This is a genomic window from Hymenobacter perfusus (genome assembly GCF_003944765.1).
Lineage (GTDB): Bacteria > Bacteroidota > Bacteroidia > Cytophagales > Hymenobacteraceae > Hymenobacter > Hymenobacter perfusus.
The window spans coordinates 401,465-458,195 of record NZ_RWIU01000001.1 but is presented as its reverse complement, the minus strand read 5'-3'; the positions used below and the strand labels follow the sequence as shown (position 1 = coordinate 458,195).

The window sequence follows — 56,731 nt, the reverse complement described above, 5'->3', positions numbered from 1 at the left end:
GTTGTCCTTGTCCTCCTTGATCTGGCCAATGCGGCGGATGTCGAGGCGAACCGACGCGTAGAATTTCAGGGCGTTGCCACCGGTGGTGGTTTCGGGCGAGCCGAACATGACCCCTATTTTCTCCCGCAGCTGGTTGATGAAAATGCAGCAGCAGCCGGTTTTGTTAATGGTGCCAGTGAGTTTCCGCAGGGCTTGGCTCATGAGGCGGGCATGCAGACCCACTTTCGAGTCGCCCATGTCGCCTTCCAGCTCGCCTTTCGGCACCAGAGCGGCCACGGAGTCAATCACAATGATGTCGATGGCACCAGAGGAAATAAGCTGGTCGGCAATTTCCAAAGCTTGTTCGCCATTGTCGGGCTGGGCGATGAGCAGGTTGGCCGTGTCGATGCCGAGTTTCTTAGCGTACAACGGGTCAAAGGCGTGCTCCGCATCAATGAATGCGGCAATGCCACCCTTTTTCTGGGCCTCAGCAATGCAGTGCATAGTGAGGGTCGTTTTACCCGACGATTCCGGGCCGTAGATTTCCACTACGCGGCCTTTCGGCAGACCACCCACACCCAGGGCAATGTCCAGTCCCAGCGAGCCGGTGCTGATGACTTCAATGTCCATCACCTTATTGTCGCTGAGCTTCATCACGGTACCTTTGCCGTAGCTCTTATCCAGCTTATCGAGGGTGAGCTGGAGGGCTTTGAGTTTCTCAGCCTGGGGATTGGAGGCGTTTTTCTCCGCTTTCTCAGCCTTTTCAGTGGTTGCTGCCATTATATAAAGGGTTATTTGGAAATGCTTAGGTTTGGTGAATGTAGGCCTTTTAGCCGGCCGGCGCAACCACTTGCACGAGTGCGGGAAGCAGGAGAACCGGGGTCGGTCAGGGGTGGCTCATGGTAACGCCGCCGGACTATATTTTGTGCCCGCAATGCTAAAAAAATTCGTTGAATTCAGGATGTTTTTTCTGTGCTAAATTTTTTGGAATCAAACCAGCTTTCTAGGGCTCTGATACTGACGCTGGTAGCGTGGCTGGGGGGGATGGGGGGCGCGTGGGCGCAACTGGATAACCGGGCTTTCTTTAACCGGCTACCACTGGGCCCAGGCTACGAGCGGCAGGTGCGGCTGGAAGTACACGGCCTGCTGTTCAACAAAGACAACGAGTATTTCAACAAGATTGACCCCGGCCTGACCTACTTCGGGGCGCAGCTGGCCCCGCGGCTGGTGTATTTTCCGGCGGCCAACCTGCGGCTGGAAGCGGGCATTTTCCTGCAGAAGGACTACGGTACGCAGCGGCTGCGGCAGGTACGGCCCTTGTTTACGCTCAAGTACGCCCAAGGCTCGCACCGGCTGCTGTTCGGCAACATTGAAGGCAACCTGCAGCACGGCTACATTGAGCCGATGTATGACTTTGAGCGGGTACTCTACGACCGGCTGGAGGAGGGCGTGCAGTATCAGTACCTGACCAGCAACACGTTTCTGGATGCCTGGGTGAACTGGCGGCGGCAGCAGTACCGCTTCAGCAACTACCAGGAGGAAGTAGCCGGGGGCCTCAGCGTGGAGCGGCGGCTACTGGGCGACTCCACCGGCTGGCTCCTGAAGCTGCCGTTTCAGTTTACGGCCACCCATACCGGCGGGCAGCTGGACACCATTGATAAGCCGCTGCAGACGCTTTTCAACGGGGCTACCGGCTTGCGGGTGCGCAAGGCGCTGTCCTCGCGCTTTGTGCAGGCCGCGCACTTCGATGGCTACGTCACGTACTTCCACGACTACTCCTTCACATATGCGCTGCCCTACAAGCGCGGCACCGGGCTCTACCTCAACGCCGGCCTTGATACGCGCCTGTCTAACCTACAACTGGCTTACTGGCAGGGAAGCGGCTATATCTCGCCCATTGGGGGGCGGCTGTACCAATCGGTTTCCGTTTCGATGGCCGATCCGGGATATACCGAAAAGCAGCGTCAACTGCTGATTCTGCGGGCCATCAAAGACTACCGGTTGCCTGGTAACCTCATCCTGACCACGCGCTTCGAACCGCTCTACGACCTGAACAACGGCCTGTTCGACTTTTCCTTTGCGCTGTATCTGAATTTCAACCAAAGCTTCCTGCTGGGAACCGTAAAAGGCAATTAGAGGCGTGTTTCAGGACGGTCGTCGCAGGCAATAATAAAGAATATCGGAGCTGCCGAAGGCGCGCAGTGGCCAGGGGCGCGGACGCGGGGGCAAGGGTTGAAAACCCACGGCTTCGGCTACGGCGCAGCTACGCGGGTTAGTTGCCTTACACCGGATCAGGAGCCGTGCAGCCTGCAGCACCTCAAAGCCAAAGGCAGTAACAGCTGCCAATGCCTCGCGGGCGTATCCTTTCCCTTCCGCATCGGCCGCGAGGTAATACCCGATTTCAAGGGTGATGGGCGGAGTCCAGTTAGGTTTCAGGCTGATGTCGCCCAAGTACTGTTGGGTTTCCTGGTGCCAGATGCCGAGGACGTACAGCCGGCCGGTAATCCAGTCGTGCCGGAACTGGGCGAGGGTTTGCGTAGCGGTAGCAGGGCTTTGTACGGCCGCTTCGCGGGCCGGAAACGATGGCCGTAGTCGGATCCGGTTTTCGTCGATAAGCCGAAAGAAATCTGTCGTGTCGGAAGGCAGATAGGGACGCAGCGTAAGCCTGGCCGCCCGAATGGGCGTGCCGGCAGGGGCTGGCAGGGGCGGAACGGCGTACATGATTTGGGGTAGGTAACCGGGTGATACTACGGAGAAAGACGCAAAACCGGTCTATACGACGGCAAGGGAAAGCTCGGCGCTAGAAACCCCGACACATGGTAGTCGTTCAGAAGGGCACTCACACGCCTCATTTCCGGATGCATTTCCGGAAGGTGCTCCCACACGGAGGCGCATTGTTCCTTCTAATCCCTTTCAGCATGTCAGGCAGACTCACCAATAAAGTAGCCATAGTAACGGGCGGCGGCTCGGGTATCGGCGAAGCTATCAGCAAACGTTTTGCTCGCGAAGGTGCGGCCGTGGTCGTCGTTGGCCTGAAATCAGACCCCGTGCGCGAAGTAGTGGATGAAATTCTGGCCGAAGGAGGCCGCGCCATCGGTTACCTCGGTGATATTTCGGCCCAGGAGGTAGCGGAAGGCTGCGTAAAAGCAGCCGTGCAGGAGTTCGGTAAGCTCGATATTCTCGTTAACAACGCGGGCGTATTCCCGGCCACCGCCGAGCTGGACCAATATCCGGTGGAGGCCTTTGAGTACATGATCAAAAACAACATCTACTCGGTGTTCATGATGAGCCGGGCGGCGTTGCCGGAGCTGCAAAAGACCAAGGGCAACATCGTATCGGCGGGTTCGGAAGCCGGACAGATGGGTTCTCCCATGATTACGCCCTACGGCGGCACCAAAGCCTGGGTGATGACCTTCAGCAAGGGGCTGGCCGTGGAGCAGGCAAAACACGGCGTCCGCGTCAACTGCGTCGGCCCGGGCCCCATTGACACGGCTTGGACGCACAAGGAAACCGGACCGATGAACCAGAAAATGGAAAAGAATACGGTAGCCGGCGTACCATTGGGCCGCCGGGGCACGCCCGAAGAAGTAGCCAACGTGTACCTGTTCCTGGCCTCCGAGGAAGCCAGCTACGTTACCGGGGCCACGTACTTTGTAGATGGCGGCGTAACTATTTCCAAGAGCGCCGCCGGCGACGAAGTACCCACGCATCTGAAGCAGGAGCCCACCGGCAGCCTCAACCTGCAGCACAGCAAGGAAGGCAACACCAAAGTGCGCGAAGAAGCGGCAGCTTCTATGTCGTAGCCACAGACAGGCTACGCCCGGATTTTCTCGGAATAAACCAGACCCGTCGGGTTTTATAGACGATTTGCTGTCGGATAGACCCCTGTAAGCTCCCCGATACCCCAAATAAAAAGGCTTGCCAATCTGGCAAGCCTTTTTATTTGGGGTATCGGGCTATAAACCGATTCGTTGTAATCGTCCACGAGATCTGACGAGTCCGGCTTAGGTGTATAGAGGCTGGAACTAGCCTTTCTGCAGCTCTGCCCCGATACCGGAACGCGCCTGCGGGGGGCTGCCGAGAGCCTGCTGGTTGCGCATTACGTTTACCTGCCGGGCTGCCTCATTGAAGTACTCCAGGCGGCGAATCAGCATTTCCTTCGTAAGCACGCGGCCTTCGGGCGTGCGCATCAGCGCTTTCTTATCGTCCAGAATACGCTGCATCAAGACTTCATTACCGGCTTCGTTCTGGCGGAACTGGGCATGGAACTCGCGCAGGCGTTCCAAAGGAGCCTCCGTAGTGAGGCGAAACTGGCCGCCACCGTGGTTCAGAACTTCGCTCAGCACGTACACCTCAAGCGGCAATGAGGTAGTGAGGGCGGTAGTGCGCACATCGAGCCCAGCTTCCAGACCACTGATGATGATTTCCAGGTTGCGCTCAAATTGCTGGTAGTAACCGGCTGCTTCCATTCCTTTCTGAGAGGTGATACTATGAGAAATGAGAAGTGAGACTATGTTAAGAAGAGAAGTAAGACGTCAGTTCTGTGCCAGAACACAGGTTCCTCGTCTCAAATCTCGTAGTCTTACTTCTTTCTATAAAAGTTCTTTTACAATCTGGTCCACGGTGATGCCCTCGGCTTCAGCCTTGAAGTTGCGCACCAAGCGGTGGCGCAGAATGGGCAGGGCTACCGCTTTCACGTCCTCAATGTCGGGCGAGTATTTGCCGTGAATGAGAGCGTGGCACTTGGCCCCAACAATGAGGTGCTGCGAAGCCCGGGGGCCTGCTCCCCATTCCAGCAACTGCGAGGCCCGGGCAGCGGCCCGGCCGGTATTAGGACGGGTTTTGTGCACCAGACCAACGGCATACTCCACCACATTATCGGCTACGGGTACGCGCCGTACCAACTGCTGAAACGCCTGAATCTCGTCGGCGTGCAGTATTTTACTAACCGTAGGCTTGTGCTCGGACGTGGTATTCTTCACAATCTGCAACTCCGCCTCGTAGCTTGGATAGCCCAGCTCAATATTGAACATGAAGCGGTCCAGCTGGGCTTCGGGCAACGGGTAAGTGCCTTCCTGTTCAATCGGGTTCTGGGTGGCCAGCACGAAGAAGGGGCGCTGCAACGGATACCGCTTGCCCGCCACCGTCACAGCGTATTCCTGCATGCTTTCGAGCAGGGCCGCCTGGGTTTTGGGTGGGGTTCGGTTGATTTCGTCGGCCAGCACGATGTTGGCGAAAATCGGCCCTGGCACAAAGTGAAAATCCCGCTGCTGATTGAGCGTTTCGGAGCCCACAATGTCCGACGGCATCAGATCAGGGGTGAACTGTACGCGGTTGAATGAGAGGTCCAGCGAGTCGGCAATGGTCTGGATGAGCAGGGTTTTCGCCAGTCCCGGTACGCCCACCAGCAGGCAGTGGCCCTGCGAAAACACGGCCGTCAGCACCAGCTCCACCACATCATCCTGCCCGATAATGACTTTGCCGATTTCCTGGCGGAGCTTCTGGTAGGACCGGGCAAGCGCGTCGGCGGCTTCTTTATCGGAGGCGAAAGGCATAAGTTGGATTTTGGTTCTCAGTAGTTGGTTGGTACTTTCTGGCAATTGAACAGGCCAAAAACCACCAACCAGATACCAAAAACGAATACATTAGTTCACCGCGTTCAGCAGCTGACAGCCGGAGTACTCAGGGTCAACTTCGAGGTATACGGTGCCCCGGTTCTGGGCGAACCAGGTGTCAAGGGCTTTGTTTTTCTTCTCGTTGAGGGCCGCTGCTGCAATTTTCTGATAGTCGTCGTCGATGTTGGCCTGGTGAGGCGGGGTGTTCGACTTCAGGTACAGAATGCGTACGGCGTCTTTGCCATCGTCGGTCCGGTAGGGTAGGGGCGGCGTGACGCTTCCTACTTTCATGGTGTCAATGGTGAAGAAAATGGCCGGATCGAGCTGGTCGAGGGAAAGGTAGGTGCTACCGTCGCGGCGGTTTTGCATCAGGCCGCCGTTGCCGCCCGAAAGCTTGTCGTCGGAATTATCCTTGGCGGCTTTGGCAAAGCTCACGCTATCAGATAGAATGCGCCGACGCAGTTTGGTGAGTTCCTGGGAGGCCTCGTTGGTATCAGCGGTGCCGGTTTCGGGCTTGAGCAGAATGTGGCGGGTGCTGTAGGAGTCGCCTTTGCGCTCAATCAGCTGAATCAGGTGAAAGCCAAACTGCGACTCCACAATGGGTGATAACCCGCCCGGCTCCAACCGCAGCGCGGCGGCTTCGTACTCTGGTACCAGCTCGCGGCGCTTGAAAAAGCCCAGGTAACCCCCTTCCACGGCCGAGCCGGGGTCCTGGGAAAACTGCTTGGCCAACGTAGCGAAATCCTCGCCGGCCACAATGCGGGCCCGGATGTCATTGAGTTTGGCCTGGGACTCCTGCTTGGCCTTATTGTTGGTTTTGGCCACCTTCACAATCTGGCCTACTTCCACTTCCGTGGAGTAATAAGGCAGGCTGTCTTTGGGCATCCGGTTGAAGAACTGGCGGACTTCCCGGGGCGTCACGGACACCTTGCCGGCAATCTGGTCCTGCATTTTCTGCTGCACCAGCTGCTCCTTCACCTGAATGCGCAGCTCTTCCTTCAGCTGCTTCAGCGGCTTGTTATAGTATTCCTCCAGCTTTTTTTCGGAGCCAATCTGCTGCACGAAATAGGCCATGCGGCGGTCCAACTCACTTTTTACCTGGGAGTCCTCGACCACCACGGAGTCCGTTTCGGCTTTGGCCAGTAGCAGCTTGTTGAGCGCCAGGCTCTGCAAAATGCGGCACTGCGTGTCGGGCGGCAACGGCTTGCCTTCGGCGCGGGCTACTTCCTGAGCATAAATGGTTTCCAAATCAGAGCGGAGCACAATCTGGTTGTCCACCTTGGCAATGATACCGTCTACTATTTTCTGCCCTACCGGGCGTCCAACGCCCAGTTGGGCGTAGCTGGCAGTGGCCGAAACGGCCAGCAGCACCGCGCTCAGCAGTAGCTTACGGGCCGGTACTCGCAATATTTGAATCATGGAATCTTTCCGTAATGCTGCAACAAGCCAGGGGCGTTGCTGAAGCCAGACAGCCGGCAAAACGCCCAAAGCTGCCCGTAAATTTCATCATAAATCCTTTCTCCGGCAAAACCACAGATTCCTCCGGGAAGTGCCCGCTTCGCAGCAGAGAGTCAGACCGGCCGCAAGGGGTTGCAGAGCCGCCAGTGATAGAAGCGAAAAGTCAGGAGTCGGAATGAGGTGGGCGTTTCATTCCGACTCCTGACTTTCTGCGTTTACGGGTGATTACCGTCTCTATTTCGTTACCAGCTTATCAACCTCAGGTTGGTTGATCTTCACCGGATATTTTTCGCGTAGCTGGCTGATCCACTGTTTTTCCAGATAATTCTGGTAGTCGGAAGTGGCCTGTCCCCGGGCTTCGGCCAGGGTTTTGGGGCCGGCCGGCAGCTGTTTCTCTACTAGTACGGCTACTGAGCGACCATCCTGTTGGGTGGCGTAGGTGCTGGGGCCGCTGCTCAGGAACTGGTCCACGGCTTTATTGTCGCCCTTCTGGAAGCTGCGCTGCTGAATCTGCACGGCTAGCGGGTTCTGGGTATTGAGCACATTTTCCAGTGCGGTTACGTTGGTGGTAGTCAGCTCAAAGGTGGCTTGAGCTACCGTGGGTTTGCTGTCGGCGCTACTGCTGAGGCGGCCGGCGGGCACGCCTTGCTCCCGCAGAGCAGCCACTATGGCCTCCGCCCGGCGCCGGGCCAGAGCTGGGGTTTCCCCCTTTTTTACGTGGCCCACGGCGCGCAGGCTGAGGGTTTCGTCGGTCAGCAGCCGTTCGGCCAGGGCCGTTAGGGTGTTGGCCGGAGCCTCGGCCGAGCCAGTGCGGAAGGCAACGGGTGCAGGTAGGCCGGTTGTGAGCTGGTAGCGGCCGGCTTTTTGGAGCTGCTGCGCTTTTTTCAGCAGCTCCGGCGAGGCAGCACTGATAACGGTGGCCTGCACACGGGGCTCCCACTGGTATTTCGCCTGATTTTCGGCAAAGTATTTCTGCAGCCCTACGGTGTCCTCAATGGCCTTGCTCCATACCTTCTCATCCATGAGCTGGAACAAAAGAATCCCGTCGCGGTACTCTTTCACCAGCATGCGGTAGTCCTCGTACTTCGTTTCAAGGTTGGCCTTTTCGTAGTCAGTCAGGCTTTGCTCCACATACTGGTCATAGAGCTGCTGCGCGGCGAAGCGGGGCTCGGCGCCGGGGCGCGGCTTCTGGTTCTGCTGCGCGTAGGTCAGGAACTCCTTCACCAAATACGGCTTGCCGGCAATGGTGAACAGGGTGGAATTGTCGGTAGTCGTTTTGCTCGGTTTGGTAGGAGTGGCCGGGGCGGTGTATGCAAAGCGTCCGGTTACCAACGAGGTGTCCACCTTGGCAAACAGGTACTCCTTGCCGGCCTGGTTTTCAGTGAAGTTGTTCTCGGTGCGTACGCGCTTAAGGAAAGCGGTTTTGTTAAGCTCCGAGCGGGAATCCTTCGCGACTTTGCTTTTGAGCGTGGGCTCCATCGCCTCAAATGAAGGCACCGGCTGCTTTTCAAGCAGCTTGATGATGTGCCAGCCGTAGGGCGTCTGGACGGGTTGGGAGATGTCGCCGGGCTTCTGGAGTTTAAAAGCAGCTTCCTCAAAGCTCGGAATCATGCGGCCAGTGCCGAAGGGCGGCAGCTCACCACCGTTGGCGGCCGAGCCGGCATCTTCGGAAAACTGGCCTACCAGCTTCTCCCAGTTCTCATTGCGGCGGGCGAGGCGGTTATACAACTCATCTACCTTCTTACGTACCGTCACGGAGTCGGCAGCCGGCATGCCGGGAGTAGCCCGAATCATAAGGTGCGCTACCTTGATTTCGCCCTGCGCCTGGCGCACATCATTGACCTTGATGATGTGGTAGCCAAAGCGGGTCCGTACCGGTTGCGACACCTGCCCCACCGGTGTAACATACGCCACCGACTCGAAGGGATACACCATCTGCATAGCCGTGAAGTAGCCCAGCGTGCCGCCGTTTTCGCGGGCTGAAGGGTCTTCGGACGTTTCACGGGCCACTTTGGCAAAGTCCTCACCGCCGGTTACGCGCTGGCGCAGCGCCATAGCTTTCTGGTAGGCGGCCAGCGTATCCTTGGGGGTAGCATCGGGCATCAGGCGTACCAGAATGTGGGAGGCGTTTACCTCCTTGCTCATGCGCTCATATGCCTCGCGGACCAGCTTATCGGTCACGCTCTTCTCCGTGAGATATGGCTGGGCCAATTGCTGACGGTAGCCGTCCAGCTCGCGCTTAAACGCCTGGGTGGTATCGAGGCCGCGCTGCTCCGCTTCCAGCACCTTCAGCTTGAAGTTGGTGTAAAGGTCGAGGTACTCCTGCACGCTGGCTTTGGTGCCATATTCCGGAGCCGAACTGTTGTTTTTGCGGTAGACGTAGGCAAACTCGGAAGCGGGAACTGCGGTGGTACCCAGCGTTTCAACCGGCGTAACCGATGCTTTGGTGGGTTTGGTAGCCTGGCACCCGGCCAGAAGAGCAGCCGCGGCGGTGCCGGCAAACAAAATGCGTTTGTGCATACAGTAGATAAGGAATCGGCGAAGCAAGGAAATCCGGTCGGAAAATGTTCCGGGTGCGGATGGCTGACTAGCGCAATTTTACGGATTTTTTCCGGGAGCCAAGGAAGACGTGAGGTTGCTGGCGGCCACAAAAAAAGCACTCCGCAGGCGGAGTGCTTTCCGGTGAGCCAATACCGTAACGGTGTTTTAGCTCAGTTTCTTATACAACCGACACAGGTTGCGCGTGCCATCGGTGGTAAACTCCACCCGGTCCATAATGCGGTTAACGAGCATCATGCCGACGCCGCCCTTCTTACCGATGCGCACATACTCCTGCAAATCGGGCTCCACGTAGCTGGTAGGGGAGTAAGAAGTGAGGTTGGTATCCTCGATTTCGATGCTGAATTCCTGGTTCTGTAGGTTCACCCGCACATCCAGAAACTGCGACTCATCTTCGCCGTTGCCATGAATAATGAGGTTGGCTACCACTTCGTCCACGGCCAGCACAATCTGGTTAATCACCAGTTCGGAAAGGTGGTAACTCAGCAGAAACTCGCTCACGAAGTCACGCACCACCTTTAGGTTGCGGCGTGTGCAGCTAATTCTGATTGCGTGTTTCATCCCCTCGGCTTCCGTGCAGCACTATTATACGGCCACCGCTTCGGCCTCCGACGGAACAATCGTCATCAGCGAATCGAGGCCTAAAATCTCAAATACATTATGCACTTTATCCTGCATGTTAAAGAACACCAGCTTCACCCCCGCGTCCTGAAACGTTTGCAGATGGGAGATGAAAACGCCCAAACCAGCCGAAGAAATGTAGTTCAGCTGGCGGCAGTCAATTAGTACTTTCTGGTTGCCCAGTATCTCGGGCTTGCTGAGTTCCGTATCCAGTACTACTGAAGAACTGGCATCCAGTTCACCATCCAGGCTGAGTGTAAGAGTACTTTCAGTTGATTGTTGCGTTATTTTCATAACTCCGTGCTACGTTAAAGGATGCCTTCGGGTTGGGAGGCTTTGAATTTAATTACCAGCAGCGTCTGATCGTCGTGTATGGGCTGGCCTTTGCTGAACTCATTGAGGTCAGCCAGAATCTGTTCTTTAATTTGCTCGGCATCAAGATAATAGGTGTGCTCCAGCATCTGTTGCAGCCGTTCCTCGCCGTATTCATCCTGCGCTCCGTTGCGGGCCTCCACAATACCGTCAGTGTAAATCACCATCACGTCGCCGGGATTGTAGTCGTAGAACTGGTTCTTGATGTGCTTTTCGTAGCCATCGTGGCGGATAATGCCCAGTCCCAGTCCAGCGGTGCGGAAATACGATACTTCCTCCTTGATGGAGTGGTAATACAACGTGTGGCAATGCCCGGCCCGGGCGAATACGAAGCCACCATGCTCATAATCAATGATATAGAGCGAAGCAGTGATGAAAGCCGACTTCTCCAGGCAGCGCGCCAACGCGGTATTGGCCTGCGCCATGAATTTGCTGGGCACCGGAAATTTCTCCCGCTCGTTGCGGGCCAGCGGGTTTTCCTGCATCAACGCGTGAAAAATTCCTTTCATCTGCGCCACATGAAAAGCCGCCGTCACACCCTTGCCCGATACGTCGCCGATGAGCACTGCCAGCCGCCGGCCGGGCAAGTGCAGAAAGTCGTAAAAGTCGCCGCCCACTTCCGTGGCCGCCAAAGCGTGGGAGCTTATTTCAAACCAGTTGTCAATGGGCAGATTTTTCGGAATAAGGCTGTCCTGCACTGCCGAGGCAATTTTCAGCTCGTCCTGTACGCGCTGCGTGTGCAGGGAGGCCTGAATCAACTGCAGATTCTCAATGCTGAGTACGGCCTGGCTGGCGAAGGTCTGCAGAATACTCAGGCTCTCCCGGTCAAAACCCTGCGGTATGGTCTTTAGCATGTAGAGGTTGCCATACTGCCGTTTGCTGGAGCGCAACGGCATGACAATCAGGGAGCCAAACGGTAAATCCAGCGCCCGAAAACCACTGCTGTTGAACAGGTCGTTGTTGAGGTACTCAATATGGTTGAGGTTGTAGTCAACCAGCAGATTGCGAATGGCTTTGGCCTGCTCAGGCTGCAAGGCATAATACTGCCCCGGGTAGCTTTCCGCGCCTTCCTCCACATCCAGCCAGGCCGCATCGGCCTCCACGGTCTGAATAGCCGAGTCGAAGAACATGCGGTACACTTCCTCTGCATTCTGGCCGCGCTGAATGAGTTGCGTCAGCCGCTGCAGACTCAGAATTTCTTCGCGCTTCTGCTCAAATACCCCCGCCGTAGGTAGGTTGAAGAAGGTAACCAGTAGTCCTATTACCGCATAGAAACCCGCGAAGAAGGCGTTTAAAATCAGGAAAGCATGCTGCGTGGCGGGCGCAATCAGCTGCGGGTCAGATTTGGTTTGGAGGAAATAGGCCACAAACACAGCCATGGCCAGAATGATGGCCAACTGCAGCAAAATGACTTCTATTTTCTGGCGGCGGTTGAGGTAGGCGACCCATTTTTGCTGGCCACTGATATAGGCCCCAAACGCAGCCAACGCACCCAATAAAGCCGTGCTCAGGCCGAAGGGTGGCGTCCAGGTAAACAGGCGGAAGAGCAAGGTGATGCCCAGCAGTACTTCAAACCACAGCCACAGGCGCCGCAACCGGGCAGAGGAGCGAAACAGCACCAAGGACCGCCAGGCATAGTTGGTACGGGCCAGCAGCAGCACAAAAAGGCCAACATTTATAGTATAAATGCAGGTGAAGAGAACTGAGCCGGTTTCGGGTAGCTTGGTTTGAACGAGCTGCTGTACGAGGTGCAGCCCTACGCAAACGGTAGCCAGTAACCCCGGTCCCAGCACTAATCGCCGGATCAGGCCTACAAAATCAAGGCCTCGCAGCCGCTCCCCGGTGCCACGCTCCTGGATAAATATACAGGCCGTAAAGACTGCCTGTAGCACCAATAGCAGCCAACCGGGCGGGGGGCTGATGGATGGGGATAATAAGGATGGATGTGCGTATAACAGCGTACAGGCCAGCAGCCCAAACCAGCTTAGCAGGGAGAATGGAACCAGGAAGGAATGGAGCTTCCGAAAAAATGACATGCGGTAATCCTACTGGAAAGGGCCGGGAGGCGGGCCGAAATGGGAAAGCAAGATAGGGGAGTAGGCGGAAAAAGCGTCACATATCTATCGGGCACGTAGTCCGGCCTACCTACGTAATCGGCGAAAAAAAGCCGACGGCCGGTAATGGCCATCGGCTTTTTTGGAATATTTCGAAGGAAAATAAGTAATGCTTTCGAAGTCGGCTTAGCGGCTGCTGTAGTTTGGTGCCTCGCGGGTAATCTGCACATCGTGGGGGTGCGATTCGCGCAGGCCGGCTCCGGTGATGCGCACAAACCGGGCAGTCTGGAGTGCCTCGATGGTAGCCGCGCCGCAGTAACCCATACCGGCGCGCAGGCCGCCCGAGAGTTGGTACAGCACTTCGGCCGCCAGCCCTTTGTAGGGCACTCGGCCCACAATGCCTTCGGGTACCAGCTTTTTCACGTCATCTTCGGCATCCTGAAAATACCGGTCCTTAGAGCCTTCCTCCATGGCTTCTACCGAGCCCATACCCCGGTAGCTCTTGTATTTGCGACCTTCAAAAAGCGTGACTTCGCCGGGTGCTTCTTCGGTACCCGCCAGCAAAGAGCCAATCATAATGGTGCTGGCACCGGCAGCCAGGGCCTTCACCACGTCGCCCGAGTACTTGATGCCGCCATCGGCAATAAGTGGTACGCCGGTGCCTTCCAGGCCCCGGGCCGCTTCCATCACGGCCGAAAGCTGCGGGACGCCGATACCGGCAATGATGCGGGTGGTGCAGATAGAGCCGGGCCCTACGCCTACTTTTACGGCATCGGCCCCGGCATCGGCCAGGGCGCGGGCGCCTTCGGCGGTAGCTACGTTGCCGGCAATTACCTCCAGGTTGGGAAACTGCTGCTTGAGGTTGCGCACCGCATCAAGCACGCCTTTGCTGTGGCCGTGGGCCGTATCCACGCTTACCACATCTACACCGGCTTCTACTAGCGCGGCCACGCGGTCCATCAGGTCGGCCGTGACACCCACGGCGGCTCCTACGCGCAGGCGGCCCAGTTCGTCCTTACAGGCGTTGGGCGTACGGCGGCGCTTCCGGATGTCCTTATAGGTGATGAGGCCCACCAGCCGACCGTCGGTATCAATAACCGGTAGCTTTTCCACTTTCGAGTCCTGCAGAATATCCTCGGCGGCGGCCAGCTCAGTGCCGGCTTTAGCCGTTACCAGCGGCAGCGGCGTCATGACGGCCGTAACCGGGCGGCTCATGTCCTTCTCGAAGCGCAGGTCGCGGTTGGTGAGGATGCCTTTGAGGCGCCGGGCGGCGTCGATGATGGGAATGCCGCCGATGTTGTTGTTGCGCATCAGCTTCTTGGCGTCGGCCAGGGTGGCGGTTTCTTCCAGCGTAAACGGATCGAGGATCATGCCACTCTCGGAGCGTTTTACGCGGCGCACCAACTCGGCCTGGGCCTTGATGCTCATGTTCTTGTGCACGATGCCAATGCCGCCTTCCTGGGCCAGGGCAATGGCCATTTCGGCCTCGGTCACCGTATCCATAGCCGCCGAAACGAAGGGAAGCTGGAGCCGGATGTTGCGGGTTAGCTGGGTGCTGGGGTCGGCGTCGCGGGGCAGTACTTCCGAATAACCGGGCAGCAGCAGGACGTCGTCGTAGGTCAGCGCCTCAAAGGCAATTTTGGCAGCGTAGTCGGCCATGGCAACAAGAAGATTAGGTGAGGCTTGTTGCCGGACAAAGCTACGGCGGAAAATTGGGTTTTCGGTGGTGATAGTCAGATTTCGGGTTGTGGTTGTGTTACGTGTGGAGCACTAAAGGGCCGCTGACGCCGCGTGGTTGGCACCAGCCGGAGAAAAACCTACGCGCCCGTTCCGGAGTTATACCGCCCAACGCTTCCTGAATCCGAAGCGCATATCCTTCCATTATTCCCCTCCACGTTTCATGACAACCACCAAAAACTGGTTTATTACCGGCGTCAGCACCGGTTTCGGCAAAGAGCTGGCCGACTATTGTCTGAGCCAGGGCGACAACGTGGCCGCCACCTTCCGCAAGCATGAGCAGGCCGATGAGTTTACGAAGAAAGCCGGCGCAAACGGCCGGGGCTTCGTGGTAGAAGTAACCGATGAAGCGCAGGTAAAGCAGGGCATTGCTGATGCTATTCAGCATTTCGGTCACTTGGATGTAGTTGTAAACAACGCGGGCTATGGCTCGCTGGGCAGCATCGAGGAAATTGATGCCGCCGAAGTGCAGCGCCAGTTCGACGTGAACGTATTCGGGCCGCTGCATGTGCTGCGGGCCGTGCTGCCCCATCTGCGCGAGCGGAAAAGCGGCCATATTCTCAACATCACCAGCATTGGCGGGCTCAAGACGTTCCCAGGTGTGGGCGTGTACAACGCCAGCAAGTTTGCCCTGGAAGCTATCGGCGAGAGCCTGAGCCAGCAGGTCAAGCCGCTGGGTATTCACGTTACCAACATTGAGCCCAGCGGGTTCCGCACGGAGTGGGCCGGCAGCTCGGCCACGTACGTGGATACCAGCATTGAGGACTACCGCGCTACCGTGGGCGAAAATCTGAAAGGCATTCAGAGCTACAGCGGCAAGCAGCCCGGCGACCCGCAGCGCGCCGCCAAAATCATGTTTGATATAGTGCGCCAGGAAAACCCGCCGCTGCATTTGCCACTTGGTAAAGCGGCCGTGAAGGGTGCCCGTGACAAGTTTACAAGCTTGGTACAGGAGTTGGAAACCGTCGCCGACCTTGGCGACTCGGCCGACTTCCCGGCCGGCGAATAGCTCCGGGCGAAAAATCAAAAAGCGCAGCTGCCCTATCCGGTAGCTGCGCTTTTTTTATGCGCAAGCGGAAATAAATCCGGCCTTACGGTGCAGTAGCCGGGGTGGAGCGGCGCAGATCGGGGTTGAAGCACAGGCTGAACTGCACGTTTTCATTGACTTCAAAACGGCTCTCCTGTCGAGGCAGGACCAGTTGGTTAAGGTACCCGATTTCTACGGCGGCGGCTTTGGTAATCTGGTAGCCCAGCCCCAGATATGCTCGGTTCTGCTGCAGCAGCCGCTGGTTTTCGTGGCGGCCGAAGCCCAGAAATACTTCATTCGAAGCCACCAGAAACGGAATTCCCTCCGTCATTTCCTTCCCGATGAGGGGTAGGGCCAGCCGCAGCTGGTAGCGCATGCGGTTGAGGTAGGTAAACGCCTGCCGGGGCTGCAGCTGCACCCAGCGCTGCTCCAGGCGGTAGCGGTGCTGCAGCTGCACCCGGCTTTTAGTGTCGCGCAGCAGTAGCTGCTGGTACAGCCGGTGCTCCGGCGCGCCCGGCAGCCCGCCATCCAGCGCCGACTGGGAGTAGGCATAGCCGCCGGTCAGCAGCAGGTTATCCACCACGTAATAGTTGGCCCCGGCCCGAAACACGTTCTGGCAGCCCAGCGCGGAAGTGCGGCTCCGCAGGACCTGGGCTTCCGCATGAATGCCCCACCGTTTGCTCAGGCGGGTATCACTCAGGAACATCAGCCAGGCGTTGCTCAGATTGGAGCGCATGGCTGGTTGGGGCGTAGGCTGCTGGGCCGAAGCCGGGTGCAGCATCCGCAACATCAGGCTCGCCAGCAGCATCGTGCCCCGCCATAGGAAGGGGGTAGATTTCTGCATAGAGTAATGTTACCGAATTGTTGCCCGTGTTACCCTATTGTTAATGTTAAGTTTTAAGTGACTCTCGATGAATACCTAACTCCACCGGGTAAATGAACGCCGATCTGCTGTTTCGGACCGGCGAAGAACTCTATTCAGAGATGCTTCAGCCTCATCTACCTATGCGGGCTACCCGAATGCGCTACAGGCCATTTTGCTTTTTCGTGCCCCTGATGGCCTGGGCTTCCAGTGGATTTTCGGGCCAATAGTGCTTGGGATACCGGCCGCGCAGTTCTTTGCGCACTTCAAAGTAGCTGCTGGTCCAGAAGCTGCGCAGGTCGCGTGTCACCTGGGCGGGGCGGTAGCCGGGGCTGAGCAAATGCAGCGTGAGCGGTACGCGCCCGGCCGCCACGGTGGGCGTATCCAGCAGGCCAAATACTTCCTGCAGGCGCACGGCCAGCACCGGCGCGTTCGGTTCGGCGTAATCCAGCCGGATGTGGGAGCCGGTAGGAACCTCTAGGTGGGCCGGGGCGAGGCGGTCCAGCTCCTGCCGCTGGCTCCAGCCGTTCGGCAGCCGCCCCAGCAAAGCCTCCTGAAAGTCCACCCGACCCAGCTCCACCATCGACTTTATACCCGTCAGATAAGGCCCCAGCCAGTCTTCCAGCTCCGCCAGCAGTACCTCATCGGATACGGCGGGCCAGATTTCGGGGAAGTGATGGTGGGTAAAGGCTAACCGTTCCCGCAACTGTTGCGCGGCCTCGCTCCAGGGCAGGCGGGCAATGCCCTGCGTACGCAACGAGCCCAACAGGACCTGGGTAATTGCGGCAGGTTCGGGGTTAGGCAAACTGGTATCTGCTAATACCAACGCCCCCAGCCGCCGTAGCCGCCGTGCCGTGACGCGGCCCGTTGCATCGTCCCATCGCACCTCATCACGGGTTTCCAGCTGCTCCGCAAAATATTCTTCCAGCTCCGCCCGACTTAGGGGGGCCGCCAGGCTGGCCCGGGGTTGGGCGGCTACTCCATCCAGCGTTGCCACGGCAAAAAAAACGTCCTGCTGGCTGAAAAATTCGGCTGGCAGCGTGGCGCGCTGGCCGTTGACCAGCCGCACCCGCTCGGGCGTTTCGCGCTGGGCCAAACGGTCAGGATAGGCCAGGGCCGCCAACAAACCCGCTACGTCAGAAACAATGTCGCCCTTGGCGCCGGCCCGATGACGAAGTACCGTGGCGGCTTCGCGGACCCGGCGCATCCCGGCGCCATCGGGCAGCAGGCCGGGCAAGGGGGCGCGGCCGGTTTGCAGAGCCTCCAGCCGCAGGCGTAAGTCGGGCGGCCCGAACGAGCCATCCGCCGGCCGCAGAATGTCGCGTTCCGTGAGGAGGGCTGCCAGCGCGCAGGCCGTGGCCCCGTACCCGATTTCCTGGCCCCGCACCACCAAATGCGCTAACCGCGGAGCCAACCCGAGGCCCGACAATGCCCGGCCGTGGGGGGTAGGGTGACCGGTGGGCGTGAGGGCCTGCAGCCGCACCAGCAGCTCCCGAGCCTGGGCCAGAGCGGGCGCGGGCGGCGCATCAAGCCAGCGCAGGGTGGCGGCATCGTAAGCGCCCCACAGGGCCAGCTCCAGGGCCAGCGGGCTGAGGTCGGCGGTCAGGATTTCAGGCGCCAGGTGGTGGGGCAGTTCCCGGAACTCGGCTTCCGTCCAGAGGCGGTAGCAGGTGCCGGGACCGAGGCGGCCGGCCCGGCCCCGGCGCTGGTCGGCGGCGGCCTGGCTCACCGGCTCAGTACCCAAAGTGGTGAGGCCGGTGCGGGGCTCGAAGCGCGGTACCCGGGCATAGCCGCCATCCACCACCATTGTTACGCCCTCGATGGTCAGGCTGGTTTCGGCAATGCTGGTGGCGAGTACCACCTTGCGGCGGCCGGCCGGAGCCGGCCGCAGGGCCGCGTCCTGCTGCTCGGCGGGCAACTCGCCGTGCAGCACATGCAAATCGATGTGAGCCGGGAGGGAAGCCAGTCGCTCGGCCACCCGTCGTTGGTCGGCGAGGCCCGGCAGAAATACCAGCACGTCGCCGGTGGGGTGGGTGTGCAGGGCCTCGCGCACGATGACGGGCACCAGATCCTGCAGTTTCTCGTGGGGACGGCGTGAAGCGGCGGCGGCCCGCTGGGGGCTCAGGTAATGGGTTTCGACGGGAAACATGCGGCCCAGACTGCTCACTACCGGCGCGCCGAGCCACTGGCCCAGTCGCTCGGCATCCAGCGTGGCCGACATGATCAGCAGGCGCAAATCGGGCCGGAGTACTTGTTGAGCATCCAGGGCCAGCGCCAGCCCCAGATCGGCCTGTAGACTTCGCTCATGAAACTCGTCGAACAGTACCGCTGCCACGCCTTCCAGGGCCGGATCGTCCTGGAGCTGGCGGGTTAGAATCACCTCCGTGACTACCTCAATGCGGGTTTTGGCCGATACCTTGCTTTCCAGCCGCATCCGGTAGCCTACCGTCTGGCCCACGGGCTCACCCAGCAGCTGGGCCATGCGGGTAGCAGCGGCCCGCGCCGCCAGACGCCGGGGTTCCAGCACCAGAATCTTTCCATCGGCCCGCCAGCCGGCTTCCAGCAAGGCTAGTGGGACAATGGTGGTTTTGCCTGCGCCGGGCGGGGCCTGAAGCACGGCAACCGGGGCCGTTTCCAGTGTTCGGAGCAACTCCGGCAGGGCATCGAGAATGGGGAGGGCGGGAAACTGCATGAGGCGGCGGAAAACCAGCTTAATAAATGGCCACGCTTGGGTCTACCTGCACGCTCCAGGCGTGAATGCCGCCGCGCAGGTTCAGCAGGTTAGTCAACTCGTGGCGGTGCTGAAGGTAGGCCAAGGCCTGCATGGAGCGTACACCGTGGTGGCAGATGAGTACGGTGGGCCGGTCGGGGTCAATTTCCCCGGCCCGTTGTGCCAGCTCACCCAGCGGAATCAGCACGCTGCCCTCGATGCGGCAGTAGGCATATTCCTCGGGCTGGCGGACATCGATGAGCTGAAGGTCGTCGGCATTCTGAAGGCGGGCGTGCAGTTCGGGGGCGGTGAGTTCAGGAAGCATAAAAGGTAGAGCAAAACGGAAAATGCGGGAGCAGCCGCAAAATTACCCTAATGCTCGTTAGCTTTGACCACGCCCGCTGCCTGCTTCGGTGGCCCGGGCAATACGTCGTTTCTCAGTTGTCTTCTGTGGTGCAGTCATTGTACGAGTTCTGGACGGCCGCCGCCGGGGGGAGTCCGCTGGAGTGGGTGGCGGTGCTCACGGGTTTTGCCTGCGTGTGGCTGGCCGCCCGCGAGTCGCTCTGGAACTTCCCGGTGGCCATCGTCAGCTGTGGCCTCTACGTGCTGGTGTATTTCCAGGCCAAGCTGTACTCCGACTGCTTTCTGCAAACCATGTTCATCTCCCTGAGCGGGTACGGGTGGTACCAATGGCTGCACGGCGGCCGTGACCGGACCGAGCTGCCCGTGTCGCGGACCCGGCCGCGCGAGTGGCTGGCGTGCGCCGCATTCGTACCCATCTTCACGCTGGGCTTTGGGTATTATCTGCAGCAATACACCGATGCCTCCCTGCCGTACTGGGACAGCTTTACCACCGCCGGCAGCCTGGCCGCGCAGTATCTGCTGATGCGCAAGCGGGTGGAAAACTGGCTGCTCTGGATTGTAGTCGATATCATTTACGTGCCTATTCTGTGGGCGAAGCAACTGTATCCGACCAGTGCGCTGTATGCGCTGTACCTCGGGCTGGCCGTGTACGGTTACTGGGAGTGGCGGCGCGCCCTGCACCGGCAGCCGGCTCCATCCACCGATATTCAAGTAGCCTGAGTATGTTGCGAGTTGCCCTCACCGGCCCCGAATCGACGGGAAAAACCACCCTGAGCCGCCTGCTGGCCGAGCACTACCACACCGCCTGGGCTCCCGAGTACGCCCGGCATTACCTGGAGCACCACGGCCCCAACTACGTGCTGGCCGACCTGGAACGGATGGCCAGAGGGCAGTTGCGGGCCGAGCAGAATGCCTTGCAGGCCGCCCAGTTGCAGGGCCGCCCCGTTATGTTCTGCGACACAGATCTGCTGGTGATAAAAATCTGGGCGGAACACTCCTTCGGCTTCTGCCCCGACTGGATTCTGCGCCGCATTGCGCAGCAGCAGTACGATTTGGTGCTGCTGCTGAGCGTGGACCTGCCCTGGGAGCCGGACCCCCTGCGCGAACATCCCAACCACCGCCAGTATTTCTACGACCTCTACCAACGGGAGCTGCGCGAACAGCTGTCCAACTTCGCCGAAATCAGCGGCACTCCGCCCGAGCGGTTCGAACAGGCCTGTTTTCACGTAGATGCGCTGCTGGGCAAAACCACGGCGTGGCCGATGGCCCGCCTGAGTTAGCTGCCGGCGTAACCCAACTTTCCGGGACGGCAGTCGTTTGTTTCTGTCGTTAGCCGCATTATCTGTTGAATGACCTACACTCTCGAAAATGAGCTGTGCCGCGTGGCCGTAGCCGCGCACGGGGCCGAGCTGCATAGCTTCATCCGCAAGGATCTGGGCAATCTGGAATACATCTGGCCCGCCGACGCGGCCTACTGGAACCGCCATGCGCCTGTGCTTTTTCCCATCGTCGGCCGCCTGCCCCACAATGCGTACCAGCACCAGGGCCAGCCTTATACGCTGGGCCAGCACGGCTTCGCCCGTGACCGGGAGTTTACGCTCCTGCACCAGACGCCCACGGAGCTTACGCTGGAGCTGCGGGCCGATGAGCAGAGCCGCCGACAATATCCGTTTGAGTTTGCTTTGCGCATTTCGTACCGGCTGGCGGGGGCCACGCTCACCATTGGCTGGGAAGTGGAAAACCCGGGAACCAAGGAGCTGCTTTTCAGCATTGGAGCCCATCCGGCCTTCCGGTGCCCGCTCCTGCCCGAGGAAACATTTGAGGAGTACGAGTTTGTGTTCGACCACCCCGTAACTTTGCAGCGCCATTTGCTGGAGGGTGGCCTGCTGAACGACCAGACGGCTCCTGTGCTGGAACAGCAGACGACGCTGCCCCTCAGCTACGCCTTGTTTGCCGACGATGCCCTGGTGTTTAAGCACTTCGACTTCACGCACCTCACCCTGCGCAGCCGTCGTTCGGGCCGCTCGGTGCGGGTGCGCTTCGATGGGTTTCCCTACCTCGGCCTCTGGACGAAAGGGCCCGGTGCGCCGTTTGTGTGCATTGAGCCCTGGCAGGGAATTGCCAGCTCAACCACCGGCTCCCCGGAGCTGGCCGATAAAGAAGGCATTCTGAGCCTGCAGCCCGGCCAGCAGTTTCTCACTTCTCATAGCATCACCGTTGCCTGACGCATACATGACCGCCGAAATCACCATCCGCCCCATTCAGGCGGCCGAAACCCATTCGCTCCGCCACCAGGTCCTCTGGCCCCAGGAGTCCATCGAGTACGTAAAGCTGAACAACGACGAATCGGGCCGCCACTTCGGAGCTTTCCGTAACGGCAAGCTCGTATCGGTTATTTCCCTGTTTATCGACGGCCGCGTAGCCCGCTTCCGCAAGTTTGCTACCCGCCCCGATTGCCAGGGCCAGGGCATTGGGTCGCAGCTGCTGCGCCATGTGCTGGAAGATGCCCGCGAGCAGGGTGCCCAGCGCATCTGGTGCGACGCCCGCGCCGTGAATGAGGCCTTCTACCGCGCCTTTGGTCTGGAGCCAGAAGGCAACCGTTTCTACCGTGGTACCATTCCTTACGTGCGCATGGCCAAGGATTTATAGGAAATAGAACTGAGCTACTAGAAGTGAGAGGGGAGCCTCTTGTTCTGCGGCCCGCTCGGGCCGCAGAACAAGAGGCTCCCCTCTCACTTCTAGTAGCTCAGTTCTCTAATGCCTACACCTTCACCGGCCGGCGGTTGTAGTCGGGTTCCCAGTCGTTTATGGGGCGGGAAATACCGGGCGGCAGGTCGAAATCGGGGAGGCCGTCGTCGAGCGGTTCGCCGCCGTCGTCGTCGTTGTCCGGCGCTGGCGGCTGGCGGGTACGGCGGCGCGGAAGAGCCAGTAAAAGCCCGGTGAATACCAAAACAACGAACAGATAGAGTAAGCTGGTGAGAGGCATGGCGGGAAAAGCTGAGGTCCAACAATAAGCGGAAAGCCAACCGGCAGTAACAGAAGAAACGGAGGCGCGGGCCGGGTTGTTTTCGTTGCGCCGGTTTTTCTGCGCACCATCAGGGAGGTTAGCTAATTTACTTGATTGTCAGCAAATAAAGCCACACCCAGGAAGTGGTTTTTTGGATTTCAACTGGTTTAAGAAAATGCTGGCGGTGGTGCCGGAAGCGGCGGCAGCCGGCCCGGCCCAGCCGCCGCTACAAGCGTGCTGCTGGGCCGGGCCGCTGAGGCTGTCAGCGCAAAATCTGCTCGCAGCAGTTTGAAACCCGAAACGGCCGCGTACCTTTGACCCAACACCAAAGTTTAGGGGTGCCTCGCCAGTATGCGGGGCTGAGATCATACCCATTGAACCTGCCCGGGTAATGCCGGCGAAGGGAACAAACGATCCGCGAGCGAAAAACCTGAAGGTGCCGACCCCTGGCACCGGGTCCGTTCCATCTTTTCCATTTTTCCACCAGTGAAAAGTTTTCTGATTACCGGAGTGGCCCTGCTGGCCGTATCCGGCGCGGCATGGGCGCAAGGTCCCGTGTCGGGTACCGTGCTGGACGCCCGTACGGGCACTGCTTTGCCCGGCGCTACTATTCTGCTTGATGGCCTGCCCGTGGCCGCCGCCGCTGATGGCAGCTTTATCCTGCCGGCCGTAGCCCCCGGCGCGCACGAGCTGCGCATCACGTTTGTCGGCTACGAGCCAATGGTGCAGCGGCTGGAAGGCCAAAGCCGCCCGCAGCAGTTGCGCCTCACGCTGCAGCCCGGGGGGGTACTCACCGGTGAGGCGCTGGTAACGGCCTCTCGGGCCAATGAGCGCACCGCCACGGCCTACACCAACCTGAGCAAAGAGGACCTCGCGAAGCGCAACTTCGGCCAGGATATCCCTTACCTCCTCGACCAGACGCCCTCCGTGGTGGTGAACTCTGATGCCGGCAACGGCGTGGGCTACACTGGCATCCGGGTGCGGGGCACGGGTATCGAGGGCATCAACGTGACGGTGAACGGCGTGCCGCTGAACGACGCGGAAAGCCACGGCGCGTTTTTCGTGAATCTGCCCGATCTGGCTTCCAGCACCAGCAGCCTGCAGGTGCAGCGCGGCGTGGGTACCAGCCAGAACGGCAGCGCCGCCTTCGGGGCCAGCATCAATGTGAGTACGCTGGAAAGCCGCCCCCAGGCCTATGCCGAAAGCCAGAACAGCTACGGCTCCTACAATACCTGGAAAAACAACGTGCAGTTCGGTACGGGCCTCATCAACGGCCGCTTCACGGTGGACGGCCGCCTTTCGCGCATCTCCTCCGACGGCTACATGGTGCGCGGGGCTTCCGACCTGAAATCGTATTACCTGGCCGCCGGCTATCAGCAGAAGAACACCCTGCTCAAGTTCATCACCTTCTCGGGCCGGGAGAAAACCTACCAGGCCTGGAACGGCGTGCCCGAGCCGGCCCTCACGCGCAACGCCGCCGGCCTGCAACAGTACGTGGATAACTATGAGTTGAGCCCTGAGGATGCCGAACGGGCCCTGCGTGAAGGCCGCCGCTATGCCTACTACACCTACGATAACCAGACCGATAACTACCAGCAGAACCACTACCAGCTGCACCTCACCCAGGGCCTGGGCCGCAGCTGGAATCTGGCCGCTGCTGCCCACCTCACCCGGGGCTTCGGCTACTACGAGAGCCTGCGCCTGGACCGCAAGCTGGCCGATTACAACCTGCCCGACGTCGTTATCGGCACCGCGCCCAACGCCACCACCATCAAGCGCACCGATCTGGTGGACCGCAAGTGGCTGGATAACTACTTCTTCGGTGGCGTCTTCGCCCTCAACTACCAGCCCGCCGCCGGCAAGGTGCAGGCCACGCTGGGCGGGGGCTGGAACCGCTTCCTCAACGACCATTACGGCGAAGTCATCTGGGCGCGCTACGCTTCCACGGGTAGCATCCGGCACCGGTCCTACTTCAACGACGCCACTAAAACCGACTACAACGCTTACGCCCGTGCCATCTGGCAGGCTCTGGAGAAGCTGAGCGTGTACGCCGACGTGCAGGTGCGCCGCATTAACTACCAGCTCGACGGTATCGAAGACAAGCAGGTGCCCGTTTCGGCCAAGGCCGACTACACCTTCTTCAACCCCAAGGCCGGCCTCACCTGGCAGCTTACCGATAACCAGACGCTGTACGCCAGCTACGCCGTGGCCCACCGGGAACCCGTACGCTCCGACTTCACCGACCGCCCTCTGAACGACGTCGGCCCCAAAGCCGAGGAACTCCACGACCTGGAAGGCGGCTACCGCCTCAACCGTACCGTGAACGGACAAATGCTGCGCGCCGAGGTAAACGGCTTCTACATGCGCTACCGCAACCAGTTGGTGAATACCGGCCAGCTCAACGATGTGGGCACCGCTCTTCGGACCAACGCCCCGCGTAGCTACCGGGCCGGCGTGGAGCTGACCGCTGCCTACCAGCCGCTCGGGTGGCTCACGCTCAATAGCACCCTTACCCTGAGCCGCAACCGCATCCCGGACTACCGCGCCGTGACCTACGACAAGGACTATAACCCCGTAGTAGCCGCCGAAGGCCGCACCACCACCATTTCCTATTCGCCCAGCGTAGTGTCGGCGCATACGGTGGAGGTGATGCCGGTGAAGGGCCTGCGGGCCGCGCTGCTCTACAAAACCGTCGGCCGCCAATACCTCGATAACACGGAGTCGGCCAACAAAGCTGTTGCCGCCTATCAGGTGCTTGATCTGCGTTTGCGCTATACGGTGCAGCCTTCTTTTATGCGGGAGCTGGAACTGGGCCTGCTGGTGAGCAATCTGCTCAATCGGGAGTACGTGGCCAACGGCTACACGTACGGCTACCCCGATGCCACCGGTCAGCCGCTCACCTTCAACTACTATTACCCCCAGGCCACCCGCAACTTTCTGGCCTCGGTAGGCGTGAAGTTTTAACGGCCGCAGAAGCCGGGGAAATAACTTCATTTTCAGGATTTTTTGCGAATAAATTAGCAAAAAGCTATTTTTCGGCACATGCTTTGCCTGAAGCGTGCCAGTAACTTTTTCCGGCCGGAAATCTGCCTTTCGGTCGTTTTGTGGGCGTGCCGGGATTGGCCGGCTTATGGCATTCTCCCGCCACCTGCCACGCCTTCCGAAAACCCTGACTGGCTTCCCTTGCCGGTCAGGGTTTTTTTGACCCGATGCGGGCTGAACCCAACGGTTCCGCCACCGGTTGTACGTAGTGGAATCCCTATCTTTGCCCATCATTCCCACCCAATTTTCCCCTATGTCTTCGCAAGCTGACGTTCTTTCCACCAAGGCCCAGGTCCAGCGCAACAAAGGCTCCCTGAACGCCGCCGGTTTCACCGATTACTACGATATCGACGACCTGCTGACCGAGGAGCACAAGCTCATCCGCCAGAGCATCCGCGACTTCGTGAAAAAGGAGATTTCGCCCAACGTGGAGAAATGGGCGCAGGACGCCTACTTCCCCTCCGACATCGTGCGCAAGTTCGGCGACGTGGGCGCGTTCGGCCCCACCGTGCCCACCGAGTACGGTGGCGGCGGCCTCGACTACATCAGCTACGGCCTTATCATGCAGGAAATTGAGCGCGGTGACTCGGGCATGCGCTCCACGGCCTCGGTGCAGGGCTCTTTGGTGATGTTCCCCATCTACCAGTACGGCTCGGAGGAGCAGCGCCGCAAGTACCTGCCCAAGCTGGCCTCGGGCGAGTGGCTGGGCTGCTTCGGTCTGACGGAGCCCGACCACGGCTCGAACCCCGGCGGGATGATGACCAACATCAAGGACATGGGCGACTACTACCTGCTGAACGGGGCCAAGCTCTGGATCAGCAACTCGCCCCAGAGCCAGGTGGCCGTGGTGTGGGCCAAGGATGAGGCCGGCCGCATCCGGGGCGTGATTGTGGAGCAGGGCATGGAAGGCTTCACAGCCCCCGAAATCCACAACAAGTGGAGCCTGCGCGCCAGCATCACCGGCGAGCTGGTGTTCGACAACGTGAAGATTCCCAAGGAAAACATCCTGCCCAACATCGACGGCCTCAAAGGCCCGCTTAGCTGCCTCGATTCGGCCCGCTACGGCATTGCCTGGGGCGCGGTGGGCGCGGCTATTGACTGCTACGAGTCGGCCCTGAAGTACTCGTTGCAGCGGGAGCAGTTCGGTAAGCCCATTGCCGGCTTCCAGCTCCAGCAGAAGAAGCTGGCCGAAATGATTACCGAAATCACCAAAGCCCAGCTGATGGTGTGGCGTCTGGGCATGCTCAAAAACGAGGGCAAAGCCACCAGCGCCCAGATTTCGATGGCCAAGCGCAACTCCGTGGAAATGGCGCTGCACGTCGCCCGCGAAGCCCGTCAGATTCACGGCGGCATGGGCATCACGGGCGAGTACCCCATCATGCGCCACATGATGAACCTGGAATCGGTAGTGACCTACGAAGGCACCCACGACATCCACCTGCTCATCACCGGCGCTGACATTACCGGTATCCAGGCGTTCAAGTAAACCGCCTTCCGCGTATCTTCAAACGGCCGTTCTGCTCAGCAGAGCGGCCGTTTTTGTGTCTTGTAATAGTCTATGCAGCCTACCCGTAGTTCCCTGATTGCCGCGTTGTTGCTGGCGGCCGTGTTCAGCGCAGTGCATCTGCGGCTGGCGTATCCGCCGCTACCGAAGCCGTTGGTCGTGCGGCACTGGGGGACGCCACATATGTTACTGTCAGATAGCGTAGTGTATGGTTTCGTGCGGGAACTGCTGGCACAGTCTGATACGGTGGAAAATCATCCGGATAATGCTGACTCAACTCGCATTACCATTAGTCACTTACTGGTAGAGCACCAAGTAATACCACTCTTTCCAATCTATCCAAAAAATACGCCTGATTCTGACATCAATTATTTATATGGGAGACTCCCTGCTGGATTATTACAGCAGATGTATAAAAAGAAATTATTATCAATTATTGATACTATACATATGAAGCAGCAAGTGAAATACTCTAAAGGATTTGGTTTAGAGCAACGTTTTGTGTCAGATGGATATAATGTGATATCTGCGGACAGCATGCGTCGTTTATATGATAAATATTCATTTAGTATCAATGAATATTTTGATAAAAAGTATGGTACAGCAACTTATACGCAGCTGAGCTGCCCCATATTTTCTGTGGATAAACGCATCGTAATTGTTTCTGTTAATCCAGCATGTGCAGGAGGGTGTGGAGATGGCGCAACGTACGTGTTAGAGCGTCGAAGAAATAAATGGTATAAGTTGTTTGTTATTGAGGAATAAGTAAGTTGACTATATAAATCTGTATTAAATACTGGATTCATTGGTCAGTATGACCAAATAGTTGACTGAAACTCGACGCTAACACAAAAGAGCACCGAAATACACATTTCGGTGCTCTTTTATGAAGAAGTTAATCGAAATTTACTTCTTCTCCAGATAATAAATCGTCTGGCTGAACACGGTGTTGCCACCGCTGCTTACGTCGCTGGGAGCCACGCTAACCAAACGCCAGCCGTCGGCGGCGTACTGGTTCACGGCGGCCATGGCGGCTTTGTGGACTTCCGTCATGTTGGCGGCCATCTGCTTGGCGCTGAAGCGGCTGAAGTCGATTTCCTTCACCTGCTCTTTGCCATCTGGTGAAATAGTCACGATGCTAGCCTGGGCGTTGAAACCCATTGACACGCGGGAAATAATCATCATGTAGCCGCCGGCGGCTACTGAAGTAGCGGGGGCAACGGTAACGGGGGCCTCGGTGGCGGCCTGAGCCAAGCTGGCGGCGCTCAGCAGCAGGCCGAGTAAAAACGTCCGGGTTTTCATGGAATAGATTTGAGGAATAAGGAAGAGAAAACGTGAACTGCCGCTTGTGCAAATGCCGGGCCGAACTTCCTCTCCTGACTTGGTCCTGCTGCTAGCCAGCTGCTCTACCGCAGCTCGTCAAATGCGTACTGCCCGGTGCTCCAGAACTCATCCAGCGCTATGAGACGGGGCTTGAAAAAGGAAATCAGCTGCGGCCACTGCTCCCGTTCAAACAGGTTCACGGGACGGAGTTCCTGGTAGATGCGGCTTAGAGGCTGTCCATTGGCGTCTAGGGTATCAGCCTCCCAGATCCAGGTTTCGCCCGTGATTTCTTCCAGCATCGAGCGCACCTCGCGGAACTGCTCGAAGAACAGCTCCCGCAGGCCGGCGTCGGGGTGGGTCAGTTCGATGCCGATGGTGGCGTGGCGGTTATCGGCCTGCAGGCGGAAATACACGTGCTTGAGGCCGGTTTTGTAGTTAATCCAGTTGATCGGGCCGCCGTCGGCTGAGGGTACGGGCTGCATATACTGGCCAAATGTGGTCCAGAAAGCCTGACGGAGCTGGGTTATTTCGGTTTTGCTGTACATCGTGGGGCAAAGTTACGGCTTGCCCGGTCTGGCAGTTTCTGCGGCCAACCTGCGGCCATAGTAAGCGTAAACCCGCCGCAACGTGTAATTTACGGTCGAAACCCAACTGCCTCCTTATGTCCGCTCCCTCTTCCGAACCGTTGATTCTGCTGGAATGCCTCGTGGCCGGCACCTCGCACCGCCAGGGCTTACGTACTTTCGAGCCCCAACTGCAACCCGGTACGGCCCTGGCCCTGCAACGCGAAGCCGACAGCTCCTACGACGACTGGGCCGTGCGCGTGTTCACCACCGGCCCCGACGCCTTCTGGCTTGGCTACCTGCCCGAGGGCCACAACGAAACCGTTGCGCGTATGCTCGACGCCGGTTACCCCATCTCCGCCCGCCTCACCCACAAAGCTTGGGAAGAAGAATGGCTGCACCTGGAAATTGAAGTGCTGCTGGCGCGGTAGATGGTGAAAGGTGAAGTTGTGTCATTGAGCCTGGTAGAACGACACAACTTCACCACCTACCCCAGCGTGTCGGCCAGAGCCAGGATTTCCTGGCGGGCCTGCTGGATTTCGGGGGCCTCGGGGAAGGTGTGCTGCACCCAATGGGTGAAGCCGCTCACCATTTCGCCCACGGCCTGGCGGTTGCTTACCGGGGCAGTTTCCGTGGCCGTTGTTTCCTCCTCCGACAGTACCGGAAACGCGTCTTCCAGCCCAATCCGGCTCATCACATCTGACACGAACACCATCCCGCACACCTGCATGCCTTGGTATAGCTGTACCAGCTCGGGCATAGTGAGGGTAAGCGGTTCCTGCACCCGTACCCGGCCCAGGTGCTCAATTAGCGGCTCCAGCGCAGTGGCCCGGAGGTTGGGCAGCGCGTGCACGGCCCGCAGAAACGGATGGTCAGCATCCGGCGGCAGGCTATGGACCAGCAGCAGCGCTAGTCGCAACATTTGCAGCTGAGGCTCGGCCAGCCGCAGGTGGGCGGCCGGCACGGCGGCAGCGGGTAGTTGCGTCAGCAGCTCCGCGAATCCTTCCTCTACCTGCAGGCGGTGCAGACCCAGCGAAGCCGAGCCCGTCGGCGCGGGCAAGTGTTCTTCCAGCTGCTGCAGAAACGCCCCGCTCAGCTCCAGACAATACGCCAGCAGCTGCTGCAGCTGTTCCCCCGAAATGCTCATGCTACGCTGTACATATGCCAGCACCGGCTCGGCCAGCGTGGTTTCCAGCATAAGGCGGCCCAGCAACAGCACATGGTACAATGGCAGCGGCTCCTGGCGTAACGTTGCCAGTAACTGCGCGTGACTTCCAATGGCATTGAGGCGTTGCACCGTGCTGGTATCCAGACCGCTCTGGCGGCGTAAGCGGGCCAAAACCGGCGTTTCGGGCCGGCTCAGGAGTTCAGTAGCGGCCATGCCGTGCAGGTTCAGACTGTGAGCCAGTTGATCGTAAAAATCGGTGGGTAGAGCATCGAGCCAAGAAGCAGCAGAGGGCATACGCAAAGAAAGGATGAGCCGGCAAGGTACGGCCCCGTCTGAAATCAACCGGCCCGATAGTGGCTCATGTAGAACTTCTGACGGGGAATACCATAATTCTATATGCTAAATAAATTAGTAAAATATGCTCTGGCTAGTATTTTTTGCTAATGAAGGCACCAAGCCCCATCCGGAAGTGTTATCTTTCGACACGCTGACCTACTTTTACGCTGATGCGCGAACCGTATATGACCGGGGGAAACGACCACATGGACGCCTCCGAAAAGGACATTGACAAGGCCCTGCGGCCGCTTTCCTTTGATGATTTTGCCGGCCAGGGCAAGGTGGTGGAAAACCTGAAAGTATTCGTGGCCGCCGCCAAACACCGGGGCGAGGCCCTCGACCACGTGCTGCTGCACGGCCCTCCCGGTCTGGGCAAAACTACCCTCTCGCACATCATTGCCAATGAGCTGGAATCGGGCATCAAAATGACCAGCGGCCCGGTGCTCGATAAGCCCTCCGACCTGGCCGGTCTGCTCACCAATCTGGAGCCCAACGACGTGCTCTTCATTGATGAGATTCACCGCCTGAACCCGGTGGTAGAGGAGTACCTGTACTCGGCTATGGAGGATTACCGCATCGACATCATGCTCGATTCGGGTCCGAATGCGCGCTCCGTGCAGATTTCCTTGTCGCCGTTTACGCTCATCGGGGCCACTACCCGCTCGGGTATGCTGACTTCGCCGTTGCGGGCGCGGTTTGGCATCAGCTCCCGGCTGGAGTACTACGATTCCAAGCTGCTCACCAGCATCGTGCAGCGCTCCGCTGATATTCTGGGCACGCCCATTTACGAGGATGCGGCCTTTGAAATTGCGCGCCGCTCACGCGGTACTCCACGCATTGCCAACAACCTGCTACGCCGCACCCGCGACTTCGCCCAGATAAAGGGCACCGGCACCATCACCCGCGAAATTGCCGAGTTTGCCCTCAACGCCCTCGACGTGGACCAGAACGGCCTCGACGAGATGGATATTCGCATCCTGAGCACCATCATCGACAAGTTCAAGGGCGGCCCCGTGGGCCTGAGCACAATTGCCACCGCCTGCGGCGACGAGGCCGAAACCATCGAGGAAGTGTACGAGCCCTTCCTCATCCAGGAAGGCTTCATTAAGCGAACCAGCCGCGGCCGGGAAGCCACCGAGCTGGCCTACCAGCACCTCGGCCGCCCGATGCCTCAGCACCTACGCGGCAATACCGCCACGGGGGAGTTGTTTAGCTAACGTCTTCGACATTCTGTCATCCTGAGTACAGCGAAGGACCTTATCATGCCGGAACGGATTGTTCTGACGCGGTGAGGTCCTTTGCTATGTTTAGGATGACGTATTTTTGCTGTTCCCCTATCCAACCGTCATGCTGCCCACCGCTCACTATACTGCTTTCATCAAACGCCGGGCGGCGGAGTTGGGGTTTATGTACTGCGGCATCAGTAAGGCCGGGTTTCTGGAGGAGGAAGCGCCGCGCCTGGAGAACTGGCTGAACCGCAACATGCACGGCCAGATGGCCTACATGGCCAACCACTTCGATAAGCGCCTCGACCCGCGCCTGTTGGTGGACGGGGCTAAATCCGTCATTTCGCTGCTGCTGAACTATTACCCGCCCGAGGAAGAGCAACAGCCCGAGGATACGCTCAAAGTCAGCAAGTACGCCTACGGCCGCGACTACCACTTCGTCATTAAAGATAAGCTCAAAACGCTGCTCCAGGACATGCAGCAGGAAATAGGGGAGGTGGGTGGCCGCTGCTTCGTGGATTCGGCGCCAGTGATGGACAAGGCTTGGGCGCAGAAGAGTGGTCTGGGCTGGATGGGCAAGAATACCAATATCATCCGGCCCGGCACTGGCAGCTTCTTCTTTATTGCCGAGCTGATTGTGGACGTGGAGCTGGACTATGACGGCCCCATCAAAGACTACTGCGGCACCTGCACCAAGTGCGTGGATGCCTGCCCTACCCAGGCCATTACCGAGCCCTACGTGGTGGACGGCAGCAAGTGCATCAGCTACTTCACCATCGAGCTGAAAGACCAGATTCCGCGCGAGGTGGAGGGGAAATTCGGCAATTGGGTATTTGGCTGCGACATCTGCCAGGACGTGTGCCCCTGGAACCGCTTCTCGAAGCCCCACCAAGAACCGCAGTTTACGGCCCACCCGGCCCTGAAGGACCTCACGCGCGGCGACTGGCAGGAAATTACCCACGAGCTGTTTTCGGAGCTGTTCCGGCAGTCGGCGGTAAAGCGCACGGGTTACGCAGGGCTGCAACGCAACATCCGGTTTGTGCTGGGCGAAGAAGCACCTGCTCTTCCACCTGCACCTGATTCCAACGAGCCCCGTATGTAGCTTCGGGGCTCGCCAAAAACGCCGGAGCCGTGCGCAGGCCCGCCTTATTGGCGAGCGGCGCACGGCTCCGGCGTGTGGGTGAAAAAGGATAGGTGGGTTAGGCTACTGCCGGTTGGGTAAATACGCGGTTCAGCACACGGCGGTAGAGCTTGGAAAACTGCTGGTAGCACCAGGCTTTTAACTCGCGTAGCTCGGCAGGTACCAAAGTGCGCAGAGCTTTGCGGAGTTCCTTCTCGAAGAGGATACGGTCGAAGCTTACTTTAAGCAGGATGGTTTTTGCATACTCAAGCATGGGTGAAGTTGGTTTTCATTGTGGGTGGAATGGCTCGGGGAAAGGTGGGCAGGCACTTGTACGGGAGCAGTAAAAAAAGGCTATTGCGCAGTATAAATTTTCGCGCAGCTTTATTGAAAGATACAAAAAAACATGTGTCAAATACAAGATATGGTGGTCCGAATATGGCTGTTTTATGTAGGTGGTCACGAAAAAAGGAGCGTGGAGTGCGCTCCTTTTTCACTGTAAAGCTCGTCAGAGAGTGTTTCCCAGGCGTTTTTCGGAGGTTACTAATACGTGAACAATTGTAGCAGGGCTTCGGCAGTGGCTGCTTCCACGGGTTCATCGAAAGCCTCCGCTACTTTGGCCAGGATGGCAGCGGCACTCAGCGGCGGCGTACCAACATTAATGGGTAGGCTGGAATCGAAGGGTACCTTGGTGATGACGCTGTTGCGCACGATGTACTGCGTTGTATTCGACTCGGTACTATACACGGCATCGGGCACAGTGCCGGCAGTGGTGATAGGAGCATCAGCAGGACTGACCCAGCTCTTCACGTTGGCCCCGCGCTGCCGCCGCATCGTCCGGATGTGGGCCGCATGGCGGGCTTCGGTGGAATGCGTGCGAAGGGCAGCCTCCAGCGTGTAGTTATCCGTTTGGATGAATTCAACCTGTCCTTTGTAGGCCCGTACGCCCGCATCTTCCAGTAGCTGAGCCACTTTCAGAAACGTGTCGAGGTTGGTGTACACATCGGGGTACAGAGCGGGCTGAGTGCCGTTTTTGCTGCCGGTGAAGTCAAAATTCGGTACGGCATCCAGGGGGCTGCCTGCATCCGTGATCAGGCGGGTAAACAGCGCAACGTGCTGGGCCTCGTGGCTCTGGATGGTCTGAATGGCTGCCCGGTTGGCAGTAGTGACAAAGAAAGCCGCCGGATTCGTCGGACCACCGGGGGTAAGGCCCAGAGCGCGGGAGTAAAACTCGTTTTCGAGCAGCTCCAGCTTCAGGGCCAGCTTCAGCACGTCCAGGCGGGTGCGCGTTTCTTTGGTGCCAGCCAGGGCCGGAGCTGGAAGGGCGGCCAGCAAGGCCGGGAGCAGGGCAGTGCCTACTTGCCCGAGGCGGGACAAGGCGGCACGACGCGGCGCGGCGGTAGCAGGAGCTTCAGTATCGAGGGTGGCCAGCCGGGCCAGTAGGTTCAGGAAATCCATAGGAAAAAAGGACAGGGCGCGGCTTAGGAAAGAGTCATGAGGCCATCCGTAACCAGCGGCACCGGCACGAAGGGGGCAATAAGAACGGCTACTTCGGCCGGGGTCTTGACTGTATCAAGGCCAGCCAGAGGGCCGGTTGCCGTAATAACATCGGAGGCGGCGAAGGAGCCAGGCTGCACCTGCTCGCGCACGAAAGCTGCGTGCCGCGCTTCCACCGAGGCCAGCTTGGCCAGCAATTTCAAATAAGCCGGATCAGTCAGAAGCTTGCCGGCCCCGTTGTAGGCGGCTACTCCCACATCTTCCAGCGTCCGAGCGGCCGCGTACACGCCCGCCCGGGTAGTAAGAGTAAAGGAGGAGAAGTTAAAAATCAGCGGCGTGGAGAGACTTACGTCGTAAGCATTGCTAGCCAGCGCGTACTTCAAAAACTCCCGATGAATCACCTCATGGTCGCGCAGGTCAATGCAAGCAGCTTTGTCTTCGGCAGTAAAGTCGGAAGGAAAGTTATCAACCACTTTCTGGTAAAAGGCAGCTTCTAGTTGTTCCAGTAGATAGGCAAAATTCAAAACACCTAAGTCACTGTTGGCAAAGACTAGACTACTGGTGGTATTAACTACAGGCGTGGGCGTATCATCGCCGCAGCCGGCCAAAACCAGGGCTGAAGAGGCGGCCGTAGCACCGGCCACGCGAAGAAAAGAACGGCGGCGTAGAGTGCGCCCCAGAAAAGAAGTCGATACAGAGTCGGACATGCGTAGGGAAACTCAGTGGGGGGCAGCCTACCGCAGGCCGCAATTCCCGAATAACAAAGGTACTCCGAAGAACCGGGATGCACCAATGACAAGAGTAACGCCGGCCGCGAATGGTTGCGTGCCCGGTAACGGCACAAAAAAAGGCACAACCCAAAGTGGGTCGTGCCTTTTTTGTGCAATAGGCCGTTTTTTACAGCGTGTTGCCTACTACGAAGTTCAAGGCAATAGCCGTTACGGTAGCAGAGTCCAGCGGCTCGTCGAAAGCTTCGGAGAAAGCTGCCGCCGGGAAGTTAAACGAAGCCAAAGCAGTCTGGAGGTTTACACCACCCTGCGTAACGTTGCTTTCAGCCGGGAAGCTGGCAGCCGGGTTACCGGCACCGTAAATGGCTGCAGTAGCCGCCGGAGCCGCGCCACCGCCATCGGTACCCGAAATCCAGCTCTTGGGCGAAGCACCCGTGCCGGCACCGGCCACTGTTGGACCACCGCGGCGCATGGTGCGCAAGTGCGAGGCATGACGGGCTTCCACGGAGTGAATGTTGAGGGCTGCCGTCAGGATGGTATCGTTTGCCATCAGGCCAGCGGCACCACCTTTGTAGGCCCGTACGCCGGTGTCTTCCAGCGACTGGGCCACGGCCAACAGGGTCTGGTAGTTCGAGTACACATCAGCGAATAGCGGAGCCCGCGTACCACCTTTCGAACCGGTGAAGTCAAATGCAGACTCAGGAAGTTCGGCAATAGCTTGGCTACCCAATACACCACGCAGGGCAGCTATGTGCTTCTGCTCATCGTCGCGGATCTGAGTAAGAGCCGTGAGGCCTGGGCCGGCAGGGATAAGGCCGCTGGTTGCCACGCCTTTCTTATAGAAATAGTACTCCAGATACTCCAGTTTCAGGGCGAAGTTCAGGATGTCGGCAATGCCCTGGGGCAGAGCGCCGGTCTGGCCGTAAGCCTTGGAGAACATCGAGCTGAGGAAGCCGGGTACAGCAGCAGCGGCTACCGTTTTGCCCACACCACCGAGGCTTTTGAAGACGCGGCGGCGGGAGTCGAGGCGGTCATAAACTTCCGGATCTACCTTCGAGATGTCGGAAATGAGTTTGAGAATATCCATGAGAACTGTCGGAAATTAGAGGTTGGGTGAAGTCAGAACGGCTGACTACTTGATGTTCGAAACGTTGAGTTTCGAGCCATCCTTCAGGAAAGCATTGGCCGTAGCAACTACTTCCGACGGCTCCTTGGATCTTTCCAAGGCGTTACCATCAATTACGTCGCTGCCAACGAACGTACCGTTCGAGATAAGGTCGCGGATAAGCGCAGCGTGGCGAGCTTCTACCGAAACAATCTTACCGGCCAGCGTCAGGTAATCGGCGCTGGTGATGTATTTGCCGGCCCCGTTATAAGCGGCTACTCCCAGATCCTCAAATGCTTTGGCCGCATCCAGAACGCCCAGCTTGCTGGAACCTGAAGCCGACGTGCGGGCATTAAAGTCAATGTTGGAGAAATCTACCTCCAGACCTTTGATGGCACCCGAGCCCAGAGCAGTCTTGAAAAGCTCCCGGTGAATTACCTCATGGTAGTACAGATCATCCAGAGCCGATTTTTCAGCACTGCCGGCCGCCAGGCCAGTGTAATAGGTGCCGGTGCGGAGCGTGGTGTAGAAAGCAGCTTCCAGTTGCTCCAAAGCATAGGCGTAGTTCAGAACGCCCGGGTCGCCGGAGCCCACATCCACCATGCCTACGGGGTTGTTATCGTCATCGTCGTCGCAGCCGGAGAGCAACAGAGCAGTGGCACCGGCCGTAGCGCCGGCGTACATAAAGAAGGAGCGCCGTTTGATGGGCGTATACAGCGGCTTAGCGAATTCCGCTTCGTCGCTACCGTTATGCTGAATGTTGGACATGGCAGGAAGTGGGTTGGGTGAAGAAAAGTGAAGTCAATACGGAGCCACCCGCCGCAAGGCGGTTATTTAAAAATCCCATAAATGCGGGGAAGCTTAAAGGATCGGGTGGTTTTGAGGAGAATTACGCGGGCCTGTCGGCTATGGATTTGGGAAAGCCATAATCTTGTAAGTGTTATTTCGTAAATAATTGAAGCTTATTGCTTAAGCCAAACGGTAAAGGTGCCGTAGCATAAGCTGGCAGGGCTTTTTGCGTAGCTTTGCCGCACTCACTGCTGCCTGTGGCCCATGCGCCTGTTTCTGCTTTTCTTTTTCCTGATGCTATTGGCGCGGGTGCCAACCGCTGCCGCTCAGGCACCCGCGCCCAGTGCTGATCTGGTGCTGGGGCCAACGGCCTTTCCCGTCAACGAGTACTACACTATCAGCTTTCGGCTACGGGGCGCGCCTTTGGAGCGTTATTCGGCTTTTCCCGATATAGAAGGGTTCAAGAAGAGTGGGAAATCCAGCACCACGACCACGCGCATCGTAAACGGGCAGACTTCCACGGAACTGACCATCACGCAGCGGTACGCGGCTTTTGCGGAAGGAAGCTATGTGCTAAAGCCCTTCAGCATGAAAATCAACGGCCTCACGGCAGCGTCGGAAGGCGCGGTGCTGCAGGCAGGGCCGCAACAGGCCGCCGCAACGCCACCTGGTGGGGCGTTGCAGGGCATCGGGTTGCTGGATCAGCTGTTTGGCAAGCCCAGGCCACAGGAATACGTAGAGCCGCAGGATCAGGCTTTTCTGGCCATCGTGCCCGATAAGCAGCGGGTATTTGTGGGGGAAGGGCTGCACGTTGGTCTGTACTTCTATCTCACGCCCCAGGACCAAGCCGTGCTGAACTTCTACAATTTTGCCGGGCAGCTACCCGGCATTATCCGCCAGCTGCGGCAGCGTACCGTGTGGGAGGAGAGCTTCAATGAGCAGGAAGTGCTGCCCGAAAACGTGATGGTGGGCGGCAAACCGTTTCTCCGCTACCGCCTCTGGGAAGCTGAGCTGTACCCGTTAAATGCGCAGCCCCTTACATTTCCGGCGGTAGAGCTGCAGATGCTCAAGTACAAAGTGGCCAAAAAGCCCGCCGCCGGCCTCGATAATCGGCTGGAAGGCTACAAAACCTACCGCTCAGCGGCGCGCGTGGTATCCGTGGTGCCGCTGCCTGCGCATCCCAGGCAGGACCAAGTACCCGTGGGAGACTATGAAGTAAAGGAGGCCATTGACCGCACCACCTTTCGGACCGGGCGCACGTTTGCCTACACCTTTACTATCGAAGGCGAAGGAAACCTGGCCACGGTGAACCTGGCCGCGCCGCCCACTACGCCTGAACTGGAAGTATATGGCCCGGAAGTGCAGCAAACCCTGACCCGCCAGAACGGGCGCGTGGGTGGGCGCAAAAGCTTCCGATTCCGGCTGGTAGCCCGCCGCCCCGGCCCAGTGGCCCTCGATACGCTGTTTCGGCTGGTGGTTTTCAACCCGGCCACGGCCCGCTACGATACGCTCAGGGCCGGTTTACAGCCGGTAGTACGCGGCGAGGAACAGGTGGTCACTACCTTCCGGGCCCGTATCGACGACCCATATTATCAGGAAGCCCTGGCCGAAGCCGACGCTACTCTTCAGCCCCGCGATGCTTACCGCAACGTCCGTCGTTACGCGAATCTGGTGGTAGTGGTGCTTCTGCTGGTAGCGGCCGGAGGCTGGTGGCAGGCCAAGAGGTAAGCCGGCGAAATTGTGAAATGGGGAGTTTCCTGTCCAACTTGCGCCGCTAAGGCGGGTTGATCAGTCAGCTCCCTTTTTTGCCCACTTATCCGTTTTCCGTATGAATACCTTCGGCTCGCTGTTTCGCATTACCACGTTTGGAGAATCGCACGGGCCGGGTATTGGGGTGATTCTGGATGGCTGCCCGGCCGGATTGCCCATTACGGCCGAGGAAATTCAGGCAGCCCTGGACCGCCGCCGGCCCGGGCAGAGCGACCTGACCACGCCCCGCTCCGAGGCCGACCGGGTGGAAATTCAGTCGGGTATTTTCCGGGGCGAAACTTCCGGCACGCCCATCAGCCTCTACATCCGCAACCAGGACCAGCACAGCCACGACTACTCCCACATCGAGCACGCCTACCGCCCCTCGCACGCCGACTACACCTACGATCAGAAGTACGGCCGGCGCGACTTTCGGGGCGGGGGGCGTAGCTCGGCCCGCGAAACGGCCGCCCGCGTGGCCGCCGGCGCCGTGGCCCAGAAGCTCCTCGACCAGCACGGTATCCGCGTGAACAGTTACGTGTCGCAGGTGGGGGCGGTGGCCGTGCCGGTGGGCTACGAGCAGCTGGACCTGGGCCTCATCGACTCCAACCCCGTGCGCTGCCCCCACCCCGAAACGGCCGAGCGCATGGCCGACCTCATCCGGCAGGTGCGCGACCGGCACGATACCGTGGGCGGCTACGTGACGGGCGTGGTGCAGGGCGTGCCCGTTGGCCTGGGCGAGCCGGTATTCGATAAGCTGCATTCCGAACTGGGCCGGGCCATGTTGGGCATCAATGCCGTAAAAGGCTTCGAGTACGGCTCGGGCTTCAGCGGGGTGCTGCTGTTCGGCTCGGAGCACAACGACGCGTTTTACACCGATGAGGCCGGCCAGGTGCGCACCCGCACCAACCACTCGGGCGGCATTCAGGGCGGCATCAGCAACGGGCAGGACATCTACTTCCGGGTGGCGTTCAAGCCTGTAGCCACCATCCTGCAAAGCCAGCAAACCATCAACGACCAGGGCGAGGCCATCAGCCTGGCCGGCCGCGGCCGCCACGACCCCTGCGTGCTGCCCCGCGCCGTACCCATCGTAGATGCTATGACGGCCCTGGTGCTGGCCGACATGCTGCTGCGCGCCCGCGCCAACCGGGTGTAAGCAACGGTTGTTATACTTGAGGGGCCGGCGGCCACTTCCGCTGCGAAGCGGCTGCCAGCCCCGTTTTTTTCTGCGCTTCCGGTGCGGCCCCCCGGGTGCCCCGGAGGCTTTTTCGCTTTGCTCCTGCCTATGGCTGTTCCTCAACTCGTGCGTCCGCTGGTGCGGCCTTTTACTGAATTTTTCCGCCGCGAAGCTGCCGGTGGTATCATGCTGATGGCCAGTGCGGTGCTGGCCTTGCTGATGGCTAATACCAGTTGGGGCCCCGCTGCCTATTTTCCGGAAATCTGGGAGAAGCATCTGCGCCTGTCGCTCAATGGCGTGGTGCTCGACATGAGCCTCGTGCACTGGATCAATGATGGGCTGATGAGTGTGTTTTTCCTGATTGTGGGGCTGGAAATCAAGCGCGAGGTGATTGAGGGCGAGCTGTCGGAGTGGCGGCAGGCGGCTTTGCCGATTGCGGGCGCGCTGGGCGGCATGCTGCTGCCGGCGCTGCTGTATTTTCTGGTGAACCGCGGCCTGCCCACCCAAAACGGCTGGGGCATTCCCATGGCCACCGATATTGCCTTTGCGCTGGCCGTGCTGCAGCTGCTGGGGCCGCGCGTGCCGCTGGGCCTCAAAGTATTCCTCACAGCCCTGGCTATCGTCGATGACCTGGGCGCCGTGCTGGTCATTGCCGGCTTCTACACCACCCACCTCGACCTGACCTTTCTGCTGCTGGCACTGGGCACCTGGGCCTTGCTGCTGAACCTGAATTTTCTGGGCGCGCGCGGCCTGGCCTTCTACCTGCCGCTGGGCGTGCTGCTGTGGTTTTTCATGCACCAGTCGGGCATTCATGCCACGCTGGCGGGCGTGCTGCTGGCCCTGGCCATTCCGGCGCGCATTGGGAAAGCCCGCCCCGAAATCCTGCTGATGCTGAACGACCGACTGGGCATACTGCAGCACGAGGTGCATGGGGCCGAGGCCAATCCGCGCATTATCAGTGAGGAGCTGGAATACCTGTCGGATGCCATCAGCTCGCCGGCCCAGAAGCTGGAGCAACGCCTGCACTCGGTGGTGGCGTTTGGTATTATCCCGCTGTTTGCCTTCGCCAATACCAGCCTGGTCATTGATGCGGGCGTGTTCGGGCAACTGTTGTCGCCGCTGGGGCTGGGCATTTTGCTGGGGCTGGTGGTAGGCAAGCCGCTGGGCATCGGGGCGCTGTCGTGGCTGAGTGTGCGGTTGGGCTGGGCCTCGCTGCCGGCCGGCGTGACGTGGCGGCATCTGTGGGGCGCGGGCGTGCTGGGCGGCATCGGCTTCACCATGTCGTTGTTTATCACGCTGCTGGCGTTGGGCGAGCATTCCGCGGGCGAGCCGGTGGCCAAGGTGGCTATCCTGACCGCCTCGTTCCTGTCGGGCACCGTGGGCTTTCTGCTGCTGCGCACCGCGCCGGCCGCGCCCGAGGCTACCTGACCGGGGCCCGACTGCCGCCGTCCTCTATTTCCTGGTTACCTTTGCAACTATTGCCGCCCCGTGCGGTTTTACGTGTCAGGCCGAACGAATCCGGCCGACTTTCTCCCGCTTGTCTCCAAGTCTTTCAAACATGGCTGAACAACTCACTGCCCCCGCTGGCCCGGTTTCTATCTACGCCGAAGCCTCGCCCAACCCCGAATCCATGAAGTTCGTGCTCAATGCCCAGCTGCTGGCTGATGGCGTAAGCGTGGACTATCCCAACCTCGAAGCCGCGGCCAACTCGCCGCTGGCCCAAGAGCTTTTCAACTTCGATTACGTGGGCCGCGTGTTCATCGCCCAGAACTTCGTGACCGTCACCAAAACCACCGACCACCAGTGGGCCCAGCTCATTCCCGAGCTACGCACCTTCCTGAAGTCGTACGTGGAGGCCAGCGGCCCGATTTTCACCGTGGACCCCGCCGCCGAGCAGAAAGCCGCCCAGCAGGCTGCCGCCAGCGGCTCGGCCAACTCGTCGGAAGCCGACCAGCAGACCAGCCAGAAAATCATCGACCTGCTCGATAACTACGTGCGCCCCGCCGTGGAGCAGGATGGTGGCAACATCACCTTCAAAAGCTACCACGAAGGCATCGTGACCGTGAACCTGCAGGGTTCGTGCTCGGGCTGCCCTTCGGCCACCGTCACGCTGAAATCAGGCATCGAAAACCTGCTTAAGCGCATGGTGCCCGAGGTGAAGGAAGTGGTAGCCGAAGGCATCACGGCCCAGCACTAAGCGGCTGCACTCCCGCAACATCAAAAGCCCCGAGCCAAGCTGGTTCGGGGCTTTTGCGTTGCCGGGCAGCCTGCTCCGGCCCGGTCAGGACGTCTGCCCCCTGACCGGGCCCCACGAGCGGCGCAACGGAGCCGTCGGGCAGTCCTGGCTTCCTCTCCGAGCAGGACCGGGGAGCCGCCCCCCGCTACAGGCGGGGTTTGAGCGTGAAATTGCGCGCGACATTGAAGCCGAAGTAGATGTCGCCGTCGAAGAAATTGCCGCTGGTCTGGGTCAGGAAGTGTTTTTCTATCATGCCCTGCGAATTTGTGACGTGCAGCTGAAACACATGGCCGCCGGTTTCGATATCGAAGCCGGCCGCCAGCGCATTGCGGGTGCCGGGGTCTTCGGAAGTGGGCAGGCGGTAGTAGTATTCCAGCATCAGGGCGGTGCGCTTGCTGAGCTTCTGGCGGCCGGCCACGCCCAGCGCGTACACGTCGTTGTGCTGCCGGCGCGTGTCTACCAAGTTGCGGTGGACCAGCGTAGGCACCACCTGCACCGACAGGCCCGCGCTTATTTTGCGCGCCACCAGCGCCTGAACCGTGTAGGTGAGCCGGCGTGGCAGCGTGTGGTCGAGGCCATCGAAGTAGCGCAGTGAGGTGAGGGCCGAGCTGCCAAATAGCGTGACACTCACCGGCATGGCCCGTGGGCCGGTGCTTTGGCGCAGGGCCCGGTATTTCAGGAAGCCGTCGTAGGTCTTGTCCAGGGAACTACGCCCGACACCCGCCGTCAGGTGGTCGGACAGGCCGTATTCGAGCCCCAGCCGGATGGAGGCTTGGTCGAGGCCGAAGAAATTGTAGGCGCCGCTATTAAGCGTCCCGAACCGGTGCGAAATCAGGAATACCAGCGTGCCGCCACCCGGCGTTTCCACGGAGTGCCCGTTGATGATGCGCGTGCCTTTGAACGTAGCCAGCACCGGGGCCCGGCTGGCACTGTCGAGTAGCTGGCTGCTCAACTCGGCCAGGAGGCTGTCCTGGGCGTGGGCCGGCACACGCAGCAGCAGGGCCAGCAGCAGCCCCAGGCCCATAGTAGAAAGCAGACGCATAGATAAGTCAGGGTTGGGAGGCGGAAGTGGCAACGGCAACCGGAGTGCACGGCAGCCGCACCGTCACGAGGACGCTCTTGGCAATATGGTCGCGCACCAGGGCCGGAATGTCGATGTTGTACTCGGCCGGAGCCACGGAGAAGCTGGCGTTCAGCAGCAGCTGGCCGGTAAGAGGCGTGAGGGTACCGGGCACCTTCAGGTGGCGCGTTACGCCGTGCATGGTCAGGTCGCCCTCGGCCACTACCGGTACTGCGCCGGCAGCCGCCAGCGTTTCGGGTTTCCAGTCCAGCAGCCGGCCGCTGAACGTGGCCTTGGGGTATTTCTCCGACTCCAGGTAGTTCTCGTTGAAATGCTCCTGCATGAGGCTGCGCTTGAACTGGAACGAGCGGATAGGCACGCTGAAGGCCAGCTGCCCGGTGCGGGTGTCCAGCACGGCGGCCAGCTGCTGGCTGCGGGCTTCAATGTCTTCGAGGGGGCTGGCCGAAAAAAAGGAAACGGTACCCGCGCGCGTCTGGTAGCGGGTGGGTTGCGCGGTGCCGGGCCGGTAGGCCAGCAGCAACGCCAGCAGCAGAAAGCCGGTGAAGTAGCGCATAGCTCAGTTGTTGGGCATTCCGGCGCGCACCCACTGCCGCAGGCGGGCAATGTCGCACGTGGCCAGTTGAGGTTGGTTCTGGGGCATGGCCGGGTAGCCGGCAGCGTGCGTTACCACCCCCAGCAGCCGCCCGTCGGCCGCTACCTGCTGCACCTGGGCGTAGGTTTCGAGGCGCACGTTGCCGTTGCGCAGGGCATTGTTGTGGCAGCTCACGCACCGCTGCTGCAACAGCGGTGCGACGGTGCCCGTGAATGAAACAGCCGTCGAGTCGCAGGCCGGGGCAGGCGGGGCGTTGCCCAGCAGGTCTTCCACGCTGTCGTAGGTGCAGGCGGAGGTGGTCAGCAGGCCTGCCAGCAACAGCAGCAGCAGGCCCCAGGCCGGCCGCCGGCCAGTGGTGAGCAAAGTGGCCAGGCACTCACCCCCGCGTACAGCCCGGCCACCCGGAGGTACCAGCCGACTCATGGCGTTGCCACCAGCCATTGGTCACCCTCACTCACGAGTCCGTGTCCTTCTACCCGGCCGCGAGTCAGGTTATCGGCCGTGTAGTAATAGAGCGGTTTGCCCTTGTAGGTCAGCTGGGCCGTGGAGGCCGTGCCGTCGCCGTAAGGGCCACCGCCGCCGGCCGTGGTGCGGGTAATGGTCCCGAAGTCGGCGGCTCTCAGCAGGGAGGGAAACACCCGCCCCGAGGTAGTAAACGGCGGCCACAGCGCCTCACAGGAGCCAGTGCAGTTGGTGGGCAGGGTGTTGGGGTTCAGGTCGTCTTTGTGGAAGAAATACAGCGTGCGGCCTTTGCCATCAACCAGGAAACTGCGGGTGGCCGTCTGGTTGGTGGCTTTGTCGGTTACAACCTTGGTGGCTACCATCACGGAGTACGTGGGGTTCACCACGTACCAGATGTTGCCCACGCCGTTGCCGGTGGTCTGGCCGGCGGCTTCGCGCACATTCTGCCCGTTCACGGCCGGCGCGTAGTAGTACAGGGGCCAGCCTTTGTAGGTGGTTTGCGGCTGGCCGCTGGCCGTCGTCTGGGTTGTGAAGTCAGCGGCCTGCAATCCGTCGCCCACCTGAATATCGGCTTCGTAGAAAATGGGCCACACGTCGGCGCAGCCCCCGGTACACACGTTCTGGCCGTCCACGTCGCGGGTGAAGTAGTACAGCGTGTTCCCGGCTTTATCTGTAAGGAAAGTACCCAGCGTGGCCGAGGTTACCAGCTTGATGGTGGGGTCGGGGGTGGGTTGGGTAGGCTGGTCGTCGGAGTTGTTGCAGGCCGTGAGCAGCAGCCAGCCAAGGAGCAAGGCAAGGCCAGCCCCCGCGCCCAACCGGGAGCGGCGAAACAGAGAAAGTGCCATGATGGAAAGGAAAATAAGTGGGAGAAAAAGGCCGTACGCTCCCGGGCCCGCTCCGGAACGGGCCATTGAGATACGCACGCCTGCAAGGAAAATACTTGCTACGGAGCCGTCGGACGCGGCCGGAACAGGCCGTACTTCACGCCCAGCAACAGGCCGGCGCTACTCAATTTAATCTGACCAAACCCTACGCTGCCCAGTGGCATTTTTACAAAAGGCTCAGCCTGCACCATCCAGCGGCTGCCGGCGGCGTGTTCCATGCCCACACTCAGCTGTACCAGGCGGAAAGGCGCATTACTGCCCCGTGCCAGGCTCCAACTCCGGCTTACGTAGCGGCCGTTCAGCTCGTAGAGGTAGGTGTACCGTTCGTTTCGCATGAATAGGGAGGTAAGGCCAGCAGTGGCGTAAAACGTATGGGTGGGTCGCAGAATGGCGTCGTAGCGCACATCCAGCGGTATTTCCAGAATGCGGCAGTTGGCTTCTACCTGGTCGATGGGAATTCGGTGCGTCCAGTAATCCGGCGGCGGATTATAGTCGGCTCCGTGGGCAGCGTACCGCTTGACGCTGCGCACCAGGCCCGTGCGCACCCGCCACCGGGGCAGCACCCGATACTCCAGCAACACGCCCACCGTGCCGCCCACGCGTGGGGCCGGGCCAGGCAGAAGCGCCGTAGCCTCCGGCCCCCCCGTGAGGCCCAGTAGCAGCCGGGAGGTGGGCACTAGGCGCAAGGGCCGGTGCAGAGTTGTATCGGTTAGGGCAACGGGTGGGCTAGGAGCTGCGGCCAGTACTTGCGGAGCGAGCAGGGAATCTGTGTCTGCTGCTGGTACGGAGGCCGCCGTCAACGTTTCCGGTATCGGTTGGGTACCCGTCTCGGGTACTGCCGGCCGGGCTGTGGCCACCTCCGCGGCTCCCATTGGTGCGGCGGACAGTAGCACGGAACCTGTCTGCTCAGGATAGTGGGTTGCTTGCTTTGCAGGTGGCCGGTGGTGGACTACTGCCAGCAGAAGAGCCTGCCGGTGGTCAGCTGCCAGAGCTTTGTCGGCCACGGCTGTAGTACGGGAAGTCGCCCGCTGACTTGGAGCCGCCAGCTGCTCCTCCCGACCAACACCGTCCCGTGGAATCGGTAGTGGCGACGCGCTGCTTGCGGCCTGCGGTGGCTGGTTAGCTGGCTGGGAGCGGGTAGTAACGGTCGGGCTATGGCCAGGTACGAGGCCAGAAGAGGTTTTCGCGGTAGCCGCAGACGTATCGGTCCAGAGGGTGCGTCCGCCAGTGGCTTGCCACAGCCCCACCAGTAGCAGCACCAGCGCTACTTCCGCAACAAACAGCCGCGCCACCCGGCGGCGCACCAGCTGTTGCAGTTGCTGCTGTTGCGCTGCGGTATCCAGCTGCTCTTCCACTTTCAGCCAGCCCGTCAGGGATACCTCGTCAGGGTATGCCTCGGCTCCGTGCCGGAATAGCCGGTCCAGCTCCTCATCTGACATATCCGGCGTACGCATGGTGATGGTGGTGTTTAAGCAGCGTTTTGAGGTGGGCCCGGGCTTTGAAGAGGTTTGATTTCGACGCCCCGGTAGAAATGCCCAGGCTCTCGGCAATTTCTTCGTGGGAGTAACCGTCGATGGCGAACAGGTTGAACACCGTGCGGTAGGCCGGGGGCAGCTGTTCAATCAGCCGCAGCAACTCCTCAAACGACAGCGCATCGAGGGGGGTGGGGCCAGTATCGGCCGGGTAGTGTTCGGCCGCTTCCAGGTCAGTTTGCAGGCTATAGCGGTGGTGGGTGCGAAAGTGGTCGATGGCGGTACGGACCATAATGCGCCGCAGCCACCCCCGCAGCGAGCTTACCAAATCGTGCGGGTAACGACTGGGGTCGAAGCGCGGCAACTCCTGGAATACTTTCACGAAACCGTCGTTTACGGCTTCCTGAGCTACATCTGAGTTGTGCAGGTAGCGGCGGCAAATGCTATAGCCGTAGGGAAAGAACTGCCGGTAAAACTGCCGCTGACTGGCACGCTCCAATCCCTGACACCCGGCCAGTAGATTGAGCAACAGCGCAGGATCAGGAGCGGGGGCGGCCACGGGAACAGAGCGTCTGGTTACTACACCACTCGGTGCGGGCTTCCGAAAGGTTGCCTGAAGTATTCAGATAAGTTAATAAAAAAAGAGCCCGACCACTTGGCCGGGCTCTTTCAGGTAAAAAAGGGTAAGCTGCCGATTATCAGCAGGAACCGATGCGTAATCCGCCGCTTAGGCTTGCGCAGCGGTGTTCAGCTTAGGCGCGTCGGCTTCGGCCGTATTGAGGCGGTCCTTCTCCTTGCGGCCGTAGGTGTCCAGAATCAGCGGCGCGGCAATGTAGAGCGAGGAGTACGTGCCGAAGATGATACCAATAATCATGGCGAAGGAGAACGAGCGGAGCGTTTCACCCCCGAAGATGTACAGTACCACCATTACCAGGAATACTGTGGTGAACGTAATCATGGTGCGGGAGAACGTGCTGTTCAGGGCCGGGTTTACCACCTGCGCGAAGGTCAGGTGCTTGTTCTCACGCAGATATTCCCGGATTCGGTCGTAGATAACGATGGTGTCGTTCATCGAGAAACCAATGGTCGTCAATATAGCCGCCACGAATACCTGGTCCATCTCATAGTTCAGGCCAAATGCCCGCGCAATTGGGAAAGAGGCAATTACAATCAGCGCATCGTGGAACAGGGCTACCACGGCTGCCATAGAATACTGCCATTTCTCAAAACGGAACAGTACGTACACGAAAATAGCCAGCAGCGTGAGGCCCAGGCTCAACACCGAAGTACGCTTGATGTCGTCGGCAATAGTTGCCCCTACTTTTGAGGAGCTTACTTTTGTCGGCGACAAAGCTGCGTACTTCGTATTCAGGCCTTTAAACATCGCCTCTTCCACTTTCTTATCGGCGTCTGCGCCCTCATCTGTCGCCAGATAGCCGGTAGTGATACGCAGCCGGTTCTCGGCTCCGAAGGTTTTCACTTCCGTGCCCGCACCGCCAAAGTACTCATCGGTCAGCAGGTCGCGCACGTCAGAAGCCACTACGGGCTTGCTGAAATTCACGATGTACTCGCGGCCTCCCCGGAAGTCAACGCCCAGGTTAGGCCCGCCCTGCAGGTACATCAGCCCGAAGCCGATGAGGATAAACACCGTAGACAAGGTGTAGGCAATCTTACGCTTGCCCACAATATCCAGATTGAGCCCCTTAAACAAGTTGCGCGAGATAGGGGTGCTGAAGCTGAGGGTGGTGGTGTTGTTCTTCACCATGCGCTCAATGATGAGACGCGACACGTACACGGCCGACAGGAACGAGGTGAACACGCCAATACCCAGGGTAATGGCGAAGTTCTGCACCGGACCCGTGCCGAAGAAACCCAGAATCAGGGCAATGATGAGCTGCGTTACGTTGGAGTCGAAAATGGCTGAAACCGCCCGGGAATAGCCTTTGTTGATGGCGTCGGTTGGCTGCAGTCCATGGTCGAGTTCCTCCCGGATCCGCTCAAAGATCAGTACGTTGGCATCTACCGAAGCCGCAATTACCAGCAGCAAACCGGCAATACCGGGCAGCGTAAGGGCAAACGACAGCTGGGCCAGCACGCCCATAATCAGGAACAGGTTGAACAGCAGAGCAGCGTTGGCTACCAGGCCGGCGCGGCCGTAGTAAGCGGCCATGAATACCATAATAATGGCCAGACCACCCAGCGTAGAGTACAGGCCCTGATTAGTGGCTTCCTTGCCCAGCGAAGGGCCTACCACGGCTTCTTCCACAATGCGGGTAGGAGCGGGCAGCTTACCGGCTTTCAGAATGTTTGCCAGATCCTGAGCTTCCTCAATGGTGAAGTTACCCGAAATGCTGGAGCTACCGCCGGCAATTTCGGCCTGCACTACGGGGGCTGAGTACACGTTGTCATCGAGCACAATGGCCACTTGGCGGCCGATGTTGGCTCCGGTGAGCCGCTCCCATTTGCGCGCACCGTTGGGGTTCATCTGCATGCTCACTTCGGCACGGCCGCTCATCTGGTCAAAGTCGCCGCGGGCCTCGCTGATTACTTCGCCGCCAATCGGGGCTTCCACGTCACGCGCCTTCCGGATAGCGTAGAGTTGCAGGTATTCCTGGCCGTCAATTACATCGGGCTTCACGCCCCACATGAAGGTGAGGTTGGTGGGCAGTACCGCGCGGGTATCAGGGCTACGCAGCATGGCATTCACGCGGGCAGTATCCCGAATGTTCGAGCCCAGCGTGCCGGGCATGGTGAACAGGCTGGCCAGAACGTTTTTCTGCGGCGCTGCCGAGTCAGCTTTTGCCGTGGTCTTCGGGTCTTTTTTAGCCAACTGGCTGGCCAGAGAAGTCGAGTCGCCGGCAGCGGTAGCAGCAGCGGCCGTATCGGTAGCGGCCTGGGCAACGGCGGGCGTAGCGGTAGCCTGCTCCTTGGCGCTCAGTACCTGGTTCAGTTGGTTCAGGTAGGGGGCAAACTCATCCTGCCGCCACACTTCCCAGAACTCCAGCTTGGCCTGGCCCTGCACCAGCTTCCGTACCCGGTCGGGGTTATCTACGCCGGGAAGCTCAATCTGAATGCGGCCGGTACCTTTTACCCGCTGAATGCTGGGCTGGCTGGTGCCAAACTTGTCAATCCGGGTACGCAGAATGTTGAAAGAGCGGTCAATGGCTTCTTCAATCTGCTTGTTGATTTCGCTTACTACCTTTTCGTTGGACGCGTTGATGTCAATGGCACCTTTGTTGGTCGTGTTGGCAAAAATGCGGGCCATCTTATCGGAAGGCGCAATTTGCTGGAACGATTGGGCAAACAGGGTCGTGAAAGGCGTAGACGGATTGGTTTTGCGCAGTTCCTGCGCCTGGGTCATGGCCTTGTTGAAAACCGGATCTTTGGAGTTGCCGCTCATGGCGCGCACAATTTCCACCGGCGAAACCTCCAGGGTCAGGTGCATACCGCCGTTCAGGTCTAGGCCCAGGCCTAGCTCCGACTGCCGCACATCTTTGTAAGTAAGCGGGCCGAACACGGGCGCGCGCCACACCGAATCGAGGTAGTGCTGCCGCTGCTTTTCGTTGGTCTGGCCGCTGCGCGAAGCGTAGCGCGCTGCATCCCGCTGCACCCCACGCGAAACGAGGGTCAGCGAGAGGAAGTAAATGCACAACGCCGACACAAGCAGCGTCAGCGTAATGATGAGTCCTTTATTACGCATGAAAAAGTGGGTTGATAATTCGGAAAGGAGGAAGCCGACGTGTGTAGAAGTGGCGCTAATGACTGCTTGAGCCGTATCGTGCCGCAACTGGCATACAGCCACCCGCGTCAGCAGGCGGTGAGGCTGGAACAATAGCGCAGAAAATGGGAAAATTGACCCCGCCCGCTAAGGAGCCTGGGGCGACAGCGCAGCCTGCAGGAGTCGCGTCCGGAAAACGTCCGGAATGGCGCTGGGGCGGGAGCGGGGAGCTGTGGGGCAGGCTGGCAGCCACCGCGAAATGGGTAGCAGCACCGGAAACGGCAGCCAGGCATCGGCCACCGGAGCCACCACCCAACTCAGCGGTGAAGTAGCTTCGAGGTTCACGCGCTGCTTTATCACGGCCGTGCGCGGTGCGGCATCCACACGGGCCTGGTGGCCGGCGGGCAGCACTCGCAGCGTAGCCACGGCCTGGTGGTTCAGCCCCAGCACCATCAGCAACGTGGCTGTGATGAGGGCAAAACGCAGGCGAGGCAAAAACGCGGTGAGGAAAAGCAACGTGGCGGGGGTAAGAGCTACAAATATAGGTTTTTGCGTCCGGGGCTGCAAAAGCTGTTTCCGCAGCCCAGAAACCGGGTAAAAAAAGCGCCTCCGAGGTCGTCGGAGGCGCTTTGTGGCGGGGCTGCACGCTAAGGCTGGTACAACTAATTGGCGGCGGCTACCTTACTGCGTAGAAAGGAAACCAGCACGTCCAGGCCTTTCTCGAAGTGGCGGTTGTTGGGAATCACAATGTCGGCGTCCTGCTTGAACGGCTGGATGTACTTCTCATAAGTAGGCGCTACGTGGTTAGTGTAGCGGTAGAGCACGTCGGCCAGGTCGTAGCCCCGCTCGTCCCGGTCGCGCACGATGCGGCGCTGCAGCTTCACGTGTTCCTGCGCGTCGATGTACACTTTCAGATCAAGCAGCTTGGCTACTTCCTCAAAGTAAAACACGAAGATGCCTTCTACCACCACAATAGGAGCGGGCCGGAAAATCAGCTCGGCGGGCACCACGTTGGGGTTATTAAAGGTGTACTCCTGGCGACGCACTTCCAGGCCCTGACTGATGCGCAGCACATCGGCCGCGTAGGCCGCCGAGTCGATGCTGCCGGGTAAATCAAAGTTGGTGACGCCCTGGGCATCTACCGACTGGTTTTCCCGGGGGTGGTAGTAATTGTCCTGCGAAATCAGACAGATTTCTTCCTCGGGAAATGAAGCCAGCAGCCGGCGCAGAAAGGTGGTTTTGCCGGAGGCGCTGCCGCCCGTGATACCGACGATGAAGGGGTGTTGCATGGTGGGGGGAATAGGCCCGTACCGGAAGGGCCAACCCTGCAAAAGTAAGAAATCTAGCGGAGGCTGCCGGCCAAATGCTGAAATTGTAAAGCGAGCATACCGATAAGTCGCCTGTTTTGACCGGTGCAAGGCCGGGTAAAGGCTAAACCTCCGTTGCGCTACTGAGCACCTGCGCCCGCCAGAAATTGCACGAGCCCGCCTACGGCGCGGCTACGGTGACTGATGGCGTTTTTCTCTGCCAGCGTCATTTGGGCAAACGTGCGGCCATCTCCCTCCGCTGGTTGAAATATGGGGTCGTAGCCAAAGCCCTCGGTACCCTGAAGCTGCTCGGTAATATACCCGGCTACTGCGCCCTCAAACGTGTGTACTTCCTGGTCCGAAAGCACCAAAGCCACTACCGTGCGGAACTGCGCGCTGCGGTCCGCAGCCCCTTGCAACTCGTGCAGCAGTTTCTGCACGTTGTCTTCGGCGCGGCGCTGGGGGCCGGCGTACCGGGCCGAGTACACGCCCGGCGCACCAGCCAACGCGCTAACTTCCAGGCCGGTATCATCGGCGAAGCAGGTCACGCCGAAATGGTCCCACACGTACCGGGCCTTCTGCAAGGCGTTGCCCTCCAGCGTATCCTGGGTTTCGGGGAGTTCCTCGGTGCAGCCGATATCGGCCAGACTCAGCAACTCGACTGATGCGGGCAGCAGCGGCCGGATTTCATCCAGTTTGTGGGCATTGTTGGAAGCAAAGCAAAGACGCATGGCGTAGGGAGAGTAATTGGGTAGCTGAGTAAGATGTGGCCCTGTGCCAGTATTCGTTTCACCGAAACGGCCGCAACAACGCGCAAACAGACGAAACGGATGTGTTGCGCCGCAAATCCACTCAGTCGTAAAATTACTTAGTTACTCCGTTTACTCAGCTACTCCCTAACGGAACATGAGCTTGATGGTGTCCCAGGAGCGGACCATCATGCTTTCCTCGGCTGGTGTGGGCGTGGTATGAAAGGTGCGCAGGCCGGTGGCCGTATGCACATCGAGGCGGTAGATGACGGGGCCGCGCCCGGCCGTGGTGCGATACACGTTCTGGTCGAGGTAGTGGGGCTGGGCGGTGGGGCTCAGGCGGGCGAGTCGGTCGAAGTCGTCAGCGGGGTAATCCTGGCGGTACACGTCGTAGCCGCTGACGCCCGGCTCATGGGCCGCATTCCACTCCAGATGCACACTGTCGCCCTGGGTCTGGGCCCGGAACAGCGTAACGCCCGCCCCATACGCCAACGCAGAGAGCAGCAGCAAGACAAGCAGAGCAGTAGCGGTTCGGGGCATAGAAACGGCGGAATAGCAGCGTAGCAAAGATGGAGTAAGTATACAGGTATCCGGCCATAAAGTACGTGATGCCAGTGTTAAGTCTGACTGGGCGCGCGGAAAAGGAGGAAAGAGCTTTTGAAATTCGGACGTAACGTGTACTTTTGCAGTCCCTTCCGCAAAATCGGCCGGGACCAAGGTACAAACGGCACTACGACCATGAAAAAAGACATTCACCCCGAGTATCGCGAAGTCGTGTTTCAGGACACCTCCAGCGGCTTCAAATTTGTAACCCGCTCCACGATGAACTCTGCTGAGAACATCACGATGGAGGATGGCAAGACTTACCCCGTTATCAAGGTGGAAGTTAGCTCGGAGTCGCACCCTTTCTACACTGGCAAAAACGTGCTCCTCGACACGGCTGGCCGCGTAGAAAAGTTCATGACCCGTTACAAGAAGAAATAGCTTTTCGTAAGCTACCAGCAGGTAGCTGCCGGCTGTTAGCTTTTCTTAAAGAACTCCCTCCCAAACCCGGAGGGAGTTTTTTATTTGCCATTTTTACGCCCTCATGCTTCCAGTAGCTGAACCCGGCCGCCGGAACTATCAGCTAACCGCCAGTAGCTAACCGCGAAGAAAAATATGCACGTTCTGCTTTTTGATGACCCTGCCATCCGGCCTCACCTGCTGCCGTTTACTTTTACCCGGCCCGTGGCGGCGCTGCGTTGCGGCATCCTCACGCTGGCCGAAAAGTGGCAGCACCGGCTGGGCGTCGAGCAGGTCGGGTACCTGACCCAGGACTATCTGCAGGCGAAGTTTCCGGCCGGTAACACGCAGGGGCCGGCCCTGGTCATCAACGGGGCCGTGTGCCCCGATGACCTGCTCACCCGTCAGGTGCAGGCGCTAGTACCCGGCGAGGCCTTGTTTGATGGCGAACTGCTGGTGGCAGCCCATTTAGCGGACGCCACGCAGGTGGCCGAGCTGATCCAGGAAGGCTTCCAGAAAACCCGCGACGTGGCCGAGCCCGTGACCGTCATCCGGGAGGTCTGGCACCTATTCCTGCGCAACGGGGCCGAAATCCGCCGCGACTTTGCGCTGCTGACGGCCGGCCGCACCTCGGCCCCCATCGGCGACGCGCATACCATCGTGTACGCGCCGGAAAATATCTTCATCGAGCCGGGCGTGAAAATCCGGGCGGCCATCCTCAACGCTGAAAACGGTCCGATTTACCTGGGGCGTAACTCGCAGGTGCACGAGGGCGCCATTATCAGCGGGCCGCTGGCCCTTTGCGAGGGCAGCCACATCAACCCCGGGGCCAAAATGCGCGGCGACAACACCGTGGGGCCGTACTCGAAAGTGGGGGGGGAAGTGGGCAACAGTATCCTGCTGGGCTACGCCAACAAGGGCCACGACGGCTACCTGGGCAACTCCGTCATTGGTGAGTGGTGCAACCTGGGGGCCGATACCAACACCAGCAACCTCAAGAACAACTACGCGCCGGTCAAAATCTGGAGTCACTCGGCGGGCCGCTTCGTGAATACCGGCCAGCAGTTCTGCGGCCTGATGATGGGTGACCATAGTAAGTGCGGCATCAACACCATGTTCAACACCGGCACGGTGGTGGGCGTAGGGGCGAACATCTTCGGGGCCGGCTTTCCCCGCACCTTCATCCCGAGCTTCAGCTGGGGCGGCGCTGCTGGCTTCGAAACCTTCAAGCTCCCCAAAGTAACCGAAGTAGCGGAACGCGTAATGGCCCGCCGCCAACTGGCCTACGATGCCGTGGAGCAAGGCATCATGCAGCACGTCTACGACGCCACCGCCAAGGACCGGGTGTGGGAGCGGACTACGCCAGCAGCTCCGCAAGCGGGAGTAGAGTTGTAGAGCATATGAAATAGCCTTTCGCGCTTATACCTGATACTTCTCTGTCAATGCGTTTCTCCGAAATTCCCGGTCAGCAGCAGGTGAAGCAGATGCTGCTGGGCGGCGTGCGGCGCAACCACGTGGCCCACGCGCAGCTGTTTCGCGGGGCTGAGGGCTCGGCGGCCCTGGCCCTGGCCCTGGCGTACGCGGCATTTCTGAACTGCGAGGCCCGCACGCCGGAGGCTGAGGATTCCTGCGGCCACTGCCCGAGCTGCCAGAAAATCGACAAGCTCATTCACCCCGACCTCAACTTCATCGTGCCCGTGACCACCACCAAGGCCGTGGCGAAGGAGGCGGTGACCAGCAAGTTCGGGGCGGAATGGCGCAGCTTCGTGCTCGAAAGCCCCTACCAGGGCCTCAACGACTGGATGCAGCACATCGGGGCTGAGAACAAGCAGGGCAGCATTTCCAAGGAAGAAAGCGTGCAACTGCTGCGGCTGGTGAGCCTCAAAGCCTTCGAGGCTCGGTTCAAGCTGGTCATCATCTGGCTGCCTGAGCTGATGCACCCGGCCGCCGCCAACGCCGTGCTGAAGCTGCTGGAGGAACCGCCACCCGCCACCGTATTTCTGCTGGTGAGCTATGCGCCTGAGCAACTGCTGCCCACCATCATCAGCCGGGTGCAGCCGGTGGTGGTGCGGGCCGTGGCCGAGCCGGAGCTGGCCGCCTGGCTGCACGATACCCGGCAGGTGCCCGAGATGAAAGCTCACCAGTTGGCCCAACTCACGCAGGGCAACATTGGCGAAGCCTTGGCGGCGCAGGGTGCTACGGCCGCTGAGCACGACTACTTCCGGCTCTTTACCGACTGGATGCGCACCTGCTACGGCAACAAAGTGGCCGAGATGCTGGAGAAAAGCGACGAGTTTCAGAAGCTGGGGCGCGAAAACCAGAAGGAGTTTCTGCAATACGCCCTCACGCTGGTGCGCAAGGTGCTGCTGTTCGGCCTCGATGCCCAGTTGGTGCCGCACTTGCCCACGCAGGAGCAGGCATTTGTGCAGAACTTCAGCCGCTTCGTGACGCCCCGTAATGCTGCGCCGCTGGCCCAGGAACTCAACGAGGCGCATTACCATGTGGAGCGTAATGCCAACCCGCGCATGATTTTTCTGGACATCTCCTTACGCGTAGCCGAGTTGCTCCGGCAGGCTTGAGCTGTCAGGATAGTACCCTGTAGCTTCTAAAACGCTGAAAGTACAGCTTGGTCAAATACTATAGCCAGTGTTAAAACTGCTATAGTCAGTCGGGCAATGAGGGCAGCGTATCTTTGTGGCGGCATGAGCCGCAGGTGCCGCGCCGCTTCAAGTTTCTCATTTTACGTTTCTATTTCCAAGTGAAAACTTCCATTCGCATTGGTACGCGCGGCAGCAAACTGGCTTTGTGGCAGGCCAACCATGTAGCCGACCAGCTGACAGCCGCCGGCCTCACCCCGGAAATCGTCATCATCACTACCAAAGGCGACGTGGTGCTGGACCGCTCGCTCGATAAAATCGGTTCTAAGGGAGTTTTCACCGAGGAGCTGGAAGAGAGCCTGCGTACCGGTCATATTAATATTGCCGTGCACAGTGCCAAGGATGTGCAGAGCACTATTCCGGCCGATCTGGAACTCCTGGCCTTTATGGAGCGGGAGCGGGTAAACGATGTGGTAGTAAGCTTTGACCCGGACCTGGACCTGCAGCGCCCCGATCTGGTACTGGGCACCAGCAGCACCCGCCGCAAGGCCATGCTGCGGCGGTTTCTGCCTCATGCTACCACGGCCGAGGCGCGCGGCAACCTGCAAACCCGCTTGCGTAAGCTGGAAGAAGGCCAGTATCATGCCCTTGTGCTGGCCTACGCCGGCGTCCACCGGATGGAGTATGATGGGTTCATCACCCATATTCTGCCCGAAACGCAGTACGTACCGGCCACCGGCCAGGGCAGCGTAGCCATTGAATGTGCCTGCAACCTGGAGCCGGCCCTCAAAGCCGAGCTGCACCGCATCCTCGACCACGCCGCCACCCACGTGTGCCTGGCTACTGAGCGGGCCTTCCTGCGTACGATGGAAGGTGGTTGCAGCATTCCCAGCTTCGCGCTGGCTACCCTTACCGCCGATGGCCAGACGGTACAGCTCCA

General features: G+C 59.6%; 54 protein-coding genes and 1 riboswitch (2 of these 55 cut by a window edge). Of the genes, 21 read left to right on the top strand and 33 right to left on the bottom strand.

Going from position 1 to position 56,731, the window contains the following annotated elements; all coding sequences use genetic code 11:
* Positions 1-759, bottom strand: the 5' portion of a protein-coding gene (gene recA / locus EI293_RS01965) for a recombinase RecA (RefSeq protein WP_125435216.1). The gene continues 360 nt to the left of window position 1, outside the view; only the first 759 of its 1,119 coding nucleotides appear in the window; its start codon is at positions 757-759; its stop codon lies beyond the left edge, outside the window.
* A 204-nt stretch (positions 760-963) separates the two neighbouring features.
* Here recA and EI293_RS01960 point away from each other — a divergent pair, with 204 nt between their 5' ends.
* Entirely contained in the window at positions 964-2,115 is a 1,152-nt protein-coding gene (locus EI293_RS01960; RefSeq protein WP_125435214.1) for a hypothetical protein, read from the top strand.
* A gap of 9 nt (positions 2,116-2,124) precedes the next feature.
* Here the strand turns inward: EI293_RS01960 and EI293_RS01955 are convergent, their stop codons facing one another.
* Complete coding sequence (locus EI293_RS01955) at positions 2,125-2,700, bottom strand: GNAT family N-acetyltransferase (protein ID WP_125435212.1); 576 nt, start codon at positions 2,698-2,700, stop codon at positions 2,125-2,127.
* A gap of 197 nt (positions 2,701-2,897) precedes the next feature.
* Here EI293_RS01955 and EI293_RS01950 point away from each other — a divergent pair, with 197 nt between their 5' ends.
* On the top strand, positions 2,898-3,782 hold the full coding sequence (locus EI293_RS01950; RefSeq protein ID WP_125435210.1) for an SDR family NAD(P)-dependent oxidoreductase: 885 nt from the start codon (positions 2,898-2,900) through the stop codon (positions 3,780-3,782).
* A 222-nt stretch (positions 3,783-4,004) separates the two neighbouring features.
* Here EI293_RS01950 and EI293_RS01945 read toward each other — a convergent pair whose 3' ends face one another.
* The 8 genes from EI293_RS01945 to guaB form a co-directional block, all read right to left on the bottom strand.
* On the bottom strand, positions 4,005-4,448 hold the full coding sequence (locus EI293_RS01945; protein ID WP_125435208.1) for a hypothetical protein: 444 nt from the start codon (positions 4,446-4,448) through the stop codon (positions 4,005-4,007).
* Positions 4,449-4,571: 123 nt separating this feature from the next.
* On the bottom strand, positions 4,572-5,534 hold the full coding sequence (locus tag EI293_RS01940) for an AAA family ATPase (protein WP_125435206.1): 963 nt from the start codon (positions 5,532-5,534) through the stop codon (positions 4,572-4,574).
* A 90-nt stretch (positions 5,535-5,624) separates the two neighbouring features.
* Positions 5,625-7,013 carry a peptidylprolyl isomerase gene (locus EI293_RS01935; protein WP_125435204.1) on the bottom strand — a complete coding sequence of 463 codons (1,389 nt, stop codon included), beginning with the start codon at positions 7,011-7,013 and terminating at the stop codon, positions 5,625-5,627.
* Positions 7,014-7,286: 273 nt separating this feature from the next.
* Positions 7,287-9,572, bottom strand: coding sequence for a peptidylprolyl isomerase (locus EI293_RS01930; RefSeq protein ID WP_125435202.1), 2,286 nt, complete (start codon positions 9,570-9,572; stop codon positions 7,287-7,289).
* Positions 9,573-9,758: 186 nt separating this feature from the next.
* Positions 9,759-10,172: an ATP-binding protein gene (locus EI293_RS01925; protein ID WP_125435200.1), complete on the bottom strand. Its 414-nt coding sequence runs from the start codon at positions 10,170-10,172 to the stop codon at positions 9,759-9,761.
* A 24-nt stretch (positions 10,173-10,196) separates the two neighbouring features.
* Positions 10,197-10,526: an STAS domain-containing protein gene (locus EI293_RS01920; protein WP_125435198.1), complete on the bottom strand. Its 330-nt coding sequence runs from the start codon at positions 10,524-10,526 to the stop codon at positions 10,197-10,199.
* Between the two features lie 14 nt (positions 10,527-10,540).
* Complete coding sequence (locus tag EI293_RS01915) at positions 10,541-12,265, bottom strand: PP2C family protein-serine/threonine phosphatase (RefSeq protein ID WP_170170205.1); 1,725 nt, start codon at positions 12,263-12,265, stop codon at positions 10,541-10,543.
* Between the two features lie 579 nt (positions 12,266-12,844).
* Positions 12,845-14,317, bottom strand: coding sequence for an IMP dehydrogenase (gene guaB, locus EI293_RS01910; protein ID WP_125435194.1), 1,473 nt, complete (start codon positions 14,315-14,317; stop codon positions 12,845-12,847).
* 241 nt (positions 14,318-14,558) lie between these two features.
* On the opposite strand from guaB, the gene EI293_RS01905 reads away from it, so the two are divergent.
* Entirely contained in the window at positions 14,559-15,404 is an 846-nt protein-coding gene (locus EI293_RS01905) for an oxidoreductase (protein ID WP_125435192.1), read from the top strand.
* An 82-nt stretch (positions 15,405-15,486) separates the two neighbouring features.
* On the opposite strand, the gene EI293_RS01900 is transcribed toward EI293_RS01905, so the two are convergent.
* The 3 genes from EI293_RS01900 to EI293_RS01890 form a co-directional block, all read right to left on the bottom strand.
* On the bottom strand, positions 15,487-16,266 hold the full coding sequence (locus tag EI293_RS01900) for a DUF2490 domain-containing protein (protein ID WP_125435190.1): 780 nt from the start codon (positions 16,264-16,266) through the stop codon (positions 15,487-15,489).
* A 181-nt stretch (positions 16,267-16,447) separates the two neighbouring features.
* A complete protein-coding gene (hrpB, locus tag EI293_RS01895) occupies positions 16,448-18,976 on the bottom strand; it encodes an ATP-dependent helicase HrpB (RefSeq protein WP_125435188.1) in 2,529 nt (842 codons plus the stop codon).
* Positions 18,977-18,995: 19 nt separating this feature from the next.
* Positions 18,996-19,319: a rhodanese-like domain-containing protein gene (locus tag EI293_RS01890; RefSeq protein ID WP_125435186.1), complete on the bottom strand. Its 324-nt coding sequence runs from the start codon at positions 19,317-19,319 to the stop codon at positions 18,996-18,998.
* A gap of 125 nt (positions 19,320-19,444) precedes the next feature.
* On the opposite strand from EI293_RS01890, the gene pnuC reads away from it, so the two are divergent.
* The 4 genes from pnuC to EI293_RS01870 all read left to right on the top strand — a co-directional run bounded on the left by pnuC (position 19,445) and on the right by EI293_RS01870 (position 22,006).
* Positions 19,445-20,077, top strand: a complete 633-nt coding sequence (gene pnuC, locus EI293_RS01885; RefSeq protein WP_170170204.1) for a nicotinamide riboside transporter PnuC — start codon at positions 19,445-19,447, stop codon at positions 20,075-20,077.
* 2 nt (positions 20,078-20,079) lie between these two features.
* Positions 20,080-20,637 carry an AAA family ATPase gene (locus tag EI293_RS01880; protein WP_125435182.1) on the top strand — a complete coding sequence of 186 codons (558 nt, stop codon included), beginning with the start codon at positions 20,080-20,082 and terminating at the stop codon, positions 20,635-20,637.
* A gap of 69 nt (positions 20,638-20,706) precedes the next feature.
* Positions 20,707-21,582 (top strand): aldose 1-epimerase family protein, encoded by an 876-nt coding sequence (locus EI293_RS01875; protein ID WP_125435180.1) that lies wholly within the window; start codon positions 20,707-20,709, stop codon positions 21,580-21,582.
* A gap of 7 nt (positions 21,583-21,589) precedes the next feature.
* Positions 21,590-22,006, top strand: coding sequence for a GNAT family N-acetyltransferase (locus tag EI293_RS01870; RefSeq protein WP_170170203.1), 417 nt, complete (start codon positions 21,590-21,592; stop codon positions 22,004-22,006).
* A 112-nt stretch (positions 22,007-22,118) separates the two neighbouring features.
* Here EI293_RS01870 and EI293_RS01865 read toward each other — a convergent pair whose 3' ends face one another.
* Positions 22,119-22,343, bottom strand: coding sequence for a hypothetical protein (locus tag EI293_RS01865; protein ID WP_125435176.1), 225 nt, complete (start codon positions 22,341-22,343; stop codon positions 22,119-22,121).
* 345 nt (positions 22,344-22,688) lie between these two features.
* Positions 22,689-22,789: riboswitch (TPP riboswitch) on the top strand.
* 61 nt (positions 22,790-22,850) lie between these two features.
* Here EI293_RS01865 and EI293_RS01860 point away from each other — a divergent pair.
* From EI293_RS01860 to EI293_RS01850, 3 genes are all read left to right on the top strand, one after another.
* Entirely contained in the window at positions 22,851-25,328 is a 2,478-nt protein-coding gene (locus EI293_RS01860) for a TonB-dependent receptor (RefSeq protein WP_125435174.1), read from the top strand.
* Between the two features lie 331 nt (positions 25,329-25,659).
* Positions 25,660-26,892, top strand: coding sequence for an acyl-CoA dehydrogenase family protein (locus tag EI293_RS01855; protein ID WP_125435172.1), 1,233 nt, complete (start codon positions 25,660-25,662; stop codon positions 26,890-26,892).
* A gap of 72 nt (positions 26,893-26,964) precedes the next feature.
* Complete coding sequence (locus EI293_RS01850; protein WP_125435170.1) at positions 26,965-27,675, top strand: hypothetical protein; 711 nt, start codon at positions 26,965-26,967, stop codon at positions 27,673-27,675.
* A gap of 141 nt (positions 27,676-27,816) precedes the next feature.
* Here the strand turns inward: EI293_RS01850 and EI293_RS01845 are convergent, their stop codons facing one another.
* Both EI293_RS01845 and EI293_RS01840 read right to left on the bottom strand, forming a co-directional pair.
* Positions 27,817-28,212, bottom strand: a complete 396-nt coding sequence (locus tag EI293_RS01845) for a DUF4177 domain-containing protein (protein WP_125435168.1) — start codon at positions 28,210-28,212, stop codon at positions 27,817-27,819.
* Positions 28,213-28,316: 104 nt separating this feature from the next.
* Entirely contained in the window at positions 28,317-28,778 is a 462-nt protein-coding gene (locus EI293_RS01840) for a DUF4268 domain-containing protein (RefSeq protein WP_125435166.1), read from the bottom strand.
* A gap of 116 nt (positions 28,779-28,894) precedes the next feature.
* Between EI293_RS01840 and EI293_RS01835 the strand changes: the two genes are divergently transcribed.
* A complete protein-coding gene (locus EI293_RS01835; protein ID WP_170170202.1) occupies positions 28,895-29,227 on the top strand; it encodes an HIRAN domain-containing protein in 333 nt (110 codons plus the stop codon).
* Between the two features lie 56 nt (positions 29,228-29,283).
* On the opposite strand, the gene EI293_RS01830 is transcribed toward EI293_RS01835, so the two are convergent.
* Entirely contained in the window at positions 29,284-30,258 is a 975-nt protein-coding gene (locus EI293_RS01830) for a hypothetical protein (protein WP_125435162.1), read from the bottom strand.
* A 212-nt stretch (positions 30,259-30,470) separates the two neighbouring features.
* On the opposite strand from EI293_RS01830, the gene ruvB reads away from it, so the two are divergent.
* Complete coding sequence (ruvB, locus tag EI293_RS01825; RefSeq protein ID WP_125435160.1) at positions 30,471-31,517, top strand: Holliday junction branch migration DNA helicase RuvB; 1,047 nt, start codon at positions 30,471-30,473, stop codon at positions 31,515-31,517.
* A gap of 130 nt (positions 31,518-31,647) precedes the next feature.
* On the top strand, positions 31,648-32,628 hold the full coding sequence (gene queG / locus EI293_RS01820; RefSeq protein ID WP_125435158.1) for a tRNA epoxyqueuosine(34) reductase QueG: 981 nt from the start codon (positions 31,648-31,650) through the stop codon (positions 32,626-32,628).
* Positions 32,629-32,725: 97 nt separating this feature from the next.
* Here queG and EI293_RS01815 read toward each other — a convergent pair whose 3' ends face one another.
* From EI293_RS01815 to EI293_RS01795, 5 genes are all read right to left on the bottom strand, one after another.
* Complete coding sequence (locus EI293_RS01815) at positions 32,726-32,920, bottom strand: hypothetical protein (RefSeq protein ID WP_125435156.1); 195 nt, start codon at positions 32,918-32,920, stop codon at positions 32,726-32,728.
* A gap of 269 nt (positions 32,921-33,189) precedes the next feature.
* Positions 33,190-34,104, bottom strand: coding sequence for a ferritin-like domain-containing protein (locus EI293_RS01810; RefSeq protein ID WP_125435154.1), 915 nt, complete (start codon positions 34,102-34,104; stop codon positions 33,190-33,192).
* Between the two features lie 23 nt (positions 34,105-34,127).
* Entirely contained in the window at positions 34,128-34,850 is a 723-nt protein-coding gene (locus EI293_RS01805; RefSeq protein ID WP_125435152.1) for a ferritin-like domain-containing protein, read from the bottom strand.
* A gap of 190 nt (positions 34,851-35,040) precedes the next feature.
* Complete coding sequence (locus EI293_RS01800) at positions 35,041-35,958, bottom strand: ferritin-like domain-containing protein (protein ID WP_125435150.1); 918 nt, start codon at positions 35,956-35,958, stop codon at positions 35,041-35,043.
* 45 nt (positions 35,959-36,003) lie between these two features.
* On the bottom strand, positions 36,004-36,744 hold the full coding sequence (locus EI293_RS01795; protein ID WP_125435148.1) for a ferritin-like domain-containing protein: 741 nt from the start codon (positions 36,742-36,744) through the stop codon (positions 36,004-36,006).
* Positions 36,745-37,029: 285 nt separating this feature from the next.
* Between EI293_RS01795 and EI293_RS01790 the strand changes: the two genes are divergently transcribed.
* From EI293_RS01790 to EI293_RS01775, 4 genes are all read left to right on the top strand, one after another.
* Positions 37,030-38,493: a BatD family protein gene (locus tag EI293_RS01790; protein ID WP_125435146.1), complete on the top strand. Its 1,464-nt coding sequence runs from the start codon at positions 37,030-37,032 to the stop codon at positions 38,491-38,493.
* 100 nt (positions 38,494-38,593) lie between these two features.
* Positions 38,594-39,670 carry a chorismate synthase gene (aroC, locus tag EI293_RS01785; protein ID WP_125435144.1) on the top strand — a complete coding sequence of 359 codons (1,077 nt, stop codon included), beginning with the start codon at positions 38,594-38,596 and terminating at the stop codon, positions 39,668-39,670.
* Between the two features lie 129 nt (positions 39,671-39,799).
* Positions 39,800-41,119 (top strand): Na+/H+ antiporter NhaA, encoded by a 1,320-nt coding sequence (nhaA, locus tag EI293_RS01780; RefSeq protein WP_125435143.1) that lies wholly within the window; start codon positions 39,800-39,802, stop codon positions 41,117-41,119.
* 130 nt (positions 41,120-41,249) lie between these two features.
* Positions 41,250-41,888 carry a NifU family protein gene (locus EI293_RS01775; RefSeq protein ID WP_044016228.1) on the top strand — a complete coding sequence of 213 codons (639 nt, stop codon included), beginning with the start codon at positions 41,250-41,252 and terminating at the stop codon, positions 41,886-41,888.
* Between the two features lie 184 nt (positions 41,889-42,072).
* On the opposite strand, the gene EI293_RS01770 is transcribed toward EI293_RS01775, so the two are convergent.
* The 11 genes from EI293_RS01770 to EI293_RS01720 form a co-directional block, all read right to left on the bottom strand.
* Positions 42,073-42,969: a DUF5777 family beta-barrel protein gene (locus EI293_RS01770; RefSeq protein WP_125435141.1), complete on the bottom strand. Its 897-nt coding sequence runs from the start codon at positions 42,967-42,969 to the stop codon at positions 42,073-42,075.
* Between the two features lie 7 nt (positions 42,970-42,976).
* Positions 42,977-43,561 (bottom strand): YceI family protein, encoded by a 585-nt coding sequence (locus tag EI293_RS01765; RefSeq protein WP_125435139.1) that lies wholly within the window; start codon positions 43,559-43,561, stop codon positions 42,977-42,979.
* 3 nt (positions 43,562-43,564) lie between these two features.
* Positions 43,565-44,023 carry a hypothetical protein gene (locus EI293_RS01760; protein WP_170170201.1) on the bottom strand — a complete coding sequence of 153 codons (459 nt, stop codon included), beginning with the start codon at positions 44,021-44,023 and terminating at the stop codon, positions 43,565-43,567.
* Complete coding sequence (locus EI293_RS01755; RefSeq protein WP_170170200.1) at positions 44,020-44,907, bottom strand: hypothetical protein; 888 nt, start codon at positions 44,905-44,907, stop codon at positions 44,020-44,022. Before EI293_RS01755 ends, EI293_RS01760 begins: the two co-directional genes overlap by 4 nt.
* A gap of 98 nt (positions 44,908-45,005) precedes the next feature.
* The gene (locus tag EI293_RS01750) at positions 45,006-46,400 is read right to left on the bottom strand and encodes a hypothetical protein (RefSeq protein ID WP_125435133.1); all 1,395 of its coding nucleotides are present in this window, start codon (positions 46,398-46,400) and stop codon (positions 45,006-45,008) included.
* Positions 46,375-46,977: an RNA polymerase sigma factor gene (locus tag EI293_RS01745; protein ID WP_246010504.1), complete on the bottom strand. Its 603-nt coding sequence runs from the start codon at positions 46,975-46,977 to the stop codon at positions 46,375-46,377. Before EI293_RS01745 ends, EI293_RS01750 begins: the two co-directional genes overlap by 26 nt.
* Positions 46,978-47,145: 168 nt before the next feature.
* A complete protein-coding gene (secDF, locus tag EI293_RS01740) occupies positions 47,146-50,118 on the bottom strand; it encodes a protein translocase subunit SecDF (protein ID WP_125435131.1) in 2,973 nt (990 codons plus the stop codon).
* A gap of 165 nt (positions 50,119-50,283) precedes the next feature.
* Positions 50,284-50,631 (bottom strand): hypothetical protein, encoded by a 348-nt coding sequence (locus EI293_RS01735; protein ID WP_125435129.1) that lies wholly within the window; start codon positions 50,629-50,631, stop codon positions 50,284-50,286.
* A gap of 167 nt (positions 50,632-50,798) precedes the next feature.
* Positions 50,799-51,425: a uridine kinase family protein gene (locus EI293_RS01730; protein ID WP_125435127.1), complete on the bottom strand. Its 627-nt coding sequence runs from the start codon at positions 51,423-51,425 to the stop codon at positions 50,799-50,801.
* 158 nt (positions 51,426-51,583) lie between these two features.
* Positions 51,584-52,174 (bottom strand): RdgB/HAM1 family non-canonical purine NTP pyrophosphatase, encoded by a 591-nt coding sequence (gene rdgB, locus EI293_RS01725; protein WP_125435125.1) that lies wholly within the window; start codon positions 52,172-52,174, stop codon positions 51,584-51,586.
* A 165-nt stretch (positions 52,175-52,339) separates the two neighbouring features.
* The gene (locus EI293_RS01720; protein WP_125435123.1) at positions 52,340-52,732 is read right to left on the bottom strand and encodes a hypothetical protein; all 393 of its coding nucleotides are present in this window, start codon (positions 52,730-52,732) and stop codon (positions 52,340-52,342) included.
* A gap of 198 nt (positions 52,733-52,930) precedes the next feature.
* Between EI293_RS01720 and EI293_RS01715 the strand changes: the two genes are divergently transcribed.
* The 4 genes from EI293_RS01715 to hemC all read left to right on the top strand — a co-directional run.
* Complete coding sequence (locus EI293_RS01715; RefSeq protein ID WP_125435121.1) at positions 52,931-53,176, top strand: type B 50S ribosomal protein L31; 246 nt, start codon at positions 52,931-52,933, stop codon at positions 53,174-53,176.
* A gap of 174 nt (positions 53,177-53,350) precedes the next feature.
* Entirely contained in the window at positions 53,351-54,589 is a 1,239-nt protein-coding gene (locus EI293_RS01710; RefSeq protein ID WP_125435119.1) for a GlmU family protein, read from the top strand.
* A gap of 47 nt (positions 54,590-54,636) precedes the next feature.
* Positions 54,637-55,773 carry a DNA polymerase III subunit gene (locus tag EI293_RS01705; RefSeq protein ID WP_125435117.1) on the top strand — a complete coding sequence of 379 codons (1,137 nt, stop codon included), beginning with the start codon at positions 54,637-54,639 and terminating at the stop codon, positions 55,771-55,773.
* 179 nt (positions 55,774-55,952) lie between these two features.
* Positions 55,953-56,731, top strand: the 5' portion of a protein-coding gene (hemC, locus tag EI293_RS01700; RefSeq protein WP_125435115.1) for a hydroxymethylbilane synthase. The gene runs 157 nt beyond the window's last position; only the first 779 of its 936 coding nucleotides appear in the window; it begins with the start codon at positions 55,953-55,955; its stop codon lies off the right edge, out of view.

Coding starts and splice junctions, on each gene's coding strand:
- EI293_RS01955 (WP_125435212.1), bottom strand. CDS start 2,700: ATGTACGCCGTTCCGCCCCTGCCAGCCCCTGCCGGCACGCCCATTCGG.
- EI293_RS01950 (WP_125435210.1), top strand. CDS start 2,898: ATGTCAGGCAGACTCACCAATAAAGTAGCCATAGTAACGGGCGGCGGC.
- EI293_RS01945 (WP_125435208.1), bottom strand. CDS start 4,448: ATGGAAGCAGCCGGTTACTACCAGCAATTTGAGCGCAACCTGGAAATC.
- EI293_RS01940 (WP_125435206.1), bottom strand. CDS start 5,534: ATGCCTTTCGCCTCCGATAAAGAAGCCGCCGACGCGCTTGCCCGGTCC.
- EI293_RS01935 (WP_125435204.1), bottom strand. CDS start 7,013: ATGATTCAAATATTGCGAGTACCGGCCCGTAAGCTACTGCTGAGCGCG.
- EI293_RS01930 (WP_125435202.1), bottom strand. CDS start 9,572: ATGCACAAACGCATTTTGTTTGCCGGCACCGCCGCGGCTGCTCTTCTG.
- EI293_RS01925 (WP_125435200.1), bottom strand. CDS start 10,172: ATGAAACACGCAATCAGAATTAGCTGCACACGCCGCAACCTAAAGGTG.
- EI293_RS01920 (WP_125435198.1), bottom strand. CDS start 10,526: ATGAAAATAACGCAACAATCAACTGAAAGTACTCTTACACTCAGCCTG.
- guaB (WP_125435194.1), bottom strand. CDS start 14,317: ATGGCCGACTACGCTGCCAAAATTGCCTTTGAGGCGCTGACCTACGAC.
- EI293_RS01905 (WP_125435192.1), top strand. CDS start 14,559: ATGACAACCACCAAAAACTGGTTTATTACCGGCGTCAGCACCGGTTTC.
- EI293_RS01900 (WP_125435190.1), bottom strand. CDS start 16,266: ATGCAGAAATCTACCCCCTTCCTATGGCGGGGCACGATGCTGCTGGCG.
- hrpB (WP_125435188.1), bottom strand. CDS start 18,976: ATGCAGTTTCCCGCCCTCCCCATTCTCGATGCCCTGCCGGAGTTGCTC.
- EI293_RS01890 (WP_125435186.1), bottom strand. CDS start 19,319: ATGCTTCCTGAACTCACCGCCCCCGAACTGCACGCCCGCCTTCAGAAT.
- EI293_RS01880 (WP_125435182.1), top strand. CDS start 20,080: ATGTTGCGAGTTGCCCTCACCGGCCCCGAATCGACGGGAAAAACCACC.
- EI293_RS01875 (WP_125435180.1), top strand. CDS start 20,707: ATGACCTACACTCTCGAAAATGAGCTGTGCCGCGTGGCCGTAGCCGCG.
- EI293_RS01870 (WP_170170203.1), top strand. CDS start 21,590: ATGACCGCCGAAATCACCATCCGCCCCATTCAGGCGGCCGAAACCCAT.
- EI293_RS01865 (WP_125435176.1), bottom strand. CDS start 22,343: ATGCCTCTCACCAGCTTACTCTATCTGTTCGTTGTTTTGGTATTCACC.
- EI293_RS01855 (WP_125435172.1), top strand. CDS start 25,660: ATGTCTTCGCAAGCTGACGTTCTTTCCACCAAGGCCCAGGTCCAGCGC.
- EI293_RS01850 (WP_125435170.1), top strand. CDS start 26,965: ATGCAGCCTACCCGTAGTTCCCTGATTGCCGCGTTGTTGCTGGCGGCC.
- EI293_RS01845 (WP_125435168.1), bottom strand. CDS start 28,212: ATGAAAACCCGGACGTTTTTACTCGGCCTGCTGCTGAGCGCCGCCAGC.
- EI293_RS01840 (WP_125435166.1), bottom strand. CDS start 28,778: ATGTACAGCAAAACCGAAATAACCCAGCTCCGTCAGGCTTTCTGGACC.
- EI293_RS01835 (WP_170170202.1), top strand. CDS start 28,895: ATGTCCGCTCCCTCTTCCGAACCGTTGATTCTGCTGGAATGCCTCGTG.
- EI293_RS01830 (WP_125435162.1), bottom strand. CDS start 30,258: ATGCCCTCTGCTGCTTCTTGGCTCGATGCTCTACCCACCGATTTTTAC.
- ruvB (WP_125435160.1), top strand. CDS start 30,471: ATGCGCGAACCGTATATGACCGGGGGAAACGACCACATGGACGCCTCC.
- queG (WP_125435158.1), top strand. CDS start 31,648: ATGCTGCCCACCGCTCACTATACTGCTTTCATCAAACGCCGGGCGGCG.
- EI293_RS01815 (WP_125435156.1), bottom strand. CDS start 32,920: ATGCTTGAGTATGCAAAAACCATCCTGCTTAAAGTAAGCTTCGACCGT.
- EI293_RS01810 (WP_125435154.1), bottom strand. CDS start 34,104: ATGGATTTCCTGAACCTACTGGCCCGGCTGGCCACCCTCGATACTGAA.
- EI293_RS01805 (WP_125435152.1), bottom strand. CDS start 34,850: ATGTCCGACTCTGTATCGACTTCTTTTCTGGGGCGCACTCTACGCCGC.
- EI293_RS01800 (WP_125435150.1), bottom strand. CDS start 35,958: ATGGATATTCTCAAACTCATTTCCGACATCTCGAAGGTAGATCCGGAA.
- EI293_RS01795 (WP_125435148.1), bottom strand. CDS start 36,744: ATGTCCAACATTCAGCATAACGGTAGCGACGAAGCGGAATTCGCTAAG.
- EI293_RS01790 (WP_125435146.1), top strand. CDS start 37,030: ATGCGCCTGTTTCTGCTTTTCTTTTTCCTGATGCTATTGGCGCGGGTG.
- aroC (WP_125435144.1), top strand. CDS start 38,594: ATGAATACCTTCGGCTCGCTGTTTCGCATTACCACGTTTGGAGAATCG.
- nhaA (WP_125435143.1), top strand. CDS start 39,800: ATGGCTGTTCCTCAACTCGTGCGTCCGCTGGTGCGGCCTTTTACTGAA.
- EI293_RS01775 (WP_044016228.1), top strand. CDS start 41,250: ATGGCTGAACAACTCACTGCCCCCGCTGGCCCGGTTTCTATCTACGCC.
- EI293_RS01770 (WP_125435141.1), bottom strand. CDS start 42,969: ATGCGTCTGCTTTCTACTATGGGCCTGGGGCTGCTGCTGGCCCTGCTG.
- EI293_RS01765 (WP_125435139.1), bottom strand. CDS start 43,561: ATGCGCTACTTCACCGGCTTTCTGCTGCTGGCGTTGCTGCTGGCCTAC.
- EI293_RS01760 (WP_170170201.1), bottom strand. CDS start 44,023: ATGAGTCGGCTGGTACCTCCGGGTGGCCGGGCTGTACGCGGGGGTGAG.
- EI293_RS01755 (WP_170170200.1), bottom strand. CDS start 44,907: ATGGCACTTTCTCTGTTTCGCCGCTCCCGGTTGGGCGCGGGGGCTGGC.
- EI293_RS01750 (WP_125435133.1), bottom strand. CDS start 46,400: ATGCGTACGCCGGATATGTCAGATGAGGAGCTGGACCGGCTATTCCGG.
- secDF (WP_125435131.1), bottom strand. CDS start 50,118: ATGCGTAATAAAGGACTCATCATTACGCTGACGCTGCTTGTGTCGGCG.
- EI293_RS01730 (WP_125435127.1), bottom strand. CDS start 51,425: ATGCAACACCCCTTCATCGTCGGTATCACGGGCGGCAGCGCCTCCGGC.
- rdgB (WP_125435125.1), bottom strand. CDS start 52,174: ATGCGTCTTTGCTTTGCTTCCAACAATGCCCACAAACTGGATGAAATC.
- EI293_RS01720 (WP_125435123.1), bottom strand. CDS start 52,732: ATGCCCCGAACCGCTACTGCTCTGCTTGTCTTGCTGCTGCTCTCTGCG.
- EI293_RS01715 (WP_125435121.1), top strand. CDS start 52,931: ATGAAAAAAGACATTCACCCCGAGTATCGCGAAGTCGTGTTTCAGGAC.
- EI293_RS01710 (WP_125435119.1), top strand. CDS start 53,351: ATGCACGTTCTGCTTTTTGATGACCCTGCCATCCGGCCTCACCTGCTG.
- EI293_RS01705 (WP_125435117.1), top strand. CDS start 54,637: ATGCGTTTCTCCGAAATTCCCGGTCAGCAGCAGGTGAAGCAGATGCTG.